Here is a 57,671-nt window from a genome sequence, read left to right on the forward strand (position 1 = left end):
GCCTGCATCCTCGAACGCGACGACATCGACTTGCAAGCCCGGATCGACTGGCAATCCGGCCTCGCGCAATGCCTGCGTCAGCCCGCGGTAACGGTCGGCGAACTCCGGATATCGCTCCGACGCGTCGCCCAGAAACGCGATGCGGCGGCACCCGCGCGCGATCAGCCGGCGTCCGGCGATCAGTCCGCCCTGCACATTGTCGCACCCGATCGTCGTTCCCGGCTGTCCCGGTCGCACCGATCCCCAGCGCACGAAATGCGTCTTCTGCGCGACCAGCTGGTCCAGACGCACGCGATACGCCTCGTAATCGCCATAGCCGAGCAAAATGATGCCATCCGCCTTGCGGCTGTCCTCGTAATCGACGTGCCAGTTGGCCGACAGCTGCTGGATCGACACGAGCAGGTCGAAGCCGCGCTTGGCGCAGGTCCGCGTGATCGATCCCAGCATCGACAGAAAGAAGGGGTTGATGAGCGAGTCGTCGAGCGCCGGGTCCTCGAAGAACAGCAGCGCCAGCGTATTCGTCAGCCCGCGGCGCAGCGAGGAAGCGTTCTTGTCGACCTTGTAGTTCAGCTGGCGCGCGATCGCCTCGATCCGGATGCGCGTCGCCTCGCTGACCGTCTTGTCGCCACGCAGCGCCCGGCTGACGGTCGGCTGCGATACGCCCGCCAGTTCCGCGATATCGAATGACGTCGGCTTGTCGTGCGACATACTCCTCCCCTCAGATCCCGCACCGTAGCGCGCGCGCAACACAGGTCAAAGCTCGCACTTGAATACGTATGCCGTCCGCTTCCCCAAAACCTGCGCCTGATCCACATCGTGGGACACAGCCACCCGTGGGGGTGGTGCCCGAGGCACGCGACGAAGAAAGCGCGAAGCCGGGTCAGGAGAGGGACTTTCATGCGGTATTCCAGCAACATGTCGATGCGCCGGCGCGGCGCTCTGATCGTAGGCGCGAGCGTGTTGGCGCTGTCGATCGCCACGCCGGCGCTTGCGCAGGAGGCGCAGAACGCGCCGGTCGAAAACCCGCCGAGCGGCCCGGTCGCGCCCGGTACGACGTCGGACGAGACGGCCGCCGAGATCGTCGTCACCGGCATCCGCGGCTCGCTGGAGGCATCGGCCCGCACCAAGCGCAACGCGACGATGATCGTCGACTCCGTGTCCGCCGAGGACGTCGGCAAGCTGCCCGACGTGTCCATCGCCGACTCGCTCGCCCGCATCCCCGGCGTCACCGCCCAGCGCCTCGAGGGCCGCGACCAGCGCCTGTCGATCCGCGGCCTCGGCCCCGATTTCTCCACGACACTCCTCAACGGGCGCGAGCAGGTGACGGTCGGCGACAACCGCGGCGTCGAGTACGATCAGTATCCGTCCGAATTCTTCCAGAACGTCAACGTCTACAAGGGCGCCGACCCCGCCCTGATCGCCGCTGGCATCTCGGGCACCGTCGACCTGCGGATGCTACGCCCGCTGGACCAGGGCAAGCAGACGATCGTCGTTTCCGCGCGCGGCCAGATGAACGACAAGAAGACGCTGAACCCCGACGGCACCCGCTACGGCTATCGTGCGTCCGCGACCTATGTCGATCAGTTCGCGAACGACACGTTGGGCATCGCGATCGGCGCGTCGGCGACGCAGACCCCGACCCAGATCGAACGCTACGCCGCGTGGGGCTTCCCCAACGCGTCGCAGGCGGGCGGCAATCTGATCCTGGGCGGTGCCAAGCCCTATGTGCAGTCGAACCTGCTGAAGCGCTATGGCGGCGTCGCGACGATCGAATGGCGTCCGTCGGATCGCTTCCACTCGACCTTCGATGCGCTCTATTCGAACTTCGAGGAAACGCAGCGCCTGCGCGGCATCGAATTCCCGGTGAACCCGGACTGGTCGGGCACGCAGAATAACGGCACGACCGTGATCGCGCCGGGCTATACCGTGTCGAACGGGCTGGTGACCGGTGCGACGATCAGCAACGTCGTCGCGGTGCAGCGCAACGACTATAACCGCCGCAAGGCCGAGAACCTGTCGCTCGGCTGGAACAACGACTTCGCGATCACCGAGACGACGCATCTGAAGGTCGATGCCAGCTGGAGCCGTGCGACCCGCACCGACTTCCTGCTGGAGACCTATTCGGGCACCGGCTACAACGCCAGCGGCGCGAAGGACACGATCCGCATCAGCCAGAACGGCGACGGCACCTACGACATCGTGCCGACGCTCGACTATTCGAACACCAGTATCATCCGCCTGACCGATCCGCGCGGGTGGGGCTATAACGGCACGGCCGCGGTGGTACAGGCGGGCTTCCTCAACCAGCCCGACTTCACCGACGACCTCAAGTCGCTGCGCGCCAGCCTGGACGGCGAGTTCGGCAATCTGGGCGTGATCAAGGGCTGGGAAATCGGCGGAAACTTCAGCCGTCGCAGCAAGGAGAGCAACTACACCTCCTATTTCCTCTGTCCCAAGGGCGCGGGGACCAACTGCACCGTGTCCAGCGGAACGCCGACCAGCCTGGCGGTGCCCAGTGACGTGCTGCTCGATCGGCAAGTGAGCCTGGATTACCTCGGCGTGCCGAAGATGCTGACCTATGATCCGCTCAAGGTCTACGCGCTGCTGAATTCGGTCTACGACAACCGCCCGTCGTCGCTGGTGCGCGACAATGTCGTGACCGAGAACGTCTGGACCGGGTACGGCAAGATCGTCATCGACGGCCTCGCCGGCGGCAAGCCGCTGAAGGGCACGATCGGCGTCCAGGTCGTCCACACCGAACAAAGCTCGGACGGCGCAATCGCCAGCCTGTTGAATGGTGTGGTTACGACCTCGCCGGTGACCGGCAAGGCCAGCTATACCAACATCCTGCCGTCGGCGACCATGTCGGTCGAGCTGGTGCCGGACTTTTACGTCAAGTTGAACGCGGCGCAGACGATGGTCCGCCCGCGCCTCGATCAGGAGCGCATCACGCAGGACGTGGGCATCAACACGTCCAACATCGGTCGCGGCAGCCTGCCGCAGAACAGCCCGTTCAGCTCGAACGGCGGCAACATCAACCTGCGCCCGTACAAGTCGACCAACATCGACATCAGCGTCGAGAAATATTTCAACGACGGCGGCTATCTGGCCCTGACCGGCTTCTACAAGCACCTGACCGACTTCGTCGATCCGTCGAGCTCGACCCTGTTCGACTTCTCCGGGCTGCTCCCGGCGTTGAGCGCGGCGCAGCAGGCGACGATCCGCAGCCAGAACGCGCAGTTCGGTCTCGTCTCACAGCCGACCAATTCGGGCGGCGGCGACGTGCTGGGGGTCGAGGCGACGGCATCGCTCCCGTTCAGGATGTTTACCAGCGCGCTCGACGGGTTCGGCGTGTTCGTGACCGGCACCTATGTCGACAGCGCGATCAAATATGGCTCCAATCCGACGACCGCGATCACCATCCCGGGCCAGTCGAAGTGGGTCGGCACCGCGACCGGCTATTTCGAAAAGGGCGGGTTCCAGACGCGCGTCACCTATCGCTACCGCTCCAGCTTCCTCGCCGAGCTGGCGGGTCTGTCGGCCAACCCCGAGTTCCGTCAGGGCAAGGCCGAAGGCGTGCTGGACGCGCAGATCGGGTACGAGTTCAAGTCGGGGCCGCTGACCGGCCTGTCGATCCTGCTCCAGGGCAAGAACCTGACCGACGAGCCGTTCGTCACCAGCGAGGCGAGCGACCCGCGGCTGGTGCGCGAATATCAGCGGTACACGCGCGATTATTATCTGGGCGTGACGTACAAGTTCTAACGACCTGCGCTCTGCCCGTTCGTGCTGAGCCTGTCGAAGCACTGCCTTTCTTCTTCGTGCCGCGAGGCATGACGCACGAAGAAGGGCAGCCCTTCGACAAGCTCAGGGCGAACGGGGAGGGAAGGGTACTGTGATCCTCAGGCGGATGTCAGACGGGAGCGCGGACATGACGACCAACCCACCGATCCGCATTGTGATCGCCGGCGGCGGATCGGCGGGGTGGATGTGTGCCGCCGCGCTGTCGCGCTTCCTGGGTGACGGCTTCACCGTGACGTTGGTCGAATCCGACGAGATCGGCATCGTCGGCGTCGGTGAAGCGACGATCCCGCAGATCCGGCTGTTTAATCAAGCGCTGGGTATCGACGAGGATGCATTCGTCCGCGCGACCGGAGCGACGTTCAAGCTCGGGATCGAGTTCGTCGGCTGGGGTGCACTGGACGAGCGCTACATGCACGCCTTCGGCAACGTTGGGCGCGATAGCGGGCTGATCCCGTTTCATCACACATGGCTGCGGGGTGTCCGGGATGGCGTCGCCCGACCATTGGGCGATTATGCGCTGAACAATGTGGCCGCGCTCGCTAACCGGATGCAGCGCGGGGCGGCGCGGACGGCGTCGGTGCTGCCCGACATGCCCTATGCCTTTCATTTCGACGCGAGCCTCTACGCCGCCTACCTCCGCCGGTTCGCCGAAGCGCGTGGAGTGACGCGGGTCGAGGGTCGGATCGTCGATGTGGAGCGGGACGGGGAGAGTGGCGACGTTGCGGCGCTGACGCTCGATCGCGACCGCAGGGTCGAGGGCGACCTGTTTCTTGACTGCACCGGCTTCCGTGCGCTGCTGATCGAAGGCGCGCTCGGGGCGGGCTATGAGGACTGGACCCGCTGGCTGCCGTGCGATCGGGCTATGGCGGTGCCGTCGGTGCGTGCGATGGACTTCACGCCCTACACCCGCGCCACCGCGCACGGTGCGGGGTGGCAATGGCGCATTCCGCTCCAGCACCGGACCGGGAACGGGATCGTCTACAGCTCCGCGCATCTGAACGACGATGCGGCGCGCGATCATCTGCTCGCAAACCTCGACGGCACCCCGCTGGACGATCCGCGACCGCTGCGGTTCGTCACCGGGCGGCGGCGCGAGTTGTGGAAGGCGAACGTGATCGCGATCGGCCTCGCGTCGGGCTTTCTCGAACCGCTCGAATCGACCAGCATCCACATGATCCAGTCGGCGATCGAACGCGTGCTGAAGCTGCTCCCCAGCCGCCGCATCGCACAGGTCCAGCGCGACGAATATAATCGACAGGCTGTGTTCGAATATGAGCGTATCCGCGACTTCATCCTGCTTCACTATGTCGCCAACCGCCGCGACGAACCGTTCTGGCGCGAGCGGCGAGAGACGGCGCTGCCCGATACGCTGCGGGCAAAGCTCGACCTGTGGAAAGCCGCCGCGCAGATCACGCGCGAGCATGAGGAATTGTTCACCGAAGTCGGCTGGTTGCAGGTTCTGGTCGGGCAGGGGGTCATGCCCGACACCTGGCATCCGCTCGCCGATGCGATGCCGGCGGAGCAGGTGGCGGAATTTCTCGACATTTTGCCGAAACTGAACGCCCGTGAGGTAGCCCAGATGCCCGGACATGCGGATTTCATCGCACGCTATTGTGCAGCGGCGGAAGGAGTGGCGGCATGAGCCTGGCCCTGGCGTTGATTCTGGCGGCCAACTTATCCCCCGTTCGTGCTGAGCTTGTCGAAGCACCGCTCTTGGAGCCGCGAGCGAATGGCGGGAGTATCGGAGAACGGCCCTTCGACAAGCTCAGGGCGAACGGATCGGGGGAGAGCGTTCGCACCCGCGAGGGCGGCGAGTTCCGCGCCCGTCCGCCCGAGGACGAGATCATCTACTTCGTCCTGCCCGACCGCTTCGACAACGCCGATCCGTCAAACGATCGCGGCGGGTTGAAGGGCGGGCCGCTCCAGACCGGCTTCGATCCGACGCGCAAGGGCTTCTATCATGGCGGCGATCTGAAGGGGCTGATCCGCCGGCTCGACTATATCCAGGCGCTCGGCGCGACGGCTTTGTGGGTCGGACCGATCTTCAAGAACAAGGCGGTGCAGGGCGCGCCTGGGCAGGAGAGCGCCGGGTATCACGGGTACTGGATCACCGACTTCACGACCGTCGACCCGCATCTGGGTACCGATGCCGATTTCCGTGCGCTGGTCGACGCCGCGCATGCGCGCGGGATGAAGGTCTATATGGACATCATCGTCAACCATACGGCGGACGTGATCCAGATTCGCGAGTGTGCGGGGCGGAGCGAATGTGTCTATCGCAGCCGCGCCGACTATCCGTACCAGCGCCGGGGCGGGGTCACGGGACAGCCGATCAATCCGGGGTTCGCGGGAGACGGCGTCCACACGGCCGACAACTTCGCGACGCTGACCGATCCGTCCTACGCCTATACCCCCGTGGTCCCGGCGGCGGAGAAGGGGATCAAGGTTCCGGCCTGGCTCAACGACGTGACGCTCTACCACAACCGCGGCGACACGACGTACCGGAACGAAAGTTCGACGATGGGCGATTTCGTCGGGCTGGACGATCTGATGACCGAGAACCCGCGGGTGGTCGCGGGAATGATCGACATCTTCGGCGGCTGGATCGACCGCTACGGCATCGACGGCTTCCGCATCGACACCGCCAAGCATGTGAACCCGGAATTCTGGCGGGTTTTCATCCCGGCGATGGAGGCACGCGCCAAGGCCAAGGGCATCGCGAACTTCCATATGTTCGGCGAAGTGTCGGAACACGACATTCGCCCCGCCGCGCTGGCCGAATGGACGCGGACCGCGGATCTGCCGGCGGTGCTCGACTTCGCGTTCAAGGAAGCGGTCGCGGCGACGGTCGCCGGCACGCAGGGTACCGTTCTGTTCGAGCATCTGTTCGACGGCGATGCGATATACGCCAAGGGCGCCGACACCGCCCGCATCCTGCCGACCTTCACCGGCAACCATGACGACGGCCGGATCGCGACTTCGATCCGCAAGGCCTTTCCGGCCGCGCCGGAAGCGGAGATCCTCGACCGGGTGAGGCTGTCGAACGCGATGCTGCTGACGCTGCGCGGCGTGCCGACGATCTATTCGGGCGACGAACAAGGCTTTGCCGGCGATGGCGGCGATCAGGACGCGCGCGAGGATATGTTCGCCAGCAAGGTGGCAAGCTACAACGACAACCGGCTGGTCGGATCGACCCGGACCACCGCGACCGAGAATTTCGGTTCCGATGGCGCGCTGTTCCGCCAGATCGCCGAACTGTCCCGCATCCGGCGTGCCGAGCCGGCGCTGCGGCGGGGCACGACGGTGATCCGCTATCGCCAGGACACGCCGGGCCTTCTCGCCATTTCGCGCATCGATCCGGCGACGGGGCGCGAAGTACTGCTGACGTTCAACACCTCGACCACGCAGGTGACCCGACAGGTGCAGGTCGAAGTCGCCTCCGCCCGCTTCGCCGCGCTCGCCGGCGCTTGTGCCTCCACCGCCACCGCGCCCGGCAGCGTCACCGTCACGCTGCCGCCGCTCGGCTATTCCATTTGCGCCTCGGATTCGAAATGACCGTACAGACCCTGCCTCGCACCGATACCGCGACCGCCGCCGACTGGTGGCGGGGGGCGGCGATCTACCAGATCTATCCGCGCAGTTTCGCCGATGCGAACGGCGACGGTGTCGGCGACCTCGCTGGCATCACCGCGCATCTCGATTATGTCGCCAGCCTGGGCGTCGATGCGATCTGGCTGTCGCCCTTCTATACCTCGCCGATGGCCGATTTCGGCTATGACATCGCCGATTATTGCGACGTCGATCCGATCTTCGGCACCCTTGCCGATTTCGATGCCCTGGTCGCGCGCGCGCATGCGCTGGGTCTGAAGGTCATCGTCGACCAGGTCTATGCGCACACCTCCGACCAGCACGCCTGGTTCGCCGAGAGCCGCAGCGATCGGCACAATCCCCGCGCCGACTGGTTCGTCTGGGCCGACGCCAAGCCCGAAGGCTCGCCGCCCAATAATTGGCAGTCGGTGTTCGGCGGCCCGGCCTGGACCTGGGACGCGCGGCGCGGGCAATATTACATGCACAATTTCCTGAACAGCCAGCCGCAGCTCAACTGCCACAACCCGGATGTCCAGGACGCCCTGCTCGATGTCGCTCGCTTCTGGCTGGACCGCGGGGTCGACGGTTTCCGCGTCGATGCGATCAACTTCTCGATGCACGACCCGGCTCTCACCGACAATCCGCCCGCGCCGACCGGTAATGGGGTGCGAACGCGGTCGTTTGATTTCCAGCTGCACGTCCATAACCAGTCGCACCCTGATATCCCGCTGTTCCTCGAAAGGCTGCGCGGCGTCCTCGACGACTATGGCGCGACCTTCACCGTGGCCGAGGTCGGCGGGGCGGACAGTGAGCGCGAGCGCAAGGCGTTCACCGCGCCTGGCCGGCTGGACAGCTCCTACGGCTTCGATTTCCTCTACGCGAGCGCGCTGACCCCGCGGGTCGTGGCGGAGGCGGTCGAGGCTTGGCCCGACACGCCCGGCATCGGCTGGCCGAGTTGGGCGTTCGAGAACCACGATGCCCCCCGCGCCGTGTCGCGCTGGGCGGGCGACCGCGATGCCCACGCCTTTGCCGCGATGAAGTTGCTGCTGCTCGCCTGCCTGCGCGGCACGATCATCCTGTACTATGGCGAGGAATTGGGACTGACCCAGGTCGACGTGCCCTTCGAGCGATTGCAGGACCCGGAGGCGATCGCGAACTGGCCGCTGACGCTTTCGCGCGATGGCGCGCGTACGCCGATGCCGTGGCGAGGCGATGCTCCTGGGTTCGGTTTTTCGACCGCCGATCCCTGGTTGCCGACCGGCCCAGATCACGGGGCGCTGGCGGTCGACCGGCAGGAAAGTGACGACGCTTCGCTGCTTAATCTCACGCGCCGCTTGTTGAAGCTCCGCCACGCAAGCGACGCGCTGATGCTGGGCGACATGACCATATTGACCGCGAGCGACGACGTGCTGGTCTTCGAGCGCCGGGCGCCCGGAGAGGTACTGCGCTGCGCCTTCAACTTCGGCACGCAGTCGGTCGATCTGGCGCCGGAGGGTAAAGACCGTTGGCACATCGTCGACCGTGTCGGCACAGTCGACGGATGGAATTTGACCGGCCCCGCGGGGCTGATCGCAAGGGAGAGTGCCTGATGACCCGGACGTTCGTGAGCCTGCTGGCGCTGGTCGCCGCTCAGCCCGCGTTGGCCGATGTGGTGGCGACGGCGACATCGCCCGACAAGTCGATCGCCGTTGCTGTGTCGATCGATAACGACGGCCGCGCGTCGTACGCCATCACCCGGAAGGGCAAGCCGGTGATCGCCAACAGCGCGCTCGGCTTCCTGTTCACCGACGCGCCGAAGCTCGACCGCTATTTCGCGCTGGTCGACGCCAAGACCTCGAAGAGCGACACGACCTGGACCCAGCCGTTCGGCGAATGGCAGTCGATCCGCGACAATCACACCGACCTCGTCATCCGCCTGAAGGAAAAGGTCCGTGACCAGCGCGAGATGCAGGTCACCTTCCGCATTTTCGACGACGGTGTCGGCTTCCGCTACACGCTCCCCGACCAGCCCAATCTGCATCACGCGAACATCGCCGATGAACTGACCGAATTCGCTATCGCTGAGGATGGCGTCGCCTGGTGGAAGCCGGCGTACGGCTGGAACCGCGAGGAATATCTCTACAACGCCACGCCGATTTCGGGCGTCGGCACCGCACAGACCGTCGCGACGTTCAAGCTGGCCAGCGGCACGCATCTCGCAATCCATGAGGCGGCGCTGGTCGATTATTCGGCAATGAACCTTCAGCGGTTCGAGGGCACGAAGTTTAAGGCAAACCTGACGCCCGGCTCCGGCGCGCCGAAGGTCAGTCGTGACGCTGGCTTCTCGACTCCGTGGCGGACGATCGCGATCGCCGACGATGCGCCCGGGCTCTATTATGCCAGCCGCATGACGCTGAACCTCAACGAGCCGAACAAGCTGGGCGACGTGTCGTGGATCGAGCCGGGCAAGTTCGCCGGCGTCTGGTGGAACATGATCAAGGGCGTGTGGAGCTGGTCGCGCGGGCCGATCCACGGTGCGACGAACGCGCATGTCCGTCAGTATATCGATTTCGCCGCAGCCAACGGCATCAAGTCGGTGCTGGTCGAGGGCTGGAACGTCGGTTGGGACGGCGACTGGTTCGGCAACGGCAACGACATGAATTTCAGCCAGCCGACCGAGGATTTCGACATCAAGGCGCTGTCGGAATACGCGCGGGGCAAGGGCGTCCGCCTCATCGGTCACCATGAGACGGGCGGCTCGGTCAGTCATTACGACAAGCAGCTCGACACTGCGTTCAAATTCGCCGCCGACCATGGCGAGCGGACGGTGAAGACCGGGTACGTCAGCGACGCCGGCCAGATCGAACGCGTCGATGCTGATGGCTCGAAGCACCGCGAATGGCACGAGGGCCAGTGGATGGTGAACCATCACCAGCGCGTCGTCGAGACCGCGGCGAAGTACAAGGTATCGATCGACAGCCACGAGCCGGTCAAGGACACAGGGCTCCGCCGGACCTATCCCAACTGGGTGGCGCGCGAGGGCGGGCGCGGCATGGAATATATGAGCTGGGCCGGCAAGAACCCGCCCGAGCATGAGGCGAACATGGTCTTCACCCAGCTGCTCGGCGGACCGATGGACTTCACGCCGGGCATCGTTAGCCTGAAGGGCAGCGAGAACAGCGACATCCCCTCGACGCTCGCCAAGCAACTGGCGAACTATGTCGTCATCTACTCACCCGTCGTCATGGTCGCCGACACACCCGAGGCCTATGCGCAATATCCGGGCGCCTTCCAGTTCATCAAGGATGTCCCCACGGACTGGTCCGACACCCGCGTTCTGAACGGCGAGGTCGGCGATTACGTCACGATCGTGCGCAAGGCGAAGGGTTCGAACGACTGGTTCCTGGGGTCGGTCGGCGACGAACAGCCGCGCACGACGACGATCAGCCTCGATTTCCTCGATCCCGGCAAGACTTACACCGCGCAAGTCTATCGTGACGGGCCGAACGCCGATTACCGGACGCCCAATCGCCATGCGATCACGATCGAGAGCAGGCCGGTGAAGCGCGGCGACACGCTGACGCTGGCGTTGGCGCCGGGCGGCGGACAGGCGATCCGCTTCGTGGCGCCGGGTGGGGCGAAGGGTAAGCGGCGGAAATGATCGGTGCCCCAGCCCCGTTCGTGCTGAGCCTGTCGAAGCACCGCCTTTCCTCGCTCGAAGGAGAAGGGCAGCCCTTCGACAAGCTCAGAGCGAACGGGGAGGGCGCATTGCGCCGGCTCTTTGCGAAAGCCGTGGGAAACCGAAAATGACAATCAACCGCCGCCCGCGCCAAGGCTTCGCCGGCCTCTGGAACATCAGCTTCGGCTTCTTTGGCATCCAGATCGGCTTCGCGTTGCAGAACGCCAACATGAGCCGCATCTTCCAGTCGCTCGGCGAAAGCGTCGACGACCTTGCGTTTCTGTGGATCGCGGCGCCTCTGACCGGGCTGATCGTCCAGCCGATCATCGGTCACTATTCCGACCGAACCTGGGGGCGGTTCGGGCGGCGGCGGCCGTATTTCTTCGGCGGGGCGGTTTTTGCCGCGCTCGCATTGCTCGGCATGCCGGATGCCCCCGCGCTGTGGGCCGCCGCCGTCCTGCTCTGGGTACTCGATGCGTCGCTGAACGTGTCGATGGAGCCGTTCCGCGCCTTCGTCGGCGATATGCTCGACAAGGACCAGCATACCGCGGGCTATGCGATCCAGACCGCCTTCATCGGGGCGGGCGCGGTGGTGGGATCGGCGACGCCGTACTTGCTCGACTGGTTGGGCGTCTCGAATACGGCGAGCGGGGGCGGGGTTCCCGATACGGTACGGCTCAGCTTCTACGGCGGCGGCGTGGTGCTGTTCCTGGCGGTGCTGTGGACGGTGCTGACGACGCGCGAATATTCGCCCGAACAGATTGCCGCCTTCGACGATACCGGTCCGGTCGACACCGCTGCGCCACCGACACCGCAATCCCCGGCGGGCGCGCTGGCCTGGATCGGTGGCGGGCTTGGTATCGGCGTGCTGGTCGCGGCGGTCGGGCTGGAGAAGGAGCTTTACCTCCTTGCCGCGCTGCTGATCTCATACGGCATCGCGCGGATCGTCGTGGCGCGACTGCATGCGGCGGGGCGGAGCGACAATCTGTTAAGCCACATCGTCGGCGACTTCGCCGGCATGCCGTCGATCATGAAGCGCCTCGCGCTCGTCCAGTTCTTCACCTGGTCGGCGCTGTTTATCATGTGGATCTACACGACGCCCGTGGTCGCCCAATATGCCTTCGGATCCGGTGATCCGGCAAGTGCGGCGTATAATGCAGGCGGGAACTGGGTCGGGATCCTGTTCGCGACCTACAACGGCGTGGCGGCGCTGGCCGCGCTGTTCCTGCTCCGGCCGCTGGCGCGGGCGATCGGGACGGTTCGGACGCATGCGCTGTGCCTGGCGATCGGGGCGCTTGGTTTCCTCTCGTTCCTGTTCGTCCGCGATGCCGAATTGCTGCTGTTGAGCGAGGTCGCGATCGGGATCGCCTGGGCGTCGATCCTGGCGATGCCCTATGCCATCCTCGCCTCCAGCTTGCCGCAGGCGAAGCTGGGCATCTACATGGGGTTGTTCAACGTCTTCGTCGTGCTGCCCCAGCTGCTGGTCGCGACGGTGATGGGGACGATCGTGCGGCACCTGTTCCCGACCGAGCCGATCTGGACGATGGCCTTTGCCGCAGGGGTGATGGCGCTGGCGGCGGTTGCGACATTAAGGGTGCGGGAGGCCTGACGGGATTTGCGACCGCTCGGCGTAGGTGTGATTCTCAGATCGATCGGAAGCCGCTGTAACATCCTCCCCTGTAAGGGGAGGTGGCTGGCGAAGCCAGACGGAGGGGTGTCAAGCTCTCTGGATGGGTTACACCCCTCCGTCGCGCTTGCGCGCGCCACCTCCCCTTGCAGGGGAGGATCGATATCACGCGCCCCCCAACCTTCTCAGCATCGGCGCGACGATGGGCGTCGTCAGCATCGTGCTCGCCACCGCCATCAGCAGCAGCGCGGTGAAGGTCGCGCTGGTGATGATCCCCTTATCCAGCAGGATGTTGGCGAAGATGATCATGATCAGCGCCTTGGTCTGTAACAGCCATCCGATCACATGCGTCTCCCGCCGCGGCCATTTGAGGATGCGCCCCGCCAGGTGAACCCCCGCGAGCTTGCCGCCGACACTCGCTAGCAACAGCAGCGCCGCCGCGGCGAAGACGGCCGGGCCGCCACCCTCCCAACTGGTCTTGAGGCCGGTCGACAGGAAGAACACCGGCATGGCGACGAGCAGGATGACAGAGCGGAACGCGTCCATCGCCTCCAGCTCGAACCATTCGGCGTCGAGGATCGCGCCCGACAGGAATGCGCCGACCATATAGTGCAGCCCCGACCAGTCGGCGCCGAAGCCGCATAAGGCCAGCCAGATGATCCCGACATACCAGCGATCAGCCTTGCCTAGCCTGCGCATCATCATCCGCACCAGGACCGCCGCGACTCCGAACGCGATCAGGAAGCCCAGCTGTCGACCGATGCGGTCCCAATCGAGCAGGATGAGCGCGAGCACGCCCCAGATCGCGATATCGTCCGCGCTGGCATAGCGCAGGATCCGCTGGCCTAGCGGCTCGCGAAGGATCGCCAGCTTCTCCATCAACAGGATGAGGATGGGCAGCGCAGTGACGGCACACGCCATGCCGATCCCGAGCACCGCCTGCCAGTCGCGCGCGTTCGGTCCCGACCAGCCGGGCCAGCGGAGCAGGAACGCCGCCGCGAGCGCCCCAAAGGTCAAGGGAATGCCAAGCGCAAGCCCTGCGGTGATTCCGGTTTCGCGCCGGTTCGCCCACGCCTGGTGCAGGTCGAGTTCGATCCCCGCCACCCACACGAACAGCATCACCGCCCACCATGCGATCCCGTTCAGCGCGGCTATGACCGGCGGGGCGAAAACATGGTCATAGACGGCAGGGGCAAATGCGCCGAGCACGCCGGGTCCGAGCAGGATGCCGCACAGGATCTGCACGACGACCAGCGGCGCCCAATAGTCGGTCCGCCCGAGCCGCCAGACCAGATAGGGCGCGCTGAAGATCACGAGGATCGCGATCAGGAAAATCTCGGTCGTATTCACCTCGCCCCCCATCCGCGAACCGCGAGATTGGCGCGTGCCGGGCCGGCGATCAAGTCGCACCCCAGGGCGGCGGATCGAGCGTGTCGCGCAGGAAGGCGATGAAGGCGGTCAGCGCCGCCGGCGTCGCCGGCGCGCGCGGATGAAGGGCGTAGATCGCGAGGTCGTCCGGCCCCGACCAGTCGGGCAGGATGCGCACCAGCCGCCCGTCGGCCAGCGCATCGGCCACGTCCCACAGCGACCGTAGCGCAATGCCGGCGCCGGTTAGCGCGAGTTCGCGGACCAGTTCGCTGGAGTTCGTGCCGACACGACTGATCACGTCGATCGCGCGGCGTTGCCGACCGTTGGCGAGCCGCCACGGCGATTGCCCGTCCGCCGCGAGTAAGGCCCGGCCGGCAAGTTCGGCGATCGTCTGCGGCACGCCGTGCGCGGCGCAATAGGCGGGACTTGCGCATAGCAGACGCGGATTGGAAGTCAGCCGATGTGCGACCACGCTGGCGGGCACCTGCGCCGTGATACGGATCGCCAGGTCGACGCGATCGGCGAACAGATCGACGGTTCCATCGGTCAGGTCGAGGTGAAGCTGCACTGCCGGATAGCGATCGACGAACCGGTGCAGAGCAGGCGCGATGTGCAGCCGGCCGAACGAGGTCGGGGCCGATACGCGCAGCGGCCCGCTGGGCGTGTCACGGATGCCGGTCAGCCGTTCCTCCGCCGCCCGCATCGCTGCCAGGATCTGCGTCACATCGGCGTGGAAGCGCTCACCCGCATCCGTCAGCGCGAGCCGGCGGGTCGTGCGGTGGACCAGACGCACGCCCAGGCGCGCCTCCAGCCGCGCCAGTCGCTTCGACACCATCGCCGGCGAGATGCGCAAAGTGCGTGCCGCGGCGGACAGGCTGCCGCTATCCACGACGGTGGCAAACAGGGCGTAATCGGGGTCCATTCGTTCTCCATAGGAAAAACTCTGTGAACATCTTCGTCTCTACCGTCTGGAATATCACCCGTCTATCTTTCCGGGGACGGAGGGACGATGATGGAACGGTATCGCGACTGTGCTGGACTGAAGATCGCGGAGCCGCTTGCGACGTTTCTGGAAGCGGAGGCTTTGCCGGGGACCGGAATTGCGCCCGATCGCTTCTGGACCGGACTGTCGGACATCTTTGCGCGTTTCGCACACGACAACCGCGCGCTGCTGGCGACGCGCGATGCGATGCAGGCAGCGATCGACGATTGGCACCGCGCGCGATCGGGCGCGCCGATCGATGCGGGGAAGTACCAAGCTTTCCTGCGCGAGATCGGCTATCTGGTCGACGAACCTGCGCCGTTTACCGTCTCCCCCGGCGCGGTCGATGCGGAAGTCGCGACGCTGGCCGGGCCGCAACTGGTCGTTCCGATCCTGAACGCACGCTTCCTGCTGAACGCCGCCAATGCGCGCTGGGGCAGCCTGTACGACGCGCTCTACGGCACCGACGCGATCGATACCGCGCCGGCAGCCGGCGGCTATGATGTCGAGCGGGGGGCGAAGGTCATCGCCTGGGCAAAGGCCTTCCTCGACCGCGCCGCGCCGCTCGCGGCGGGCAGCTGGGTCGATTGGGGCGGGGGCATGCCGGAGCTGGCCGCCCCGGCGCAGCTCGTCGGCCGATCGGGCGATGCGCTGCTGCTGCGCCATAATGGGCTGCATATCGAGCTCGTCATCGACCGCGATCATCCGATCGGACGCACCGATCCGGCCGGGCTGGCCGACATCGTGCTCGAGTCGGCGCTCAGCGCGATCGCCGATCTGGAAGACTCGGTCGCAGCGGTCGATGCGGAGGACAAGGTCGCCGCCTATCGCAACTGGCTCGGCCTGATGCGCGGCGACCTGACCGCGACGTTCGATAAGGGTGGGCGCCAGGCGACGCGTCGGTTGGCGGCCGACCGCAGCTATATCGCGCCGGATGGCAGCCCGATCACGCTGTCGGGGCGCAGCCTGATGTTCGTGCGCAACGTCGGTCATCTAATGACCACCCCCGCCGTCCTGCTGGCGGATCGCAGCGAGGCGCCGGAGGGTATCCTTGATGCGATCGTCACCAGCCTGATCGCGCTGCACGACATCCGCGGCGCGAAGGCAAACAGTCGGGTCGGCGCGATCTATATCGTCAAGCCGAAGATGCACGGACCCGACGAAGCGGCCTTCACCGACCGGCTGTTCGACGCGGTCGAGGATGTGCTGGACCTGCCGCGTCACACGATCAAGATCGGCGTCATGGACGAGGAACGGCGCACGTCCGCCAATCTGGCCGCATGCATCCACGCCGTGCGCCACCGCATCGTCTTCATCAACACCGGCTTCCTCGACCGCACCGGCGATGAACTCCACACATCGATGCTGGCGGGCGCGATGCTGCGAAAGGGCGACATGAAGGGGGCGGACTGGATCGCCGCCTATGAGGATCGCAATGTCCAGATCGGCCTCGCCTGCGGTCTGTCGGGCAGGGGGCAGATCGGCAAGGGCATGTGGGCGGCACCCGATCGTATGGCGGATATGCTCGCACAGAAGGTCGCGCATCCGGTGAGCGGCGCGACGACCGCCTGGGTGCCGAGCCCGACCGCGGCGACACTGCATGCGACGCACTATCACATCATCGACGTCGCCGAGCGCCAGCGTGTTCGTGCGGCGGAGCCCATCGCATCGCTCGACAGGCTGCTGACGATCCCGCTCGCCGCGGGGCGGAACTGGAGCACCGAGGAGGTCGCCGCCGAACTCGACAATAATGTTCAAGGTTTGCTCGGCTATGTCGTCCGCTGGGTCGACCAAGGCGTCGGCTGTTCCAAGGTGCCCGACATTCACGATGTCGGCCTGATGGAGGATCGCGCGACGCTGCGCATCTCGTCGCAGCATATCGCCAACTGGCTGCTCCATGGGGTCGTCACCCGCGATCAAGTCGATGCGGCCTTTACGCGGATGGCGGTGAAGGTCGATGCGCAGAACGCGGCCGATCCGGCCTATCGCCCGCTTGCTGACGGCGATGGCGTCGCGATGCGCGCGGCGAAGGCGCTGGTGTTCGAGGGGCTCACCCAACCGAACGGCTATACCGAGCCGCTGCTCCACCGCTATCGCGCCGAGGCGAAGGCGGCGGCTTGACCGGGGGGCGGGGGGCGGTAGCACGGGCGGTAATGTCGACCCGTCCCGTCAGCCGGCCCCAATCGGGCTCCACCATCCGCGATGTGGCGGCATCGGCCGGCGTGTCGATCCGCACCGTTTCGCGCGTGCTCAATCGCTCGCCAAAGGTGAATGCGGAGACGCGCGAGCGGGTCGAGGCGACGATCGCGACATTGGGGTTCCGACGCAGCGCACGGGCGCGGGGGCTGGCGACGGGGCGGTCTTATCTGATCGCGCTGCTGCACAATGACCGCAATGCGCTGGTTCTCGACACGCTGCAACGCGGCGTCGTCGAGGCGGCGGCAGAGCGAGGCTATGAGCTTGTCGTCCATCCCGCGCCCGCAGAAGAGACCGATGCGGTCGCCGATATCCTCGATTTCGTCGGGCGGTCTCGGATCGACGGGCTGGTTGTGATGGCGCCGGTGTCGGGGATCGTGGGACTCGCGGACGAACTCGCGGCAGCCGGTGTTCCGGCGGTCGCGCTGGCGGCGGTCGGGATCGCGGGTTTCTCTGACATGCTGGTGAGCGACGAACGCGGCGCGGCGGCGGATGTCGCGCGCTATCTGCGCGGACTGGGTCACGCTCGCGTCGGTCTGGTCAACGGCCCGCTCGACGCGCAATCGGCGCAAGAGCGGCGGTCCGGCTTCCTGAATGCGGCTGAGGGAATGGCGGTCGTCGAAGCGCCGGGCGACTATGGCTTCGATGCCGGCGTCGCGGCCGGAGATGCGTTACTCGGCATCGAGCCGCGACCCACGGCGATCTTCGCGGTCAACGACATCATGGCGGCGGGCGTGCTGAAGGCGGCGGCGGCGCGGGGGATCGCGGTGCCGCGCGACGTGTCGGTAGTCGGTTTCGACGGCAGCATGCTTGCGCGGATGCTGACGCCGGCGCTGACCTCGGTCCACCGCCCGCTCGCCGACATGGCGCGGTCGGCGACGACCCGCCTGCTCGACATCATCGAGGGCGGGGACGACGCAACCCCGCTGACCGCGCAGCTGACGCTGATCGAAGGGGAATCGTCGGGTCCGGCGCCGATCGGCGTTCAATAGCCGTTCGGATCGGAAAGTCGCTGATGCGCGCTTTCTACCGCCGTCACGAAGCGAGGATCACCGGACAGATCCCCGAACACTTCGCGCATGCCCAAGATCGCGCGCCAGTCGCCTCCAGCCGCCAACAGCCGGTCGGACATCGGATCGGTGATCCGCTCGCCCGCTGCTGCGGCCCGCTCGACGAAGCGCAGCCATGCCGCGATCGGCACTGTCAGCCGCTCGATCGGCCGCCCCGCCGCCAGCGCCTCGCGGGTCGTGTCGATGATGCGGTAGGGCAGCTTCTGCGAGCCGTCCCACGCGATCTGCGACAGCCTGTGCTCGATCGCCGGATTGGCGAAGCGCTTCAGGATCGCGGAGATATAGGCGTCGACGTCGAGCCCCGCGGGCGGGTTCAGCGACGATGCGATGTCCTGGCGCATCAGGCTTTCGGCGAAGGCGGCGAGCTTGGGATCGCGCATCGCGTCGGCGACGCTGCCATGTCCCAGGCCGAGGCCGACATAGGCGAGGGTCGAATGCGGGCCATTGAGAAGGCGCAGCTTCGCCGCCTCATAGCCGTGAACGTCGTTGGTGAAGGTCACGCCCGCCCGATCGAGCTCGGGACGCTCGCCGGCGAAGTCGTCCTCGATCACCCATTGGGTAAATCCTTCGCGCTGGATCGGCCAGGCGTCCTCCAGCCCGATCGCCTCGGCCACGCGGGCGCGGAGAGCATCGTCGGTCGCCGGCGTGATCGAATCGACCATCGCGTTCGGAAAACGGACCTCGTCCTCGATCCAGCGGGCAAGGTCGCCGTCGCGGGCCGCCGCAAAGGCCCTGACCGCCGCACCCAGCTTGCGGCCGTTGCTGGCGAGGTTATCGCATGACAGCACGGTGACGCCGGGCAGGCCTTTACGCCGCCGCTCCGCAAGTCCGGCGGCGATCCAGCCGATGGCGGTCGTCGGCGTGCCGCCCTCCAAATCCTTCGCTATGCCCGCGTGCCCGGTATCGAGCGTCCCGTCGCCGGCCAAGCAATAGCCCTTTTCGGTCACCGTCAGGCTGATGATCCGCGTGTCTTCGCCTGCCAGTGCGGCAAGTACGGCATCGCTGTCCTGCGTGGTCAGAACACGTCCGATCGAGCCGATGACGCGATACGATATCTGCTCGTCGAGCAAGGCCAGCGTGTAGAGCCCGTCCTGCGGGTTCAGCGCATCGGCGACCGAGGTCGAATTGAGGCTGATCCCGGTGATCCCCCAGCGCGGGTCGTCCGCCAGCAGCGTATCAAAGGCCGCCGCCTGATGCGCGCGGTGAAAAGCGCCAGGGCCAAGATGGACGACACCCGACTTCACCGCCGAACGGTCATAGCCCGGCGTGGCGACGCCGGCACGAACCTGCGCCAGCGTGGCGTTCGACAGCCGGGTCATGCCGCGGCCTTCTTGGCTACCGGCGTTTCCAGCCCATAGGCTTTGCGGACCAGCCCGTTGGTCAATTCATAGGCCAGCTCCGCTGCCTCCCAATCCTCCAGCCGGTGTTCGGCGACCAGCCGGGCGAGCCAGCCGCAGTCGATCCGCCTGGCGACGTCGTGGCGCGCCGGGATCGACAGAAAGGCGCGGGTGTCGTCGTTGAACCCGACCGTGTTGTAGAAACCGGCCGTCTCCGTCGTCATCTCGCGGAAGCGGCGCATCCCCTCCGGACTGTCGTGGAACCACCATGCCGGCCCCAGCTTCAGGCACGGATAATGCCCGGCAAGTGGTGCCAGTTCGCGGGCGTAAGTGCTTTCGTCCAGCGTGAAGAGAATGATCGTCAGGTCGCGTTCTGTCCCGACCACGTCGAGCATGGGCTTGAGCGCGCGGACATAATCGGTGCGCGACGGGATATCGGCACCCTTGTCGCGGCCGTAGCTGGCGAACAGGCCGGCGTTGTGATTGCGATAGGATCCGGGGTGGATCTGCATCGTCATCCCGTCCTCGACGCTCATCTTCGCCATTTCGGTGAGCATCTGGGCGCGGAACAGCTCCGCATCGGCACCGTCGGCCGTGCCCGCGATGATCCGACCGAACAGCGCCTCGCTCTCCGCCGCCGACAGATTGGCGGTCTGAGCCGTCGCAAAGCCATGATCGGTCGCGGTGGCGCCGGCGGCGCGGAAGTCGGCCCGGCGCTTGCGATGCGCAGTGAGATAGCCCGACCAGCTTTCGACGTCCTCGCCGGTCAGCTCGGCGAAGCGGGCGAGGGCAGGGCGGAACGCCTCATGCTCGGCGTCGATCACCGAGTCCGGGCGATAGGTGGTGACGACGCGGCCCTGCCAGCCCGAGCGGCGAATGGCGGCGTGATGCTCCAGCGGGTCATCGGCGCCCTCGGTCGTCGCCAGCAGTTCGATTCCGAACCGTTCGAACAAGGCGCGCGGGCGGAAGGCCGGGGTCGCCAGCGCCTCGCCGATACGGTCGAAGTAAAGATCGGCGCTTGCCGCCTCCAGCGCGACGTCAAGCGCGAAGACCGTCGAGAAGGCGTGGTCGAGCCACATCCGCGACGGCGTGCCCCGGAACAGGTGATAATTCTCGGCAAAGGTCCGCCACGCGGCGCGCGGATCAGTCGCCGGGACCCCGCGCTTGTCGGGCACGCACAGCGCATCGAGCGACACGCCCTGCGAATACAGCATCCGGTAGAGATAGTGATCGGGCGCCAGCAGCAGTTCGGTCGCGTTGGACCATGGCGCGTCGCCGGCGAACCAGGCGGGGTCGGTATGGCCGTGCGGGCTGATGATCGGCAGGTCGGCGACCGTCGCGTACAGCTCGCGTGCGATGGCGCGGGTCGTCGGATCGGCGGGCAGCAGGCGGTCGGGATTCAGGGTCAGCGGGCGCACGTGTCTCTCCTTGATCGCCGCCGGATAATGGCTTGTGCCATCGGTGGCAACGACGTATTTGCGTGGCATGAGCGAAGTGATGGATGGCCAGCGTGTGGTGCGCGTGGCGGCGGAAGACGATGTTGCGGTGGCGCTGGCCCCGATCGGTGCGGGTGCGTGTGTGACGGTCGATGGCGTCGAAATCGTGCTGCGCGATGACATCCCCGCCGGGCACAAGTTCGCGCTGCACTCCATCGCGAGCGGCGCCCCGGTCCATCGCTACCGCGCGCCGATCGGCCTCGCCTCCCGCGACATTGGGGCGGGCGAGCATGTCCACAGCCACAATGTCCGCACCGCGCTGTCGGGCGAACTCGACTATCGCTTCACAGCGCCTGCCGAGCGGCGGTTGAGCGACAAACATGCCGCGCGGACCTTCCGCGGCTATGTCCGCGCCGACGGCACGGTCGGCACACGGAACGAGCTGTGGATCCTGCCGACCGTCGGCTGCGTCGGACGGCTCGGCGAGCGGCTGGCGAATGCTGCAGCGGCGAAGGCAGAAGGGCGGATCGATGGCGTCCACGCCTTCAACCATCCGTTCGGCTGCTCGCAGCTGGGTGCGGATCTGGAGGGGACCGCGGCGATCCTCGCGGCGCTGGCGCAGAATCCCAACGCCGGCGGTGTGCTCGTGTTGGGGCTCGGCTGCGAGTCCAACCAGCTCGACGATATGCTGGCCCGCATACCGGCCGACCGGCGCGACCGCCTCGTCGCGGTGCGCGCGCAGGCGGAGGTCGACGAGTTCGCCGCTGGCGTCGCCGCGATCGACCGACTACTCGATGTGATGGCGGCGGACGTACGCAGCGACGTGCCGCTCTCCGCGCTGCGGCTCGGCGTGAAATGCGGCGGATCGGACGCCATGAGCGGCTTGACCGCCAACCCGCTGATCGGGCGGATGGCCGATGCGGTGACCCGGGCCGGCGGCACAGCGATCCTGACCGAAATCCCCGAGATGTTCGGTGCCGAAGGGTTGCTGCTCCAGCGCGCGGAAAGCGAAGAGGTGTTCGATCGCCTGACCACCGTCGTCAACCGCTTCAAGCGCTACTTCCTCGACCACGGTGAGCCGGTGTCGGAGAACCCGAGCCCTGGCAACATCGCTGGCGGCATCACCACATTGGAGGAAAAGTCGCTCGGTGCGGTGCAGAAGGGCGGGCTGGCAACGGTCGGCGACGTGATCGATTATGGTGGCCGCGCGACGCAGACCGGGCTGACGATCCTGGAGGCGCCGGGTAACGATGCGGTGTCGACGACCGCGCTGGCGGCGGCGGGGGCCACGATCACGCTGTTTTCCACCGGCCGTGGCACGCCGCTCGGCAGCCCGGTTCCGACGGTCAAGATCGCTTCCAACGGGCCCCTCGCAAAGCAAAAGGCGAACTGGATCGACTTCGACGCCAGTATCGTGCTGGACGAAGGGATGGAGCGCGGTGCGGATGCCCTGCTCGACCAGATCATCGAGATCGCCAGCGGCACGCCCACGCGCAACGAGCGGAACGACGAACGCGCGATCGGGATCTGGAAGCGTGGCGTGACACTTTAACTCAGACCAATTGCTGGACAGCCTGTCGCCGCGGTCGCTAAGGCCCCGGCATTGCATGAGAACCGGAGAATGGGCGTGATTGACGGAAGCATCCTGATCGGTGGGGAGGCGCGTCAGGCGACCGACCGGTTCCAGGCGGTCGACCCCAGCACCGGTCAGACGATCGAGGGCGATTTCTCCTCGGCCACGCCCTCGGACGCGGCGGAAGCTTGTGCGCTCGCCGAAGCCGCCTTCCCATCCTATGCCGCGCTCGCGCCGACCGATCGCGCCGCGTTTCTGGAGACGATCGCGGCGGAAATCCTGGCGATCGGCGATCCGCTGATCGAACGCGCGATACAGGAATCTGGCCTGCCGCGTGCGCGACTGGAGGGCGAGCGGGGGCGCACCGTCGGTCAGCTCAAGCTGTTCGCCGATGTCGTCCGCCGCGGCGATCATCTCGATGCGACGATCGATCCGGCGATGCCCGACCGCGCACCGCTGCCGCGTCCCGACCTGCGCCGCGTCAACATGCCGCTCGGGCCTGTTGCGGTGTTCGGCGCGTCGAACTTCCCGCTCGCCTTCTCCGTCGCGGGCGGCGACACCGCCTCGGCGCTGGCCGCCGGTTGTCCGGTCGTCGTGAAGGGGCACCCGGCGCATCCCGGCACCGGCGAACTCGTCGCCCGCGCAATCACTGCGGCAGTCGCCAAATGCGGCCTGCATGCGGGCGTCTTCTCCTATCTGCCGGGTGAAACCAACGCGCTCGGCAGCGCAATCGTCGCCGATCCCAATATCCGTGCGGTCGGCTTCACGGGCTCGCGTGGCGGCGGCCTCGCGCTAGTCCAGATCGCCAACGCGCGGCCCGAGCCGATCCCGGTCTATGCCGAGATGTCGAGCATCAACCCCGTCATCCTGTTCCCCGCCGCGCTGGCCGCACGCGGGTCGGGGCTGGCGGAAGGGTTCGTCCAGTCGCTGACGATGGGCGCGGGACAGTTCTGTACCAATCCCGGGCTGTTGTTGGCGATCGACGGGCCGGAGCTCGACGCCTTCGTCGCAGCAGCCGGTGCCACTTTGATAAAGAGCCAGCCGGTCACCATGCTGACGCCCGGCATCCATGCCAGCTACGAAGGCGGCGTCGCGGCGCTGGCCGGTCACAATGCGGTCCGTACCGTCGCACGCGGCTGTGTCGGGGACGGCGTGAACCAGGCGGTGGGCGCACTGTTCGAGGCGACGGCGGAGGCTTTCATCGCAGACGCCGCGCTCGGTCACGAGGTCTTCGGCTCGTCGTCGATCGTCATCCGTTGCCGCGACCTCGATGAAATCCTGCGTGTGCTTGGTTCGGTCGAGGGCCAACTGACGATTACGCTCATGATGGACGCGGCCGATCGCGATGCGGCGGCGCGTGTTGTTCCGGTCGCGGCGCGTCGGGCCGGTCGCGTGCTCGTCAATGGCTGGCCGACCGGTGTCGAAGTCGCACCGGCAATGGTCCATGGCGGCCCGTTCCCGGCGACGAGCGACGGACGCACGACGTCGGTCGGCACCGCCGCCATCGAGCGGTTCCAGCGCCCGGTCTGTTTCCAGAACCTCGCCGCCGATCTGCTCCCGCCGGCACTTGCGGATGCGAATCCGTGGGGCGTCGCGCGCCGGATGGATGGTATGCGCGAAGCGTCGCCGCACTAATTTCGGCCGGCGGGATCATCCGATACGCGTCGGGCGTTCCCGCCTGCCACTTGCCTGAAGGACGGCTGTGCCGCGCACCCTGACGATCGCCGCTCTCTCGCTGAGTTTTGCCGCCAGTTCGGCGCTTGCACAGACCGCAGGCGAGGTCGTCGTCGTCGGTCGCGGCCTGCCGCCACGACCCGGTGACGCGGCGTTCGACGTGGTGACGATCGACCGCGATCGGATCGCCCAATCGGCGAGCAATCGGCTTGAGGGCGTGCTGGCCGACGTCGCCGGGCTCCTACAGTTCCGCCGGTCGGACTCGCGATCAGCCAACCCGACCAGTCAGGGTATCACGTTGCGCGGGCTCGGCGGCAACGCATCCAGCCGGGCGCTGCTGATCCTCGACGGCGTGCCGCAGGCCGACCCCTTCGGTGGATGGGTCGCCTTTCCCGCCTATGCCACCGACGGGGTCGGTGCGATCCGCGTGACCCGTGGCGGCGGCAGCGGCTATTTCGGTCCTGGCGCGCTGGCCGGCACCGTCGAGCTGGAAAGTACCGGCCCCGCAGACGGCCCACCGATCCGCGCGCGCGTCGCCCGCGGCAGTCGTGCGTCGACCGAGATGTCGGGATCGGCGCAGCTCTCGCGTGGCGAGAGCTTCGCGACACTGGCGGCTGCCTATGCCTCAGGCTACGGGTTCATACCGATCATCGCGGACAGCCGCGGGCCGGTCGACCGCGCGGCGCCGTATCGACAGGCATCGGTCGCCGCCCGCGGCGTCCTCTCGCTCGGCGGTGCACAAGAACTTCAGGTCAACCTTTCCACCTTCACCGATCGACGCGACCGGGGCACGGCTTTCACCCGCAACACGAGCGAGGGTGCGGATGCCAGCCTTCGTCTGGTGAGCCGCGGCCGCTGGGGGGCGTCGCTGCTCGCCTATCTCCAGACCCGCAGGTTCGCGTCGCAATTCGCCGCCATCGACGCGGCGCGCCGGTCGGCGACGCTGACCCTCGACCAGTACAACACGCCGGCGACCGGTATCGGCGCGCGGCTGGAACTCGCACCGCCGGTGGGGGAGGGGATCGACCTTCGCCTGGGCGGCGACCTGCGCTCGGTCACCGGGCGTACGCAGGAACTCTACAGCTTCGTCGCTGCTGTCCCAACCCGTCGCAGGGTCGCAGGCGGGAGGACCCGGACGCTGGGCGCATTTGTGGACGCGAGTGCCGTCTTCGGACCGGTGACGGTAACGGCAGGCGGCCGGGTCGACGAATGGCGGATCGTCGACGGTCGGCTCAGCGAAGCGTTGCTCGCGGGCGGCGCGCCGTTGACGGACCCCGGCTTCCCGGACCGCTCCGGCCGGGAATGGACCGGCCGGGTCGGCGCGGCCTGGACAATCGCGGAGGCCGTGACACTCAGGACTTCGGCCTATCGCGGCTGGCGGCTGCCGACGTTGAACGAGCTCTATCGTCCCTTCCGCGTCAGCGCGGACGCCACCGCGGCCAACGCTGCACTCGATCCCGAACGGCTGACCGGCATCGATGCGGGCGTGACGATCGCTCCGACGCGTGGTGTCTCGATCGCCGCGACGGTGTTCCGCAATCGGCTGAGCGACACGATCGCCAACGTGACCGCCGGGCGGGGGCCGGGCACGTTCCCGGGAGTCGGCTTCGTCGCTGCCGGCGGCACCTATCGCATCCGTCAGAACCTGTCGGCGATCGACGCGACAGGCTTCGAACTTGACGCAAGCTGGCAGGGCAGGGCGCTGTTCGCCCTCGCGTCCTGGAGCCACGTCGACACCCGCGTGGCGGCAACCGGCCCGGCCGCCGCGCTCGACCGGCTCCGTCCCGCCCAGACACCACGCGACAGCCTGTCGACAACTCTCGGCTGGCGCCGCAACGGCCTATCGACCTCGGTGACGCTGAGGCACGTATCGGCTCAGTTCGAAGACGACCAGAACCAGCGCACGCTGGCACCGGCGACGACTCTCGACGGCTATGTCGCTGTTCCACTGACCGCCAGCCTGTCGATCGAAGCCCGCGCTGAAAACGTGACCGACACCCGCGTGGAAGCGGCGATCGGCGCAACCGGCGTGATCGAACGCGCCACGCCGCGGACGATGTGGCTGGGCATGCGCTTGCGGGGGTAGAGGGAATCGCGCTCGAGGCGAGATTTGGTGACCCCTACGGGAATCGAACCCGTGTTTCAGCCGTGAAAGGGCCGCGTCCTAACCGCTAGACGAAGGGGCCACGTCGCCGTGGGCTGGGCTCGGTTAGGGAAAGCTTGGGGCGGGGTCAACTGTCTTTCTTGGGATTTCGTATCAGTCGGCCCAGGCGGCGTCGTCGATGTGGAGTTCGGCCGCCGGGCGGCTGGACCAGTCGTCGATCTTGGCGCGTCCGGCCAGCCACAGGCGCCGATGGGGCGGGGCGCCGAGCAGCGCGGCTCCGAGCGGGGTTTCGGCAGCGCGGAACGCCATGGCCTTCAGGCTGCGGCCGTCGTCGCCGGCGACGATCGTGCGGACATGGCCGTTGCCGACGACACTGGCCTTCACGATCCGCACCGGGCCAGCGGCGATGCGGGGGCTGGGCCAGCCCATGCCGTACGGGCCGCCGACCTCCAGCGCGGTCACCAGATCGGGACAGACGCCCGCCGGTGCGAGGACGGCGTCGAGCAACAGGGCGCGGTTCTCGGAGGCCCGCGTGACGGCTTCGGCCAGGCGCTCCTCAAGGAAATCGGCAAAGGCGGCGACCCGGTCGGCCTCGATCGTCAGGCCGGCAGCCATCGCATGTCCGCCGCCGGCAGCGAGCAGGCCGTGTTCCTTCGCCGCCATTACCGCCGCGCCGAGGTCGACGCCGGGGATCGAACGGCCCGAACCCTTGCCGACGCCATGTTCGTCGACCGCGATGACGATGGCAGGGCGGCCCAGGCGTTCTTTAAGGCGCCCCGCGACGATGCCGATCACGCCGGGATGCCAGCCTTGGCCGGCGACGACGGCGACTTGGCGATCGGCGCCGAGCATCGCATCGGCGTCGGTCTGGACGCCGAGTTCGATCGCGCGCCGGTCTTCGTTCAGGCGATCGAGTTCCTCCGCGATGGTCCGCGCTTCGTCCGGATCTTCGGTCGTGAGCAGGCGCACGCCGAGATCGGATTTGCCGACACGGCCGCCGGCGTTGATTCGGGGTCCTAGCGCGAAGCCGAGATCGGTCGCGGTCGGTGCCCGGGTCAGGCGCGATGCGGTGATGAGCGCGGCGATGCCGGGGTTGCGGCGATTGGCCATCACCTTCAGCCCCTGCGCGACAAAGGCGCGGTTGAGGCCTTTCAGTTGCGCGACGTCGGCGACGGTGCCGAGCGCGACGAGGTCGAGAAGGTCGAGCAGCTTGGGTTCGGCGCGGTTCGCGAAGGCGCCGCGGGCGCGCAGGGTGCGGATGAGTGCGGCGCCGAGCAGGAAGGCGACGCCGACGGCCGCGAGATGCCCGTGTGCCGCGCCTTCGCCTTCGTCGAGGCGGTTGGGGTTCACCAGCGCGTGCGCGACGGGCAGGGCAGAGGCGCATTTGTGATGGTCGACGACGACGACATCGATGCCCGCATCCCGTGCGTCCTGCAAAGCCTCGAACGCCTGCGCCCCGCAATCGACGGTGACGATCAGCGTCGCGCCCTCTGCGCCAAGACGCCGCAGCGCGACGCCGGTCGGGCCATAGCCTTCGATCAGGCGGTCGGGGATATAGGCGGTCGGCGACAGACCGAGGTCGCGGAGCAGGCGGATGACGAGCGCGGCCGAGGTCGCGCCATCGACGTCATAGTCGCCGAACACCGCGACCGTCTCGCCCGCCTGAACCGCGTCGGCCAGGCGCTCGGCGGCGCGGTCCATGTCGCGGAAGATCGATGGATCAGGCATGAAGCCGCGGATGCTGGGCGTCCGGTGCGCCTCCAGCGCTTCCCGCGGACAGCCGCGCGACAGCAGGAGCTGCGTGACGAGATCATCGGGCACGAAGCCGCCGCCGACATCGCCGGCCAGCCCCCGCCAGCGCCATGGCTGGCCGAGTACCGAGCGTTCGATATTGAGAACCGCATTCACGGGCGGCGCGCGATCAGAGATACCATGGCTGTTCGCGGAACCACTTCGTGACGACATATTTGGTGCCCTTGGTCACCGCGGTCCCCTCATGCAGTGTCATCGGGTTGGGGCTGCCATCAGGTTTCATGTTGTTCCAGGCGAGCAACATGCGGGGGCGGGGCGGGATCTTGATGCCGGCCTGCGGGAACCAGGTCGCGCCGCCTTCCTCGACCTCGTTCAGATACAGCATCGCGGTCCAGGTGCGCTGGCCGCCCTCCTGCGTCATGCGCGGCCAATAGGGCTGGTCGCCGCGGAAATAGTCGTGGTGGGCGCGGAATTGCTGGCCGGGCGCATAACGCTGACCCTGCATCGTCTCGCCGTGCGGAGGGGCGATCCCGAGCAGGTCGGCGATGCGTTCGTCGATCGGCTGCACCATCGGTGAGAAGCGATCCATGTCGCAACTCTCGCTTGTACGATATTCGGGGTCGGGCGCGTCGGACAACAGGGTCGACGGGCGACGATGGCGATCGATCAGCTTGATCAGCGCCTCGCACTCCGCATCGGTCAGGAAATCGAGATGGTAGAAGACCTGCGCGCTCGGCACCTTGGCCTGCGCGACCGCCGGGTTGGCGGCGAGGCGTTCGGCGACCGACTGGCTGAAGGCGGCGCGGGCGCGGGAGGGCAGATCGGGATTGTCGACGGGACGGGCCATGCCGCGCAGATTGCGCTGGAGCGCCCCAAAAGCAAGGGGCCGACCGTCGCCGGCCGGCCCCAGAGCCTTACCAGAAAATGTCGTAGATCACGTCGACCACTTCACCGGTATCGATGTCGACCAGGATCGCGTCATTGTAATAGCGAACCCAGCGATACGGGCCATAGGCCGGCGGCAGGCGATAATCCCACGGATCGTTGATCCAGTAGTTCTGCGAGAACAGGATCGACCCGAGCGTCACACCGATGCCGAAGCGCTGATAGCCATAGTTATAGCCGCGCGGCGCGAAGTAGCGGGGCAGGCGATACGCCTGGCGATTGTTGCCGCGCCAGCCCTGCCAGTCGTAGCGGCGGTCGTTGCGCCAGTCGCGACTCCAGCGCTGGCCGCCACGGTTCCAGTCGTGATTGCCCTGGTTCCAGCCATTGCCCCGGTTCCAGTCACCGCGGCGTTGATCGCGCGCGAAATCACGACGGTCGTCCCGGCGTTCGTCGCGGAAGTCGCGGCGATCGTCCTGGCGGTCGCGCCGGAACTGGTCCTGCGTCACGCGGCCGTTGGCGAGGTCGCGGCGATCCTCACGGCGTTCCTGACGAAAGTCCTGTCGGTCGTCGCGGCGATCCTGACGGAAAGCCTCGCGGTCGCGGTTCCAGTCACGGTTCTGGCCGGGTGCCTGGACCTGACCCTGCGCCTGTGCCTGAGCACGCGCCGCTTCACGCTGAGCGCGCAAGGCGTCGCGAACGCCAGTCTGGCCGTTCGCCTGTGCCTGCTGGCGGGCCGCTTCACGCTGGGCACGGAACGCCTCGCGGTCGAAACCGCCGGCCTGTCCGCGCTCGGGGCGGTCAGGACGCTGGAACGAGTCCATGCTGCGTTCCGGACGCGGCGGCGGGGCAGGGCGATCCGCCTGGGGTGCACCGTCGCCACGGCCGGGACCGCCGCGGCGTCCCTGCCATTCCTGCGCGCTCGCCAGGACCGGCGAGAGCGCGGTTGCCGCGACCAGCGCGGACAAAATGAACTTCTTCATGGACCAACTCTCCACTCGCCGGTCCCCCGGCCCATCGTCGATGATGCCGGAATAAACGCCTCGGGGTGAGCCGTGGCTGAATTGCGTTGAAAGCAATTAGTCAGGATTCGATCCCCTACCGCCGCGTTGGCGAGAGGGCGGGCACCTCTTTCGCAGCCTCCGTGGGGTCGATATTCGGCGGCGGGGTCGCTTCCAGCGTCTCGTCGCCACGCGCGACGGCCGCGGCCTGAAGCACGGCGTCGACGAGTCGCGGGTAGATGCCGCAGCGGCACAGGTTGGTCAGGCTGCGGCGGACGTCATCCTCGCTCGGGTTGCGGTTGGTCCGCAGCATCGCCTGCGCAGTCATGACGACGCCGGGGATGCAATAGCCGCATTGGACGAGGTTGGCGGCGAGGAAAGCCTGTTGCAGCGGATGGTTGCGGTCGCGCGACAGCCCCTCGATCGTGGTGACGAAGCTGCCCTCCAGCGTGCCGATCTGCACGGTGCACGACCGCACCGCGCGGCCGTCGATGTCGACAGTGCAGGCGCCGCAGTCCCCGCTGCCGCAGCCATATTTCGTGCCCGTCAGGTTCGACGCGTCGCGCAGCGCGAACAACAGCGGCGTCGTCGGGTCCAGCGCATATTGGACAGGTTGGTTGTTGACGGTGAAACGGGTCATCGCAACCACCGTCCTATCCGCTCGAAAGCATGAACAAAAGGCGGAACGCGTCGCGGCATCCGGTGTTTGACGACGCAAATCGGTGAACAACACCCACGCGAAGGAGTCCGACCATGCCCAAGGCACTCAGCCAGTTCTCGATTACCCAGGAAGCCGATGGCTATGTCCTTCAGATCGAGGACGAAGACGGCGAGACGACCGAGTATAGCGCCACGCTGGAGCAGATCGACGACATCGCGATCGCGATCGAGGATCTGGATATCGTCGACGAGGATGACCCCGCGCTGCTCGGCGAGGACGACGAAGAACGGGTCGAGGATGAGGACTGAGTGTCCTCGCCGGTTTGATCAGCGGCGCTGACCGGTTTTTGGCGGCGTGGCGGTAGATTCCGGTGACAGCGGCCTCGGTCCCTGGGGCGTCGTCTCGAGCAAGGCGTCGCCGCCGATCGTGCGGTAGAGTTCCGTCAGGTTCTGGGCCTGCGCGAGACGCGTCCCGACGAGCGAGCGTTCGGCCGAGTAGAGCGAGCGTTGCGCATCGAGACTTTGAAGGAAGGTATCGATGCCGCCACGGTAGCGGGCGTCCGACAGGGTGTAATTATCGCGCGATGCGGCGAGCAGTGCAGTCTGTGCACGGACCTGATCGTCGATCGTTCCGCGACGGGCCAGGGCATCGCTGACCTCGCGAAAGGCCGTCTGGATCGTTCGTTCATAGGTCGCGAGCGCTCGGTCGAAGGTGGCGCGGGCCTGGTCGACCCCGGCGCGACGGGCGCCGCCGGCGAAGATGTCGTAATCGACCCCGCCGCTCGCACTCCAGGTGAACGCGTCCCCGCTGAACAGCCCGCCGAGCGCGCCGCTCGCCAGACCCAGCAGCCCGGTCAGGCTGATCCTCGGGAACAGCGCGGCGCGCGCGGCGCCGATCCGGGCGTTGGCCGCGCGCAGGTCATATTCGGACTGCACGACATCGGGGCGACGCAGCAGGACGCTCGAATCGAGCCCGGCGGGCAGTTCGGCGAGCGTCGGCAAAACCGCCTCGATCGACTCCGGCAACAGCGTCGAATCGACGTCCGTCCCGATCAGCAATCGCAACAGATTGGCATCCTGCGCCAGCGCGCTGCGCTGTTCGGCGAGGTCGGAATTGGCTTGCGCTAAGACGAGTTCGGCCTGTCGCAGGTCGGTGCGCGGGGCAATGCCGCCCTGCAAGCGGGCGCGGGTCAGGCGGACGCTGGTCTCGGCACTGCGCGCGGTACGCTCGGCGATCTGGAGCAGGCTGCGGTCGGCGGCGTAGGTCGTCCAGGCGTCGGCGATATCACCGACGAGAGCGAGGCGGGTGGCGCGGGCGGCAGCCTCCGTCGCGAAATAATCCTCCAGCGCCGCCCGACTGAGCGCGGCGAGGCGGCCGAACAGATCAATTTCGAACGAAGTGACGCCAACGCTCGCCGAATAGCTGTCGTTCACGCCGCCGCCGGAGCCGGTGGTGGCGCCTGTGCCTGTCCCGGTGCCGGGATTGGTTCCCGTGCCGACGCCGTTCGCGGACGACCCACGGCGAACGCTTGCCCCCAGTGAAGCGCCGACGGTCGGAAAGCGTTCGGCCCGCTGGATACGGAATTGCGCGCGCGCGATCGCGATGTTGGCGGCGGCGATGCGCAGGTCGCGGTTGTTGACGAGCGCGGTTTCGATCAGCCGCTGTAGCCGCGGGTCGCGGAAGATATCGCGATAGGTCACGGCGGGCAGCGCCGCCTCGCTCTGGCGCAGATAGGCGTCGCCGACCGGCCAGGATGGCGGCACCGGGGCGGCGGGCCGCTCATAGGTCGGCGTCATCGAGCAACCGGCGAGAGCGGTGGCGACGAGCAGGGTGATCGCGCGGCGCATCAGGCGTCTCCCTCCGCGGGCTTGGGATTGCCCTGATAGCCGGTCGGCTTTCCGCGCAGCTTGGCCAGCCCGTCGCGAACGCCGCGGCGGACGAGGACGAAGAACAGCGGGATGTAGAAGATCGCGAGGATCGTCGCGGTCAGCATTCCGCCGATGACGGCGGTGCCGATCGCGATGCGGCTGTTCGCGCCGGCGCCGGTCGACAGGGCGAGCGGCAGCACGCCGAAGATGAAGGCGAGGCTGGTCATCAGAATCGGCCGCAGCCGCAGCTTCGCCGCCTCCAAAGCCGCGTCGATCACGCGGGCACCCTTCTTTTCGGCCTGTTCGGCGAATTCGATCATCAGGATGGCGTTCTTCGCGGCCAAGCCCATCGTCGTGAGCAGCCCGATCTGGAGATACACGTCATTCTCCAGCCCGCGCAGGGTCACCGCGAACACCGCGCCGACAAGTCCCAGCGGAATGATGAGCAGCACCGCGGCCGGGATCGACCAACTTTCGTAGAGTGCGGCGAGGCACAGGAAGACGACCAGCAGCGACAGGCCGTAGAGGATCGGCGCCTGACCCGCCGACAGCCGCTCCTGATAGGATAGACCTGCCCAGGCGACCGAGGTCCCCGGGATCTGCGATGCCAGTTCCATCATCCGGTTCATCGCCTCGCCGGAACTGACGCCGGGGGCCGCCTGACCGGAGAATTCGAAGGCGGGTACGCCGGAGAAGCGCGACAGGGTCGTCGGTGCGGTCGACCAGCCGATCGTCGCGAAGGCGCTGAACGGCACCATCTGTCCGTCGCTGCCGCGGACGAACCATTTGGAGATGTCCTCCGGCGCGGCGCGATATTGTGCGTCGCCCTGGACATAGACGCGCTTCACGCGGCCACGGTCGATGAAGTCGTTGACGTAGCGGCCACCCCATGCCGTCGACAGAGTGGTGTTGACGTTGGCCTGCGTGAGGCCAAGCGCCGACAGTTTGGTCTGATCGATGTCGATCTTTAGCGTCTGAATATCCGGCAGATCGGTCAGGCGGACGGCACGGAGTTCGGGATCGGCGGTCGCGGCGGCAAGCAGCTTTTCGCGCGCGGCGACGAATTGCTCGCGGCTCAAACCGCTGCTGTTCTGCAATTCCATGGTGAAGCCGCCGGTCTGGCCGAGGCCGCGGATCGAGCCGGGGACGAGGGCGAAGACTTCGGCGTCGCGCAGCCCCTTGAACGCCGCGCTGGCGCGGTCGGCGATGGCGTCGGCGCCGTTCTCGATACCCTTGCGTTCGGACCAGTCCTTCAGGTTGAGGAAGCCCTGGCCGGTGTTCTGTCCCGACGCACCGCCGCCGCCACCGCCTGCACTGGTGAGCATGACGTCGACATTCTTGCCCTCCGGCCCGAGGAAATAGTCGATGATCTGGTTCTGTACCTGCACCGTCCGCGCCTGCGTCGCTCCGGCGGGAAGTCGGAACTGGATCTGGACGCGGCCCTGGTCCTCGGTCGGCAGGAAGCTGGTCGGCAGACGGAAGAAGAGCACGACCAGGACAGCGACGATCGCGGCATAGATCAGGAGGAACAACCACTTCCGATCGATGACGGTGCGCGACACCGTGACGTAGCGGTCGGAGGTGCGGTCGAAGAAGCGGTTGAACCCGTCGCCCGCGCGACGGACGAAGCCGGCGACGCGGGGGAAGCGGCGTTCCGCCCAGCCGTCGCGACCGTCGCCTTCGCCCTTTTGCTTCAGCAGGTTCGCCGTCAGCGCCGGGCTGAGGACCAGGGCGACGACGACCGAAAGGACCATCGCCGAGACGATGGTGATCGAAAACTGGCGATAGATCACGCCGGTCGATCCGCCGAAGAACGCCATGGGCAGGAACACCGCCGACAGGACGAGCGCGATGGCGATCAGCGCCACGGTGATCTCGTTCATCGATTCGATCGTCGCCTCGCGCGGCGACATGCCGGGATTTTCTTCCATCAACCGCTCGACATTCTCGACGACGACGATCGCGTCATCGACCAGCAGGCCGATTGCGAGGACGAGGCCGAACAATGTCAGCGTGTTGATCGAGAAGCCAGCGACCGCGAACACCGCGAAGGTGCCGAGCAGCACGACCGGGACCGCGATCGTCGGGATGAGCGTCGCGCGCCAGCTCTGGAGAAAGACGAACATGACGATGACGACGAGGATCACCGCCTCAATCAGCGTCTTCACCACTTCCTCGATCGAAAGCTTGATGAACGCCGTCGAATCATTGGGATAGGCATATTGCAGGCCCGGCGGGAAGTTGCGGGCGGCCTGCGTCATGAAGGCGCGGACGGCCTCCGCAGTGCCGAGCGCGTCGCCGCCGGGGGCCAGGTTGACCGCGATGCCGGCACCGGGGTGGCGATTGGTCTTGCTGATGGACGCATAGCTTTCCTGCCCCAGCTCGATCCGTGCGACATCGGCCAGCTGTACGGCCGCTCCGCTCGGTTGCGTCTTCAGGATGATCTTGGCGAATTGCTCCGGCGTCTGAAGCCGCGACTGGGCGGTGACGGTCGCGTTCAGCATCTGCGATTCGGCGTTGGGCACGCCGCCGACCTCGCCAGCTGCCACTTCGGTATTCTGGTTCTGAATCGCGGTAATGACGTCGCTCGGCATCAATTGGACCGCGGCGAGGCGGGCAGGGTCGAGCCAGATCCGCATCGCATATTGCGATCCGAACACGTTCGTCTCGCCGACTCCGTTGATGCGGCCGAGCGAATCCTGAAGGTTCGAGACGAGATAGTCCGACACGTCGGCGTTCGTCATCTTGTCGGTCGCGTCATAGACCGACACGATCATCAGAAAGTCGGGATTCGACTTGGTGACGCGGACGCCCTGTTCCTGCACCTGTTGCGGCAGGCGGCTGATCGCCTGCTGGATGCTGTTCTGGACCTGGACCTGCGCGATGTCCGGATCTGTGCCCTTTTCGAACGTGGCGGAGATCGTGACCGACCCGCGCGACGAGGAGGACGAGGTGAAATAGAGCAGCCCGTCGATGCCGGTCAGCTGCTGTTCCAGCACCTGCGTCACGCTGTTTTCCAGCGTCTCGGCCGACGCGCCGGGGAAGGTCGCGCGGACATTGACCTGCGGCGGGGCGACGTCGGGATATTGTTCGATCGGCAGCGTCATCAGCGCGCCGACACCGGCGAGCATGATGATGATCGAGATCACCCAGGCGAAGATCGGGCGATCGATGAAGATCCGCGAGATCATGAGGATTTCTTCGCGCTGTCACCCTTTTGCGCATCGCCGCTCGGCGGTCGCGCGCGCTGGACCGACCCCGCCGGGACCGGGCGGATGTCCTGACCCGGTTTCAGCTTGCCGAGACCCTGCGTGATGATCTTTTCCCCGGCGTTGATCCCGCGCGTGACGACCCAATAGGCACCTTGCGTGCGCGTGGCGACGACCTGGCGCTGCACCGCCTTGTTGCCGTCGCCAACAACGAAGATCGTCGCCGCGCCCTTCGCATCGCGCGAAACCGCCTGCTGGGGCACGAGCACGGCGTTGGGCTCGATCGCCTGATTGAATTGCGCGCGGACGAACATGCCGGGCAGGAGGAGCCCGTCGGGATTGGGGAAGCGGGCACGCAAGGTGACGGTGCCCGTGGCCTGATCGACCGTCACTTCGGTGAACTGGACTGTGCCGGTGTAGCCATAGTCGCTGCCGTCCTCCAGCTTCAGCCGGACCTGCGCGGTCGCCGGCATGACCTGACCCTGGGCGAGCGATCGGCGCAGGCGGAGCAATTCGGCCGCGGACTGCTGGATGTCGACGAACATCGGGTCGAGCCGCTGGATCACCGCCATCGGCTCGGTCTGGTTGTTAATCACGAGCGCGCCGACCGTCGACAGGCTGCGGCCGATGCGACCGGTGATCGGGGCGGGGACGCGGGTGAAGGCGAGGTTGACGCGCGCCGTCTCCAGCGCGGCCTGGTTCTGCGCGACCTGTGCCGCTGCCTGTCGCTGGGTGGCGATGGCGTCGGTATAGTCCTGCTTGCTGACCGCCTCCATCTCCGCGAGCGGGCGATAGCGGTCGGCGCGGACGCGAGCGGCTTCCGCGGTCGCGGCGGCGGCGGCGACGTTGGCACGCGCCTGATTGGCGGACGCTTGATAGAGCCGTGGGTCGATCTGGTAGAGCGTCTGGCCGGCGCGGACGAGTGCGCCCTCGGCGAACAGGCGTGAACGGACCAGTCCGGTCACTTGCGGCCGGACCTCCGAGGTTTCGAATGCTGCGGTGCGTGCGGCCAGTTCGGTCGGCAGCGGCACGGCGGTCGTGCGCGCGACGACATAGCCGACCTGCGCCGGTCCGCCGCGACCGCCTTTGGTCGCGCCGCCTTTGGACGACTCCTGTTTGTCACCTCCGCCGCCGCAAGCGCTGAGGGTGAGCAAAAGGGCTGCGGCGAGAACGCGGGAGGGACTGGTGTGCACGGTCGATCCTAACCGTTAGCAGGGAAGTTAGTTGCGCGGGCGGCACGATCTGTCTGCTGGCGGACGGTGGACGGATGTGGGATGCTTGGGGAAATGACCATGATTCTTCACGACTATTGGCGGTCGTCGGCTGCCTATCGCGTTCGTATCGGGCTGAACCTGAAAGGGCTAGGCTTTGAATCGGTTTCGCTCGACTTGAGGGCGGGCGAACAAAAGCTGCCTAGCTATCGAATCCTGTCTCCTCAAGGGCTTGTGCCGGCAATCGAGCATGATGGCGTCGTTCTGACCCAGAGCCTGGCGATCCTGGAATGGCTGGACGAGACGCACCCGGAGCCGGGCTTCCTCCCTTTCGACCCGACCGGGCGGGCGCGGGTGCGGGCGATGGCGTACACGATCGCGATGGACATCCATCCGGTCAACAACCTGCGGATCCTGAAGGCGCTGAAAGGGGATTTCGGGGCGGAGCAGCCGGCGATCGATGCGTGGGTTCGGCATTGGATCGCGGAAGGGTTCACTGCGCTGGAGGCAATGGCCGACGCGCCGTATCTGTCCGGCGAGACGCCGGGACTCGCTGATATCTGCCTGGTACCGCAGTGGTATAACGCTGAGCGTTTTGCGCTGGATACCTCTCCCTATCCCAAGCTGGCCGCTATCGTCGGACGGGCGAACGATCACCCCGCCTTCGCGGCCGCGCATCCGAGCCGCCACCCGCACGCGACGGATTGACGCCGCAGTGCAGCACGCCTAGTTGCCGCCGCAGATGGTGCCCGTGAGGGCGAAGAGGGAAGCCGGTGCAAATCCGGCGCTGTGCCCGCAACTGTAAGCCGGGAGCCGAGGGTCAACATGTCACTGGAAGCATCCGCTTCCGGGAAGACGGCCCGAAGGTGATGATCGGCAAGCCAGGAGACCTGCCATCGCGTCGTTCGCCGCCCGGCCGGGTCCAGCCATGCGCGTCGGGGAATGATCCCTTCGTAACGACAGCCATGTGGCCATAGTCGCGTCCTCCCGTGCGGGAGGGCGGGCCTGATATGTCGTTGCTGGTCCCGTTCGGTTCGACGCCGTGCGGGTGAGGATTGTTTCGTGACCAAGATTTCCTCCTCCGTTTGCACTGAGCTTGTCGAAGTGCTGTTCTTCTTCGCGAGAAAGGGCAGGGCTTCGACAGGCTCAGCCCGAGCGGTATTTTTGGCGACCGCTGCGCTACTTTCGACGCCGGCCGCCGCGCAGACCACCTTGGTTCAGGGCGATGACGTCGTCGTCACCGCAAACCGCACCGAACGGCCGGTCGATCAGGTCGGCCAGTCGGTCACCGTCATCGACTCCACCGAGATCGCGGCGCGGCAGTCCCAGGCCGTCGTCGATCTCCTTCGCACGGTGCCCGGTGTCAGCTTCACCCGCGCGGGCGGCATCGGCACCGTCGCATCGGTCAACATCCGCGGCGCCGATCCGCAGCAGACGCTGCTGCTGGTCGACGGCGTCAAGCTTGACGATCCGGCGAGTCCGGGCGGCGGCTATGACTTCGGCAACCTGCTGGTCGGTAACATTGACCGCATCGAAGTCGTCCGCGGCGCGCAGAGCGTCATCTGGGGCAGCCGCGCGATCGGCGGAGTGGTCAACGTCATCACCCGCGCGCCGAGCGACGATCGCGAGTTCGTCGCCAAGGGCGAGTATGGCTGGCGCGACACGGTCAACACGACTGCCAATGCTTCGGGCAAGCTCGGTCCGGTCTCGGCCAGCCTGGGCGGCCAATATTTCCGCACCGACGGTTTTTCCGCCTTCAACGAAGCCCGCGGCGGACGCGAGCGGGACGGCTATCGTCAGTATGGCGCGAACGGAAAGCTGGCGGTCGACCTGACCGATGGTTTCTCGCTTGAGGCGCGCGGGCGCTACTCGGACGCGAAGATCGACCTCGACGGCTTCCCGGCCCCGACCTTCGCGCTGGCCGACACCGCCGATTATTCGTACAACAAGGAGCTCAGCGGTTACGCCGGCGCGCGGCTGGCGCTGTTCGACGGCGCATTCCGCAATCGACTGGGTGTGGCTTATAGCCGCATCGACCGCGCCAATTTCGGAGCGACGGGACCGGCGACCTTCGATTCACGCGGCCTGAACCGCCGCTTCGAATATCAGGGCGTGATCCAGACCGGCATCGTCCAGGCAACGATCGGTGCGGAGAGCGAGCGGTCGCGGTTCGACGCTCTCAGCTTCGGCACCGCATCGCGAGCACGTGCGCTTATCAAGAGCGTCTATGGCGAACTGACGTTGACCCCGGTCAGGGGCGTCGCCCTGACCGGCGGCGTGCGCCACGACGACCACAGCCGCTTCGGTGGCGAGACAACGGCCGCGGGCAACGTCGTGCTGAGCCCAAACGATGGACGCACCGTGTTCCGCGCCAGCTATGGAGAGGGCTTCGGCGCGCCGTCGCTGTACCAATTGTTCGGCGATTACGGGAACCAGCGGCTGGTGCCGGAGCGCGCCAACAGCTGGGATGCCGGCGTCACGCAGCGGCTGCTGGGCGACGCTGTGCAGGTCCAGGCGACCTATTTCCACCGCGACACCCGCAATCAGATCGATTTCGTGTCCTGTTTCGGCGTGACCAGCGCGATCTGTGTCAACCGGCCGTTCGGCACCTATGACAACATCCGCCGCACGCGGGCCGAAGGGGTCGAGGCTACGCTGGTCCTCCAGCCGGTCGAGCCGCTTCGCGTGGCCTTCGCCTACGCCTATCTGGACGCGAAGAACCGCGACACCGGGCGCGTCTTGGCCCGCCGACCGAGCGAGAGCGTCAATATGGTCGCGGACTATCGGTGGGCGTTCGGCCTATCGACCGGAGCGACGATCACGCACGTCGGCGACAGCTTCGAAAACGCGACGAACAGCGTGCGGCTGGACGGCTATGTGCTGGTCGATCTGCGCGCGAGCCTGCCGATCGGCGACCGCTTCGAGGTGTTCGGCCGTGTCGAGAACCTGTTCGACGAGGCGTATGAGACGGTCTACCTCTACGGCACGCCGCGGCGTGCGGCGTACGGCGGGGTGAGACTGAAGCTGTGATCCGCTGGCTGGCGATGCTGTCGGTGCTGGTGGCTGGATGCGTTCCTGCTTCCACGCCCGTGCGCTCCGGGCGGCCGATGCGCATCGTCAGCCTGGATTATTGCGCCGACCAGTATGTGCTGAAGCTGGTCGGGCGCGATCGCATCGCTGCGGTCTCGCCCGATGCGGCGGCCGAATTCTCCTACATGCGGGCGGCGGCGCAGGGTGTGCGACAGGTGCGGCCGCAGGCGGAGGACGTCCTGCTGCTCAAGCCCGACCTCATCGTCCGCAGCTATGGTGGCGGGCCGAACGCGGCGGCGTTGTTCGCGCGGGCTGGCGTGCCGGTGCTGCAACTCGGTTATGCCGCCGATCTGGCGAGCATTCGCAAGGTGCTGGTCGACACCGCGACCGGGCTTGGCGAGCGGGCTGAAGGCGAGGCCATGGCGGCGGCGTTCGACGCGCGGCTGGCGAGGCTGAAACGCGCGGCGACGGGTAGGTCTGCGCTCTATGTGACGCCGGGGGGGGTGACGACGGGGCCGGGATCGATCGTCGATGAGATGTTGCGCGCGGGCGGGCTGGTAAACTTCCAGACTGCGGCCGGTTGGGGGCCGTTGCCCTTGGAGCAACTGGCCTATGCGCGACCCGACGTGGTCGCGGCAGCGTTCTTCGACACGCGGTGGAACCGGCCCGATCCGTGGAGCGCCGCGGCGCACCCGGTGGTGGGGCGGGCGCTGCGGGGCGTGCCGACGGCGGAACTGCCCGGGGCCTGGACGGCCTGTGGGGGGTGGTTTGTGTTGGATGCTGTGGAGCGTCTTTCTCGGATTGCTCACCCTCACCCTTCCGGAGCTACGCGCCTCCCTCCCTCTCCCAATGGGAGAGGGAAGGGTGAGGGCGGCGAAAGGTGAACGCGTGAAATTGTCCCTAGCCCTCGCAACCGCAAGCCTCGCCGCGATCATCGCCGCCTGCTTCCTCGGCTCCACCCAGCTTCCGGTCGATCGCCTGCTCGCCGCGCTCGCCGGCCAGGGCCTCCCGGGCGACGACATCGTCGTCTGGATGATCCGCCTGCCACGCGCGCTTGCCGCTTTCCTGGCCGGTGCCGCGCTCGGCATCAGCGGTGCGGCATTGCAGGGGCTATTGCGCAACCCATTGGCTGAGCCAGGGGTGCTCGGCGTCTCCGCCTGCGCGACCCTCGCCGCGACGGTCGCACTCTATTACGGCTTCGTCGGCACGTCGGCTGTTGCGCTGCCCGCGGCGTCGATCTTCGGCGCGTTGGCGGCGACGGCGCTGATCGCAAGCGTCGCGCTGCGCACGACCTCGGTCGCGACGCTGATCCTGATCGGTGTGGGTCTGTCGAGCTTTGCCGGAGCGATCATGGCGCTGCTTCTGAACCTCGCGCCCGATCCGTTCAGCCTGGCCGACATGATCAATTGGACTTTGGGATCCGTCGCCAACCGCAGCTTCGCCGAGATTACGGGCACGCTGCCGTTCATGGCTATCGGCGTCGGGCTGTTGATCGCGACGCGGCGGGGGCTCTCGGCGCTGACGCTGGGCGAAGAGGCGGCCGCCGGTATCGGCCTGAATTTGCGTCGCCAGCGGATCGCGGTCGTGTTGGGCGCAGGGCTGGCGACCGGCGCGTCGGTGGCGCTGGCCGGCGCGATCGGCTTCGTCGGCATCGTCGCCCCGCATCTCGTCCGGCCGTGGGTCGGTCACGACCCAGCGCGCAGCCTGCTGCCGTCCGGGTTGCTGGCCGGACTGTTCCTGGTGGTTGCCGATATCGGCGTCCGCCTGATCCCGACCACCGCCGAATTGCGGCTGGGCGTCGTCGCCGCGCTGGTCGGTGCGCCCTTGTTCGTCGTCATCGCGGCGCGGAGGCGGGGGGCATGATCCGGGCCGAGGGTTTGCGGTACGGCGATATCATAGCCGAAGCTTCGCTGAGTGTCGCGCCGGGTGAGCTCGTGGCGCTGCTTGGGCCGAATGGTGCGGGTAAGACGACGCTGCTGCGACTGCTTCTCGGATTATCGACGCTCGATGGCGGGCGCGTGGAGATCGACGGGAAGCCGGTCGCGAAACTCTCCCCGGCGGAGCGCGCGCGGCAAGTAGCCTATTTGCCGCAAACGCGACCGGTCGCCTGGCCGGCACGAGTGCGGGACATCGTTGCGCTGGGCCGGTTCGCGCATGGCTCGGCGGGGCGTTTGGGATCGACCGATGCGGCGGCGGTCGAGCGCGCCATCGATGCCTGCGATCTGGGTCATCTCGCCAATCGTGCCGCCGATACGTTATCGGGCGGGGAGGCGGCGCGGATGCACCTCGCCCGCGCACTTGCGGCCGAGGCGCCGCTCCTGATCGCCGACGAACCCGTCGCCTCGCTCGATCCGCGGCACCAGCACCGCGTGATGGCGTTGCTTTCGCAGTTCGTCGCGGGTGGGGGCGGGGCGCTGGTCGTGCTCCATGACCTCGACCTTGCTGCGCGCTATGCCGATCGCCTGATCTGGATGATGGATGGTTGGATCGTCGCCGATGGATCGGTCGCGGAGACGATGACGGCGGCGACGATCGCAGCGGTCTACGGTGTTGAAGCTCGGGTGACGGCGGACGGCGTCACGGTGATCGGCCCCGTTTAGCGCGCCGCCGGGCCGAAGCGTGCCGACAGGTCGTAAGCGGCGCCGACGAAGATCTGGCGGACATAGGTGATCGGTTCCCCGCCGCGCCATGTGCGGCGGTCGATCGCCAGGCAGGCGGTGTTGCCGGCGATCTGGAGCCGGCGCGCGGTCGCGGTGTCGGCACCGATCGCAGCGATGCGACTTTCCGCCTCCGTCCAGGCAACATGCTCAAGCAGCCATGCGCCGGGCGATGTCACGGAAAAGTCTGCGGCCTGCGCGTCCGGCACGGCAACCAGCGCGATCAGCCGGTCCTCGATCGCGAGCGGTATCCCATCGGCGAGATGGGTTCCGCTGAGGTGCAGCAGCGCGCCGCCGCGCGCCATTTCGGTTGCGACGGCATCCGCAGTGTCGGCGGCGCGGATCGCGCGGCTGTCGAGGCGGAAGGCATAGGTCTGGCCGCGGTTGCGGACTTCGACAGCGAGGTCGGGGATGTCGAGCACCATCGAATGGACCCGCGGCCGTGCAACGAAGCTGCCGGCACGCTTGCGACGCTCGATAAAGCCGTCCGCGGCGAGGGCCGCCAGTGCCTTGCTGACGGTCATTCGCGAACAGGCGTATTCGGCCATCAGCTCATGCTCGACGGGAATGCGTGACCCCGGAGCCCGTGTCCCGGCGAGGATGTCGCGTTCCAGATCGCGCCGGATACGGTCATGGAGCGGCGTCATGCCAGCAGCCGGGAGAGCGTGACGCGATAGCGCTCGGCGATGCGGTCGCGAGAGACGTGCCGCCCGCCTGCGACGACCTGTCGCCCCCGTCGCCAGACACCGTCGATCGCGCCGCGACCGGCGGCGAAGACGAGCGCATCGAGCAGAGCGTCTCCGTCACGTCCCACAAGGGCGGGGTGGTTCGGGTCAAGCGTCATGAAGTCGGCGGCGTCTCCCGGAGCCGCGAGCGCCTGTGTGCCGCCGGCGAGGGCGTCGCGATAGAGCCGAGCACCACTCGAACCCCGCCCGGCCAGCGGATTGCGTACCCGCCGCGTCAGACGCTGGCCATAGTCGAGCAGGCGCAGTTCCTCGGTCGCGTCGATCAGCATGTTCGAGTCCGATCCGATCCCGAACCGCCCCCCGGCCGCCTGCCATTCGACGGCCGGGAAAATCCCGTCGCCAAGGTTGGCCTCGGTGATCGGACAGAGCCCGGCGACAGCGCCAGTCCTTGCGGCGCGTTCGGTCTCGATCTCGGTCATGTGGGTGGCGTGAACCAGGCACCAGCGCGGGTCGACATCGGCATGGTCGAGAAGCCATTCGACAGGCCTTGCGCCAGACCAGGCGATGCAGTCGTCGACTTCCTTCATCTGTTCGGCGACATGGATATGGACGGGGCCAGTCGTCAGTGTCGGCAGGGTGGCCAAGTCGGTCGGCGTTACCGCGCGCAAACTGTGTGGGGCGACGCCGACAACGGCGTCGGGCAGCGGCGACACGGCCGAGATACTTGCGTCGAGCAGGCGGGCGAAGCCGTCGAGGCCATAAACGAACCGCCGCTGTCCATGCGTAGGTGCCGCGCCGCCAAAGCCCGACTGCGCATAATAAACCGGCAGCAGCGTAAGGCCGATCCCCGTCTCCCCCGCCGCCGCTGCAAGTGCCACCGCCATCGCTGCCGGGTCGGCATAAGGCGTGCCGTCCGGCGCGTGGTGCAGATAGTGGAACTCGCCGACGCGGGTGAAGCCGCCCTCCAGCATCTCGACCTGCGCCATGGCGGCGATGGCGTGGAGGTCGTCGGGCGTCAGACGGTCGACGAAGCGATACATTGCCTCCCGCCACGTCCAGAAGCTGTCGACCGACCCTTCCGCATGTTCGGCAAGCCCGGCCATGCCGCGCTGAAAGGCGTGACTGTGGAGGTTGGGCAGGCCGGGGAGGGCGATCGCGTGATGCTCATCGCCGGACTCGCGCGTCGCGTTGGGGATGGCATCGACGATGCGACCGTCGGTCACGGTGATGCGCACCGCTTGCTCCCATTCGGACGGACTGAGCCAGCGGTCAAAGAAGAAAGTCGGCATACGATAATGTCTATACATTAAAGATGGGGCATGCAAAGTCACTGGCCATGCGCTGCGATACCCTATGGCGAAACGCTCGACTCACGACGATGGTCGGCGACGGACTCGGCGTTGTCGACAGTGGCGTCGTGGCGCAGCAGGGCGGTCGGATCGTCTATGCGGGGCCGGAGACCGGCGTCGAACTGGAACCCGCCTCCGTGGTCGATTGCGAGGGGCGGTGGATCACTCCAGGCCTGATCGATTGCCATACGCACCTCATCTACGGCGGTGATCGCGCGGCCGAATTCGAGCAGCGACTGGCCGGCACGAGCTATGAGGAGATCGCCCGCGCGGGCGGCGGCATCGTGTCGACGATGCGCGCGACACGGGCGTCTAGCGAGGAAGCACTCGTCGACACCGCACTCCCGCGGCTCGATGCGCTGATCGCAGAGGGTGTGACGACGGTTGAGGTTAAGTCGGGCTATGGACTGTCAACCGCCGACGAATTGAAATCCCTGCGAGCAGCGCGAGCGCTTGGGGTTCAGCGCGACGTGCGGGTGACGACGACGTTCCTCGGTGCGCATGCCCTGCCGCTCGAATGGGCCGGGGACCCCGATGGCTATATCGCGCTTGTCTGCGACGAGATGATCCCGGCTGTGGCCGAGGCCGGCTTGGCCGATGCGGTCGATGCCTTTTGCGAGGGCATCGGCTTTTCGGCCGCTCAGGTCGCGCGCGTGTTCGCGGCTGCCCGGCGGCACGGCTTGCCGATCAAGCTCCACGCTGAACAGCTGTCCAACCTGCACGGCGCTAAAATTGCCGCGCAGCATGGTGCCCTGTCGGCAGACCATCTGGAATGGCTCGACGACGCTGGGATCGCGGCGATGGCGGCGAGTGGGACGGTGGCGACATTACTGCCGGGTGCCTTCTATTTCACGCGGGAGACCAAGCTGCCGCCGGTCGACGCGTTGCGCAGCGCCGGCGTCCCGATCGCTGTCGCGACCGATTGTAATCCGGGCACGTCGCCGCTGACGTCGATCCTGCTCGCGATGAACATGGCGGCGACCTTTTTCCGCCTGACCGTCGATGAATGCCTGCGCGGCGTCACCGTCAACGCGGCACGTGCCCTCGGCCTGAGCGACACGATCGGCACACTGGAGGCCGGCAAGGCCTGCGATCTCGCGATCTGGGACATCGAGCGGCTCGCCGAGCTGGTCTACCGGATCGGCTTCAACCCTCTCCACCAACGCATTCGGAACGGCCGATGATCGTCCTTACCCCCGGTACCGCAACCCTTTCCGACTGGCGCGCCGTCTATCGTGGCGAGCCCGTGGCGCTGCATGAAAGCTGTCGTGACGCGATCGCGGCCAGCGCGGCGTCGGTCGAACGGATCGTCGCGCTGGGGCGTCCGGTCTATGGGATCAATACCGGCTTCGGAAAGCTGGCGAGCGTGCGGATCGAAGCCGACGATCTCGCGACGCTCCAGCGTAACATCGTGCTCAGCCACGCCGCCGGTGTTGGCGCGCCGAGTCCGCGCGCGATCGTTCGGTTGATGATGGCGCTGAAGCTGGCGAGCTTCGGCATGGGCGCGTCGGGCGTCCGGCCCGCGACCGTCGTGATGATCGAGGCGCTGCTCGCTGCCGATGCGCTGCCGGTGATCCCCTGTCAGGGGTCGGTCGGGGCGAGTGGCGACCTGGCCCCCTTGTCGCACATGGCGGCGGTGATGAGCGGGGTCGGCGAGATCGATATCGCCGGTCGCATCGTTCCGGCGGCCGACGGTTTGGCGAAGGTGGGTCTGACTCCGCTGGAACTGGGGCCGAAGGAGGGACTTGCCCTCCTCAACGGAACGCAATTCTCAACGGCGAATGCGCTGGCCGCGTTGTTCGAGGCGGAAACTGTGTTCCAGGCCGCACTGATCACCGGCGCCCTGTCCACCGAAGCCGCCAAGGGCTCCGACGCGCCGTTCGACCACCGCATCCACCGCCTGCGCGGCCATGCCGGCCAGACAGAGGTCGGCGACGCGCTGCGCGGGCTGATGGCGGGATCGGCAATCCGGGCGAGCCATCGCGAGGACGACCCGCGCGTGCAGGACCCCTATTGCCTGCGGTGCCAGCCGCAGGTGATGGGCGCGGCGCTCGACGTGCTCCGTCAGGCCGGGCACACGCTGGAGGTCGAGGCGAACGGTGTCAGCGACAACCCGCTGATCTTCGCCGACACCGACGAAGCCCTGTCGGGCGGCAATTTCCACGCCGAGCCTGTCGCCTTCGCCGCCGACATGATCGCACTGGCGATCTGCGAGATCGGCAGCATTTCCGAACGTCGCATCGCGATGCTGGTCGACCCGGCGCTGTCGGGCCTGCCGGCGTTCCTGACGCCGCGGCCGGGGCTGAATTCGGGTTTCATGATCCCGCAGGTGACGGCGGCGGCGCTGGTCAGCGAGAACAAGCAGCGCGCCTATCCGGCGAGCGTGGATTCGATCCCGACCTCCGCCAATCAGGAGGATCATGTGTCGATGGCGGCGCATGGTGCGCGGCGGTTACTGGAAATGGCGGCGAATGCGCAGGCCGTCGTCGGGATCGAGTTGTTGGCGGCTGCGCAGGGGTGCGACTTCCACGCGCCGCTGCGATCGTCGGATGCACTGGAGCGAGCGCGGGCGTGCCTGCGTGGGCAGGTGTCGACGCTGGATGAGGACCGGCACTTCCATCCGGATATCGCGTCGGCGACAGCGTTGGTGCGGTCGGGGGCTTTGGTCGAGGGGATCGGGGTAAATCTCCCGGGAGTTTGCGCGTGAGCAATCCTCCCCGGGACGGGGAGGGGGACCGTGCGGAGCACGGTGGAGGGGGCTCTCCCCACGTGAATCCCTCGCGGCCCGCCCCCTCCACCACGCCGCTTCGCGTCGAGTGGCAGGTCGGATCGTCCCCCGGACGATCCTCGAACGCCCAGGGCGCGTTCGACCTGCCACTTCCCCTCCCCGTGCCGGGGAGGATCGAGGTCGAGCGGGGCGATGCACCCCTGATCGTCGCCTTCCCGCATACCGGGACCGATCTCGTTGATTGCGCGGACGCGTTCGTGTCGCCGTGGCTCGCGCGACGGGATGCCGACTGGTACATCCACCAGCTCTACGCCTTCGCCCGCGATCTCGGCGTGACGACCGTCCGCACGACCATTTCCCGCAGCGTGATCGACGTGAACCGCGATCCGTTGGGGGTGTCGCTCTATCCGGGGCAGGCGACGACCGAACTCTGTCCGACGACGACCTTCGATGGCGAGCCGCTCTATCCAGCCAAAGGGCCGGACGCCGATGAGATTGCCCGGCGCCGTGCGGTCTATTTCGATCCCTATCACACCGCCCTGTCCGCCGAGATCGAGCGCCTTCATGCGCGATACGGCCATGTCGTCCTCTACGACGCGCATTCGATCCGCAGCCGAATTCAGCGCCTGTTCGATGGCGCGTTGCCGCAGTTCAATATCGGTACGAACGGCGGCTCTACCTGTGCGCCTCGTCTGACCGCAGCGGTCTCCACGGCGTGCGGCCCGGACCAGATCGTCGACGGACGGTTCCGCGGCGGCTGGACGACGCGTCATTACGGCCGGCCCGAGCAGGGCGTCCATGCGATCCAGATGGAACTCGCGATGCGCGGCTATATGGCCGAGCCCGACACGCCGGACGAGAGCAACTGGCCGACCCCGATGCTCGACCAACCCCCGATCGCGCCGATGTTGCGCGCCGTCCTCACCGCCTGCCTGGATTTCCGCCCATGACACGTCTCGACCCCATCCGAGTCATCAAGCCCGCGACCGGCACGACTCTGAGCGCCAGGAGCTGGCTGACCGAAGCGCCCTTGCGGATGCTGATGAACAATCTGCACCCCGACGTAGCCGAGCGGCCCGAGGAGCTGGTCGTCTATGGCGGGATCGGGCGGGCGGCACGCGATTGGGAGAGCTACGACCGCATTGTCGAGACATTGCGTCGGCTGGGGGACGACCAGACGCTGTTGATTCAGTCCGGCAAACCGGTCGGCGTGTTCCGCACGCATCCCGACGCGCCGCGGGTGTTGATCGCCAATTCGAACCTGGTGCCGAAATGGGCCGACTGGGCGCACTTCGACGAGCTCGATCGCAAGGGGCTGGCGATGTACGGCCAGATGACCGCGGGGTCGTGGATCTACATCGGCACGCAGGGGATCGTTCAGGGAACCTACGAGACGTTTGTCGAGATGGGTCGCCAGCATCATGGCGGCGACCTGTCGGGCAAGTGGCTGCTGACGGCCGGACTGGGCGGCATGGGTGGCGCCCAGCCGCTCGCGGCGGTGATGGCGGGCGCGTCGTGCCTCGCGATCGAATGCCAGCAGAGCCGCATCGATATGCGGCTGCGGACCGGATATCTCGACCGCGCGACGACCAGCCTGGACGAGGCGCTGGAGATCGTAACTACCGCAACCGCGCCGACGTCGGTCGGGCTGCTCGGGAACGCCGCCGAGCTGTTGCCGGAGATAATGGCGCGCGGCGTGCGCCCGGACCTGCTGACCGATCAGACCAGCGCGCATGATCCGGTCAACGGCTATTTGCCGGCCGGGTGGACGGTCGAGCGTTGGCTGGCGACGCGCGAGCAGAACCCCGAGGCCGTCGCCGAAGCCGCCAAGGCATCGATGGCGCGGCATGTCAAGGCGATGCTGGCTTTCCAGGCCGCCGGCGTGCCGACGGTGGATTACGGCAATAACATCCGCCAGGTCGCGAAGGACGAGGGCGTGGCAAACGCCTTCGATTTCCCCGGCTTCGTGCCGGCCTATATTCGCCCGCTCTTCTGTCGTGGGGTCGGGCCGTTCCGCTGGGCGGCGCTGTCGGGCGATCCGGAGGATATCTATCGCACCGATGCCAAGGTGAAGGAGCTGCTGCCCGACGACACGCACCTGCACCGATGGCTCGACATGGCGCGCGAGCGGATCAGGTTCCAAGGCCTGCCGGCGCGCATCTGCTGGGTCGGGCTCGGCGATCGCCATCGGCTCGGGCTGGCGTTCAACGAGATGGTGGCGTCGGGCGAGTTGAAAGCGCCGGTTGTGATCGGACGCGATCACCTGGACAGCGGCTCGGTCGCCTCGCCAAATCGCGAGACCGAGGCGATGCGTGACGGGTCTGATGCGGTCAGCGACTGGCCGCTGCTCAACGCGCTGCTCAATACCGCCAGCGGCGCGACCTGGGTATCGCTGCACCATGGCGGTGGCGTCGGCATGGGCTATTCGCAGCATTCGGGGATGGTGATCGTCGCCGATGGCACGCCCGAGGCGGCGAAGCGGTTGGAGCGGGTGTTGTGGAACGATCCCGCGACCGGCGTGATGCGGCATGCGGATGCGGGCTACGACATCGCGCGGGAGTGCGCGCGCACTCAGGGGCTCGACCTGCCCGGCATCCTGTGACGGAACCGGGGCGGGCGGGGGGCTTTTCCTTCGGCGAAGGAGAGCCCCGATGGCCGACAGCGAATTCACACCGACGATGAAAATGGCCGCGAATGCGAAGCGCGGGCTGAAGCTGCACGAGAAATTCGATCGCGGCGGGACCGAGGTGGGGGTGAAGCGTGCCCATCAGCTGGCGGACCGCAAGACCGTCACCGCCGCCGACGTGAAGTCGATGCACAGCTATTTCGCGCGGCACTCGGTCGACAAGGATGGGAAGGGCTGGGGCGATGCCAAAGACCCGTCGGCGGGCTACATCGCGTGGCTGTTATGGGGCGGCGACGAGGGAAAGACGTGGGCGGATGCCAAGCGGAAGAAGCTGGAGGACTGAGTCCACTTAAAGACCAAAGCGTTCGTGCTAAGCCCGTCGAAACACCGTTCTTCGCGTCGCCAACGTCTCGCGGGCTTATCGCAGTACGGTGCTTCGACACGCTCGGCACGAACGAATGAGTTGAAAGTCGGCGGTCAGGCGTCCGCCGTCCCCGGCTCCGCCATCTTGCGATGCTGTTCGGCTTTCACCGAATCCGGGGTGATTCCCGACAGCGCCGCCTGAACCTTGTTCTTGAACCCCGACACGACGCTCGCCTTGCCCGACATCAGCGCGTCCCAGCCGTGCTTTGCGGTATCGGCAGGATCTTCCTTCTTCGGATCGGTGCCGACGTCCGTATCCATCATGTCGGCGCGTTCGAAGAACTCGGTGTCGGTCGGCCCCGGCATCAAGTTGGTGAGCGTGACGCCGTCGACATCCTTCAATTCGTTCTGGAGCGCGGCGACCAGGCTGTCGACGTACGCTTTCGACCCATTGTAAACCGCCTGGAAGCTGCCGGGGATGTAGCCGGCGATGGAACCGGTCACCAGCAACTTGCCGGCGTTGCGCGCGACCATGTCCTTCAGGACCGTGTGCAACAGATAGGTCGTGCCGGTAACGTTCGTGTCGATCACATGCCGCCAGTCCTGCGGGTCCTGATCGAGGAAGGCACGGCCGAGACCGTGTCCGGCATTGGCGCACAACAGATCGATCGTCCGGCCGTTTGCAGCCTCCAGTAACCGGTCGACGCCCTCGAAGGTCGAGAGATCGACGTCGAGCGTCTCCGCGCCTGCCGGAACGTCGGTGAAAGGTGTGTCAGCGGCGAGCAGCAGGTCGTACCCGTCCGCTGCCGCCAGTTTCGCGAGCTCATAGCCGATGCCGGTCGAGGCGCCGGTAATTATGCCGAATTTTGCCAAATCAGGTCTCCTGTTCAGGCGCCGAGGCCGGGTTTGAGAACGATCTTGGTGACCTCGTTCTGCTGGTCGTGGAACATCTTGTAACCCTCCGGCGCCTGCTCCAGGTCCATGCGGTGCGAGATGAGGAAGGTGGTGTCGATCTTCCCTTCCATGATCGCCGCCAGCAGGCCGGGCAGGTAGCGCTGCACGTGGGTCTGACCGGTCTTCAGGGTCAGCCCCTTTTCCATGAAGGCGCCCAGCGGGAATTTATCGACGAAGCCGCCGTACACTGCCGGCATCGACACACGCCCGCCCTTGCGACAGGCCAGGATCGCCTGGCGGATCGAATGGATGCGGTCGGTGCCGAGGAAGGTCGACGCCTTGATCTGGTCGATGACGTTGTCGACGAAGAAACCGTGCGCCTCCAGGCCGACGGCGTCGATGACCGCATCGGGACCGATCCCGCCGGTCATCAGCATCAGCGCTTCGTAGGTCTGGGTTTCCTCGAAGTTGATCGTCTCGGCACCGAACTGCTTGGCGAGCGCCAGGCGGTTGGGAAAGTGATCGATCGCGATGACTCGCGCCGCGCCCATCAGGAAGGCGGACTGCACCGCGAACAGCCCGACCGGGCCGCAGCCCCACACCGCGACGGTATCGCCCGGCTCGATATCGGCGTTCTCGGCGGCCATCCATCCGGTCGGCAGGATGTCGGACAGGAACAGGACCTTGTCGTCGTCGATACCGTCGGGGATGACGATCGGGCCGACGTCGCTGAACGGCACGCGGACATATTCCGCCTGACCGCCGGCATAGCCGCCGGTCATGTGGCTGTACCCGAACAGGCCCGACATCGGCTGGCCGTAAAGCTCCTGCGCGATATCCTGATTGTCGGCGGGCAAGCCGTTGTCGCAGGCGGAGAATTGCGTCTTGCTGCAATGATAACAGCTACCGCAGGCGATGGTGAAGGGCACGACGACCCGCTGCCCCTTCTTCAGCGTCGACTTCGCGCCGACCTCAACCACCTCGCCCATGAATTCATGGCCCAGGATGTCGCCTGCCTTCAGCGTCGGGATATAGGCGTCATAAAGGTGAAGGTCCGAGCCGCAGATCGCGGTCGAGGTGATCTTGATGATGGCATCACGCGGATTGAGGATCTCGGGATCCGGGACCGTGTCCATGCGAACGTCGTGCTTGCCGTGCCAGGTGAGCGCCCTCATGCGTCGCGTTCCTCATGTTCGGCGCGGTTGCGCGCGCCCGTGGCGATCTCGCCGGTTTCCATCAGTTGCTTGAAGCGGCGCAGGTCGCGGCGCGCCTGGATCGCTGGTTCTCGCTGGAACATCTTGGCGATGACCTTGCCGATCAGGCCGGCAGGCGGGTCATAGGTGATCGTCGCGGTAACGACGGTGCCGCGTGCGCCCGCGTCGCGGAACTCGACACGGCCGGCGTTGGCGACGTCGGCACCCTCGGCCGACTCCCATGCGATGAGCTGGCCATCGCGTTCCTCGGTGACGATCGCATCCCACTCGACCGTCCGGCCGCCCGGCGCCTTTACCACCCAGTGCGAGCGTTTCGTATCGATAGGCGAAATCTCGACCACATTGTCCATGAAGGTTGAGAGGTTCGCGAAGTCGCGCCAATAGGCGTAGAGTTCGTCCGCGGGCTTGTTGATCGTGACCGCGCGGGCCGCGATGCTGTCGCCCTTCGATCCGCCGAAGGCTTGTGCTTCAGCGGCGGTGACCGACGAAGCCTTGGCCGTCGCCGGCGGAGCGTCGTCCTGTCTGGTATCTGTCATGGCTGGTATCCTGCTGCGATCGTGGCCGAATCGTTCCGCCCCGGCTCCCCCGATCGAATGGCGGGCGGGTGCGAGGCGCGGCGGTCAGACGCTGCTCGGACCATTTCGGGTTCCGGGTTCAAACCCATGCCATCCTCCTGAAAAGCGCCGACGAGCGCGGGAATGACAGGTCAACACGGCCCGGCCGCGGGAGTTTCTCTCGTTTCGCAAAGGGTTGACCCCGATCAACACGATTTGCCGACGGGATTAGTCCAATTACCCCAGCAAGCTAGTATGCTAATGTTTATTTTCGTGAGAATGCGTTTCATTGCCTTAGGTTAATGCTCGAACCTTAGACGGGAACGTACCGATGAAGAATGAATAGCATCACACTCTTCCCCAGCCAGACGAGCGACGCGCAACAGCGTGACGGCGCGTCCATCCTGATCGACCGCCTGTCGCGCCACGCCCCCCTGGACGGTGCCGCCGTGGCCACCCTGAAGGCCTTGCCCTGGCAAATCGCCGAGGTCGGGACCAGCCGCTCAGCCCGTGTCTTCGACGGATTGCGAGACCGGATGCTCGTCGTCCTATCGGGCGTCATGTACCGTCACGCGATCGTCCGCTCGGGGGCGCGGCAGGTCGTATCGCTACATCTGACCGGCGAGATCGTCGGGCTGGAGCAGGTGCCGCCGGGAAATACCGGTCTTGGCGCCCATGGACCTGCGCAGGTCGCAGTCTTCGAGCCTGCGGCGTGGCGGGCGGCGATGATGCGGCATGCCTCGATCCGCGATGCGGTCTACAGCGAAATTCAGACGAGCCTTGCCGTCTCGCGGGCGTGGTTGACCAACAATTGCCGGCGCGAAGCCGCTACCCGCGTCGCACACCTGCTGTGCGAGGTGGCGCAGCGCACCGGGGTCGCTGCCCTGCCGCGGTTGACGCAGGAATTTCTCAGCGATTGCGTCGGGTTGACGTCAGTTCATACCAATCGCGTGCTGCGGCGGCTGGAGGCGATGAATTGCCTGCGCCGCGATGGCGATCGCTACAGGATCGTCGACACCCATCGCATGAGCGAATTCGCCGAATTTGATGCCGGTTATCTGACACCGGTGCCTGTGATCGCTTAGCGACCGAGGATCGAGCGGTAGAGCGCGATATAGGCGTCGGCCATATGTTCGACCGAGAAGCGGTCGACGATGGCTTGGCGGATGCGGGCGCGGTCGAGGTCGGCCGCGCGATCGATCGCGGCGACCGCTTCGGTCGGTGACTGGACCAGAAAGCCGGTGACGCCGTCCTCGATCAGTTCGGGCATCGAGCCGCGGCGGGTGGCGATGACGGGCGTGCCACAGGCCATCGCTTCGATGACGGACAGGCCGAACGGCTCGTCGAAGTTGATGAGGTGGAGAAGCGCGCGCGCCGATCCGAGCGCGCGGACGCGCGCCTCGCCTCCGACCGCGCCGTGATAGCGAATCTGCTTTCCGTCGATCGCAGGCGCAACCTCGCGGTCGTGATAGGCGGCGTCTTGGACGATCCCGTACATGTCGAGCCCTCGGCCGCTCGCGCGCGCGGCGGCGATGGCTTCTTTCGGACCCTTGTCGGGATGGATGCGGCCGAAGAACAGCAGATCCTCGCTGCCGTTCGCGTCGAAGGCGAAGTCGTCGATCGGAATGCCGTGATGGATCGTCGCGGCATAGCGCAGTGCCGGATGCCGGTCGGCCTCGCTGATCGCGACGTAATGGACGCGATCCTGATAGGGCTCGTACATCGGCAGGATGCGGTCGGAGGAAAAGCCGTGAATGGTTGTCACCAGCGGCGTGTCGACGAAGGGCGCGAAGGCATGGGCGGGGAAATCCGCCTGATTGTGGATGATGTCGAAGCGGTCGGCCTGGGCGAAGACATGGGCGAGATGTCGGTATTCCCACACCTTGGCATCGATACTCGGGTCTTCGGAATAGGGGGCGGGGACGACCCCATCGAGCGTGGCTGCGGTCTGGCTGTCGAGGGTGGCGAACAGCGTCACGTCCACGCCGCGCGCGACGAGCGCCTCGGTCAGCAGGCTGGTGACGAGCTCCCACGGCCCGTAATGGCGCGGCGGTGTGCGCCACGCGATGGGGGCCAGCATCGCGATCTTCATGCGAGTATCAGTCCTTCGTTCGGTGCCAGCCTGCCCGGTTCAGGCTCGCCATCGAGGGTCGAGAGCAGGACAGTACCCTGCCAGGGGCAAGTCACGGTCGTGTCCGTCAGGTTGAGCAGCACGCGAATCCGCCGGCCGTCCATGATCCGGTCATAGGCCAAGACTCCCGGCGGCGCGTCGACCATCGTCATCAAGCCCGTGACAAGCGCGGGAGTCTTGCGGCGCAGGTCGAGCAGTCGGCGGTAGAGAGTCAGCATCGACGTCGGATCGTCTTGCTGCACGGCGACGTTGCGGGTCGGCCAGTCGGGGTTGAGCGGTAGCCAAGGGTCGCCGGTGGTGAAGCCGGCATTGGTGCTCGCATCCCACGGCATCGGCGTGCGCGATCGGTCGCGGCCGATGTTTAGCGTCGGCTGGCGAAAATGCTGCGGGTCGCGGATGCGGTCAGTGGGAATGTCGACGCGGCCAATTCCGATCTCGTCGCCCTGATAGAGCGTCGGCGTGCCCCTCAGCGTCAGCAACAGCATCGCCGCGACCCGCGCCTGAGCCTCACCCACGCGAGCGGCAATGCGGGCGGCGTCGTGACTGCCGATAACCCAATTGGGCCAACCATGCGCCGGGATCGAGGCGTCATAGGCGGCGATCGTCCGGCCGAGCGTGGCAGCTTCCCACGATGCCTCGACGAGGTGAAAGTTGAAGGGGAGGTGGACTTCCGCGCGGTTGGGGGGGCCGAACCAGCGAGCCAGGCGATCGTCGGAAAGGAAGATTTCGCCGATCAGCACACGGTCGCCGTAACTTTCGGCGAGCGCGCGCATCTCGGCGGCGATGGCGTGGGCCTCCGGCTGATCGGTCGAGAAGCGCTGGATCATGCGATCGCGCTCGGTTTGGGTCGGCGTCCAGGCCGGGTTGGGTGGATTGTCGGGCAGCCCCTCTGCCTTGACGATGTGCCAGAGCACGTCGAGCCGGAAGCCGTCGACGCCGCGGTCGAGCCAGAAGCGCAGCACGTCGAACATCGCGCGTTTGAGGTCGGGATTGCGCCAGTTCAGGTCCGGCTGCGAGGGCAGGAAGGCGTGGAGATAATATTGTCCGCTACGCTCGTCCCATTCCCAGGCCGAGCCGCCGAAATCGCTGATCCAATTGTTGGGTGGTCCGCCGTCGGGGGCGGGGTCGCGCCAGATGTACCAGTCGCGCTTGGGATTGTCGCGCGATGAACGGCTTTCGACGAACCACGGGTGCCGAGCGCTGCTGTGGTTCGGGACATGGTCGAGGATCAGCTTTAGGCCGCGGGCGTGAACCTCAGCCAGCAGCCGATCGAAGTCGCCCAGATCGCCGAACATCGGATCGATGCCGGTATAGTCGGCGACGTCGTAACCGAAATCGTCCATCGGCGAAGGGAATACCGGCGACAGCCAGATCGCATCGACGCCGAGCGACGCGACATGATCGAGCCGGCGGATGATCCCGTCGAGATCGCCGACGCCGTCGCCGTTCGAGTCCTGAAAGGATCGCGGATAGATTTGGTAGATGACGCCCGTCTCCCACCAGGGGCGCGCGGTCGGTGTGGCGGGGTCTGGCATCGCGGGGGACTACCCTTGGTGGACGGATGAGTTCCGCTTCAGCCGCGCGACTGGTCGGCAAGGTCGCGCCGGCGGGCGGGAAGGCCCCACCACGGCGTGCCCGGCGACAGGTGATGCTCGTGGTGATAGCCGCCGAAGTGGAAGCAGGTCAGCAGCGACACGATCGGTCCGATGCTCAGGCTATGCGTGCGGTGATGATCTGCGAAGGGCGCGGCGCGCTCGCGATGCGGCATCCAGGTGCCGAAGACGAACAGCTGCGCCACCGCGCCCAGCGCCGGGATCGCCCAGAATATGACGATGTTACCGAGCGGCGCGCCGAGCAGCAGCGTGTAGATCAGCGCGACGATGGTGATCCGTACGATCTGCCCATGGGTATAATAGGTGCGGAAGAATTGCAGAAACCACCCTGCAAGGCTCGGGTCGCCGGCGTGGAAATCCGGATCGCCCGCGCCGCCGGCATGGCGGTGATGGTCGTGATGTTGCGGCAGCAGTGCCGCATAGGACAGGCAAGCGTAGAGCGCGAGGCTGACCGTGCCAATCGCGCGGTTCAGGCGCGGATGGGTCGGCGCGAGCGCGCCGTGCATCGCGTCATGGGCGATGATGAACAGGCCCGTGCTGAGCCATGTCTGGACGAGCACCATCGCCGCCGCGACCGGAATCATTCCCACTGACCAGCGAAAGAAGAAGATGCCCGAGATGTGGATCGCCAGCCAGCACACGATGATCGCGGCGGCCAGCGCGACGCCGATCCGGGTCTGGCGGCGCAGGGCTGTGCTCACCGTCCCGTCGCGGCCTTCAGCCGCTCGGCATTGGCGCGAAGCTGGGCCTTCAGGACCGATGGGCTGCGGGCGAAGAGGAAGCCATGGCTGACCGTACCCTCCTTGCCCTCGACCGCGTGGTGGAGGC

44 protein-coding genes, 1 tRNA gene and 1 riboswitch (2 of these 46 only partly in view) are annotated in these 57,671 nt (G+C 66.8%); of the genes, 23 read left to right on the plus strand and 22 right to left on the minus strand.

The genetic code is table 11. The features are described from left to right. Nucleotides 1-708, minus strand: the 5' portion of a protein-coding gene (locus tag ACFSC3_RS06015; protein WP_380939486.1) for a LacI family DNA-binding transcriptional regulator. It extends 315 nt beyond the left edge of the window; only the first 708 of its 1,023 coding nucleotides appear in the window; the start codon lies at nucleotides 706-708; the stop codon falls past the left edge of the window. Between the two features lie 189 nt (nucleotides 709-897). Between ACFSC3_RS06015 and ACFSC3_RS06020 the strand changes: the two genes are divergently transcribed. The 6 genes from ACFSC3_RS06020 (at nucleotide 898) to ACFSC3_RS06045 (ending at nucleotide 12,656) form a co-directional block, all read left to right on the plus strand. Beyond that, complete coding sequence (locus ACFSC3_RS06020) at nucleotides 898-3,762, plus strand: TonB-dependent receptor (protein WP_380939487.1); 2,865 nt, start codon at nucleotides 898-900, stop codon at nucleotides 3,760-3,762. Nucleotides 3,763-3,928: 166 nt separating this feature from the next. After that, nucleotides 3,929-5,443, plus strand: coding sequence for a tryptophan halogenase family protein (locus tag ACFSC3_RS06025; RefSeq protein WP_380939488.1), 1,515 nt, complete (start codon nucleotides 3,929-3,931; stop codon nucleotides 5,441-5,443). Beyond that, nucleotides 5,440-7,356: an alpha-amylase family glycosyl hydrolase gene (locus tag ACFSC3_RS06030; RefSeq protein ID WP_380939489.1), complete on the plus strand. Its 1,917-nt coding sequence runs from the start codon at nucleotides 5,440-5,442 to the stop codon at nucleotides 7,354-7,356. Before ACFSC3_RS06025 ends, ACFSC3_RS06030 begins: the two co-directional genes overlap by 4 nt. After that, on the plus strand, nucleotides 7,353-8,978 hold the full coding sequence (locus ACFSC3_RS06035) for an alpha-glucosidase (protein ID WP_380939490.1): 1,626 nt from the start codon (nucleotides 7,353-7,355) through the stop codon (nucleotides 8,976-8,978). The genes ACFSC3_RS06030 and ACFSC3_RS06035 overlap by 4 nt, the downstream gene beginning before the upstream one ends. Next, nucleotides 8,978-11,029 (plus strand): glycoside hydrolase family 97 protein, encoded by a 2,052-nt coding sequence (locus tag ACFSC3_RS06040; RefSeq protein WP_380939491.1) that lies wholly within the window; start codon nucleotides 8,978-8,980, stop codon nucleotides 11,027-11,029. Before ACFSC3_RS06035 ends, ACFSC3_RS06040 begins: the two co-directional genes overlap by 1 nt. 145 nt (nucleotides 11,030-11,174) lie before the next feature. Then, entirely contained in the window at nucleotides 11,175-12,656 is a 1,482-nt protein-coding gene (locus ACFSC3_RS06045; protein ID WP_380939492.1) for an MFS transporter, read from the plus strand. 183 nt (nucleotides 12,657-12,839) lie between these two features. Here ACFSC3_RS06045 and ACFSC3_RS06050 read toward each other — a convergent pair whose 3' ends face one another. Further along, on the minus strand, nucleotides 12,840-14,024 hold the full coding sequence (locus tag ACFSC3_RS06050) for a cation:proton antiporter (protein ID WP_380939493.1): 1,185 nt from the start codon (nucleotides 14,022-14,024) through the stop codon (nucleotides 12,840-12,842). A gap of 49 nt (nucleotides 14,025-14,073) precedes the next feature. Continuing rightward, complete coding sequence (locus ACFSC3_RS06055) at nucleotides 14,074-14,964, minus strand: LysR substrate-binding domain-containing protein (RefSeq protein WP_380939494.1); 891 nt, start codon at nucleotides 14,962-14,964, stop codon at nucleotides 14,074-14,076. A 90-nt stretch (nucleotides 14,965-15,054) separates the two neighbouring features. Here ACFSC3_RS06055 and ACFSC3_RS06060 point away from each other — a divergent pair, with 90 nt between their 5' ends. Then, the gene (locus tag ACFSC3_RS06060; RefSeq protein ID WP_380939675.1) at nucleotides 15,055-17,145 is read left to right on the plus strand and encodes a malate synthase G; all 2,091 of its coding nucleotides are present in this window, start codon (nucleotides 15,055-15,057) and stop codon (nucleotides 17,143-17,145) included. A 32-nt stretch (nucleotides 17,146-17,177) separates the two neighbouring features. Continuing rightward, nucleotides 17,178-18,212: a LacI family DNA-binding transcriptional regulator gene (locus ACFSC3_RS06065; RefSeq protein ID WP_380939495.1), complete on the plus strand. Its 1,035-nt coding sequence runs from the start codon at nucleotides 17,178-17,180 to the stop codon at nucleotides 18,210-18,212. On the opposite strand, the gene ACFSC3_RS06070 is transcribed toward ACFSC3_RS06065, so the two are convergent. Beyond that, complete coding sequence (locus ACFSC3_RS06070; RefSeq protein ID WP_380939496.1) at nucleotides 18,206-19,609, minus strand: mannitol dehydrogenase family protein; 1,404 nt, start codon at nucleotides 19,607-19,609, stop codon at nucleotides 18,206-18,208. The genes ACFSC3_RS06065 and ACFSC3_RS06070 overlap by 7 nt on opposite strands. Further along, complete coding sequence (gene uxaC / locus ACFSC3_RS06075) at nucleotides 19,606-21,045, minus strand: glucuronate isomerase (RefSeq protein ID WP_380939497.1); 1,440 nt, start codon at nucleotides 21,043-21,045, stop codon at nucleotides 19,606-19,608. Before uxaC ends, ACFSC3_RS06070 begins: the two co-directional genes overlap by 4 nt. A gap of 67 nt (nucleotides 21,046-21,112) precedes the next feature. Here uxaC and ACFSC3_RS06080 point away from each other — a divergent pair, with 67 nt between their 5' ends. The 3 genes from ACFSC3_RS06080 to ACFSC3_RS06090 all read left to right on the plus strand — a co-directional run bounded on the left by ACFSC3_RS06080 (nucleotide 21,113) and on the right by ACFSC3_RS06090 (nucleotide 26,396). Beyond that, entirely contained in the window at nucleotides 21,113-22,615 is a 1,503-nt protein-coding gene (locus ACFSC3_RS06080) for a UxaA family hydrolase (RefSeq protein WP_380939498.1), read from the plus strand. Nucleotides 22,616-22,690: 75 nt separating this feature from the next. Next, entirely contained in the window at nucleotides 22,691-24,271 is a 1,581-nt protein-coding gene (locus ACFSC3_RS06085; RefSeq protein WP_380939499.1) for an aldehyde dehydrogenase (NADP(+)), read from the plus strand. A 67-nt stretch (nucleotides 24,272-24,338) separates the two neighbouring features. Next, a complete protein-coding gene (locus ACFSC3_RS06090; RefSeq protein ID WP_380939500.1) occupies nucleotides 24,339-26,396 on the plus strand; it encodes a TonB-dependent receptor in 2,058 nt (685 codons plus the stop codon). A gap of 25 nt (nucleotides 26,397-26,421) precedes the next feature. Here the strand turns inward: ACFSC3_RS06090 and ACFSC3_RS06095 are convergent. The 5 genes from ACFSC3_RS06095 to ACFSC3_RS06115 form a co-directional block, all read right to left on the minus strand. Continuing rightward, nucleotides 26,422-26,496, minus strand: a tRNA-Glu gene (locus tag ACFSC3_RS06095). 71 nt (nucleotides 26,497-26,567) lie between these two features. Then, the gene (recJ, locus tag ACFSC3_RS06100) at nucleotides 26,568-28,322 is read right to left on the minus strand and encodes a single-stranded-DNA-specific exonuclease RecJ (protein ID WP_380939501.1); all 1,755 of its coding nucleotides are present in this window, start codon (nucleotides 28,320-28,322) and stop codon (nucleotides 26,568-26,570) included. A gap of 13 nt (nucleotides 28,323-28,335) precedes the next feature. Next, nucleotides 28,336-29,013, minus strand: a complete 678-nt coding sequence (locus ACFSC3_RS06105; RefSeq protein WP_380939502.1) for a prolyl hydroxylase family protein — start codon at nucleotides 29,011-29,013, stop codon at nucleotides 28,336-28,338. A 67-nt stretch (nucleotides 29,014-29,080) separates the two neighbouring features. Beyond that, nucleotides 29,081-30,031: an RcnB family protein gene (locus ACFSC3_RS06110; RefSeq protein ID WP_380939503.1), complete on the minus strand. Its 951-nt coding sequence runs from the start codon at nucleotides 30,029-30,031 to the stop codon at nucleotides 29,081-29,083. A gap of 115 nt (nucleotides 30,032-30,146) precedes the next feature. Further along, complete coding sequence (locus ACFSC3_RS06115) at nucleotides 30,147-30,689, minus strand: (2Fe-2S)-binding protein (protein ID WP_380939504.1); 543 nt, start codon at nucleotides 30,687-30,689, stop codon at nucleotides 30,147-30,149. 113 nt (nucleotides 30,690-30,802) lie between these two features. Between ACFSC3_RS06115 and ACFSC3_RS06120 the strand changes: the two genes are divergently transcribed. Next, a complete protein-coding gene (locus tag ACFSC3_RS06120) occupies nucleotides 30,803-31,018 on the plus strand; it encodes a hypothetical protein (protein WP_380939505.1) in 216 nt (71 codons plus the stop codon). A gap of 18 nt (nucleotides 31,019-31,036) precedes the next feature. Here ACFSC3_RS06120 and ACFSC3_RS06125 read toward each other — a convergent pair whose 3' ends face one another. Genes ACFSC3_RS06125 through ACFSC3_RS06135 form a run of 3 tightly spaced genes read right to left on the minus strand, consistent with a single transcriptional unit; the run spans nucleotide 31,037 to nucleotide 36,980 of the window. Continuing rightward, the gene (locus ACFSC3_RS06125; RefSeq protein ID WP_380939506.1) at nucleotides 31,037-32,557 is read right to left on the minus strand and encodes an efflux transporter outer membrane subunit; all 1,521 of its coding nucleotides are present in this window, start codon (nucleotides 32,555-32,557) and stop codon (nucleotides 31,037-31,039) included. Continuing rightward, nucleotides 32,557-35,769 carry a multidrug efflux RND transporter permease subunit gene (locus tag ACFSC3_RS06130; RefSeq protein ID WP_380939507.1) on the minus strand — a complete coding sequence of 1,071 codons (3,213 nt, stop codon included), beginning with the start codon at nucleotides 35,767-35,769 and terminating at the stop codon, nucleotides 32,557-32,559. The genes ACFSC3_RS06125 and ACFSC3_RS06130 overlap by 1 nt, the downstream gene beginning before the upstream one ends. Further along, complete coding sequence (locus ACFSC3_RS06135; protein WP_380939508.1) at nucleotides 35,766-36,980, minus strand: efflux RND transporter periplasmic adaptor subunit; 1,215 nt, start codon at nucleotides 36,978-36,980, stop codon at nucleotides 35,766-35,768. The genes ACFSC3_RS06130 and ACFSC3_RS06135 overlap by 4 nt, the downstream gene beginning before the upstream one ends. A 93-nt stretch (nucleotides 36,981-37,073) precedes the next feature. Here ACFSC3_RS06135 and maiA point away from each other — a divergent pair, with 93 nt between their 5' ends. From maiA to ACFSC3_RS06160, 5 genes are all read left to right on the plus strand, one after another. Beyond that, the gene (gene maiA, locus ACFSC3_RS06140) at nucleotides 37,074-37,706 is read left to right on the plus strand and encodes a maleylacetoacetate isomerase (RefSeq protein WP_380939509.1); all 633 of its coding nucleotides are present in this window, start codon (nucleotides 37,074-37,076) and stop codon (nucleotides 37,704-37,706) included. Between the two features lie 18 nt (nucleotides 37,707-37,724). Then, nucleotides 37,725-37,909, plus strand: a riboswitch (cobalamin riboswitch). A gap of 253 nt (nucleotides 37,910-38,162) precedes the next feature. After that, entirely contained in the window at nucleotides 38,163-40,028 is a 1,866-nt protein-coding gene (locus ACFSC3_RS06145) for a TonB-dependent receptor plug domain-containing protein (protein WP_380939510.1), read from the plus strand. Continuing rightward, a complete protein-coding gene (locus ACFSC3_RS06150; RefSeq protein ID WP_380939511.1) occupies nucleotides 40,025-40,912 on the plus strand; it encodes an ABC transporter substrate-binding protein in 888 nt (295 codons plus the stop codon). Before ACFSC3_RS06145 ends, ACFSC3_RS06150 begins: the two co-directional genes overlap by 4 nt. Nucleotides 40,913-40,916: 4 nt before the next feature. Continuing rightward, nucleotides 40,917-41,891, plus strand: coding sequence for a FecCD family ABC transporter permease (locus ACFSC3_RS06155; protein ID WP_380939512.1), 975 nt, complete (start codon nucleotides 40,917-40,919; stop codon nucleotides 41,889-41,891). Continuing rightward, on the plus strand, nucleotides 41,888-42,628 hold the full coding sequence (locus tag ACFSC3_RS06160; protein WP_380939513.1) for an ABC transporter ATP-binding protein: 741 nt from the start codon (nucleotides 41,888-41,890) through the stop codon (nucleotides 42,626-42,628). Before ACFSC3_RS06155 ends, ACFSC3_RS06160 begins: the two co-directional genes overlap by 4 nt. Here the strand turns inward: ACFSC3_RS06160 and hutC are convergent. Next, nucleotides 42,625-43,332: a histidine utilization repressor gene (hutC, locus tag ACFSC3_RS06165; protein ID WP_380939514.1), complete on the minus strand. Its 708-nt coding sequence runs from the start codon at nucleotides 43,330-43,332 to the stop codon at nucleotides 42,625-42,627. The genes ACFSC3_RS06160 and hutC overlap by 4 nt on opposite strands. After that, nucleotides 43,329-44,660 (minus strand): formimidoylglutamate deiminase, encoded by a 1,332-nt coding sequence (locus ACFSC3_RS06170; RefSeq protein ID WP_380939515.1) that lies wholly within the window; start codon nucleotides 44,658-44,660, stop codon nucleotides 43,329-43,331. Before ACFSC3_RS06170 ends, hutC begins: the two co-directional genes overlap by 4 nt. A 47-nt stretch (nucleotides 44,661-44,707) precedes the next feature. Between ACFSC3_RS06170 and hutI the strand changes: the two genes are divergently transcribed. The 5 genes from hutI (at nucleotide 44,708) to ACFSC3_RS06195 (ending at nucleotide 50,417) form a co-directional block, all read left to right on the plus strand. After that, nucleotides 44,708-45,904 carry an imidazolonepropionase gene (gene hutI, locus ACFSC3_RS06175; RefSeq protein WP_380939676.1) on the plus strand — a complete coding sequence of 399 codons (1,197 nt, stop codon included), beginning with the start codon at nucleotides 44,708-44,710 and terminating at the stop codon, nucleotides 45,902-45,904. After that, entirely contained in the window at nucleotides 45,901-47,427 is a 1,527-nt protein-coding gene (gene hutH / locus ACFSC3_RS06180) for a histidine ammonia-lyase (RefSeq protein WP_380939516.1), read from the plus strand. The genes hutI and hutH overlap by 4 nt, the downstream gene beginning before the upstream one ends. A gap of 182 nt (nucleotides 47,428-47,609) precedes the next feature. Then, nucleotides 47,610-48,398: an N-formylglutamate deformylase gene (hutG, locus tag ACFSC3_RS06185; protein ID WP_380939677.1), complete on the plus strand. Its 789-nt coding sequence runs from the start codon at nucleotides 47,610-47,612 to the stop codon at nucleotides 48,396-48,398. Continuing rightward, nucleotides 48,395-50,050 carry a urocanate hydratase gene (gene hutU, locus ACFSC3_RS06190; protein ID WP_380939517.1) on the plus strand — a complete coding sequence of 552 codons (1,656 nt, stop codon included), beginning with the start codon at nucleotides 48,395-48,397 and terminating at the stop codon, nucleotides 50,048-50,050. Before hutG ends, hutU begins: the two co-directional genes overlap by 4 nt. A gap of 49 nt (nucleotides 50,051-50,099) precedes the next feature. After that, nucleotides 50,100-50,417, plus strand: coding sequence for a hypothetical protein (locus ACFSC3_RS06195; RefSeq protein ID WP_380939518.1), 318 nt, complete (start codon nucleotides 50,100-50,102; stop codon nucleotides 50,415-50,417). Between the two features lie 134 nt (nucleotides 50,418-50,551). Here the strand turns inward: ACFSC3_RS06195 and ACFSC3_RS06200 are convergent, their stop codons facing one another. The 3 genes from ACFSC3_RS06200 to ACFSC3_RS06210 are packed head-to-tail and all read right to left on the minus strand — an operon-like array spanning nucleotide 50,552 to nucleotide 53,081. Next, a complete protein-coding gene (locus ACFSC3_RS06200; RefSeq protein WP_380939519.1) occupies nucleotides 50,552-51,310 on the minus strand; it encodes an SDR family NAD(P)-dependent oxidoreductase in 759 nt (252 codons plus the stop codon). 14 nt (nucleotides 51,311-51,324) lie between these two features. Continuing rightward, nucleotides 51,325-52,506: a zinc-dependent alcohol dehydrogenase gene (locus ACFSC3_RS06205; RefSeq protein ID WP_380939520.1), complete on the minus strand. Its 1,182-nt coding sequence runs from the start codon at nucleotides 52,504-52,506 to the stop codon at nucleotides 51,325-51,327. Beyond that, nucleotides 52,503-53,081: an SRPBCC family protein gene (locus ACFSC3_RS06210; protein WP_380939521.1), complete on the minus strand. Its 579-nt coding sequence runs from the start codon at nucleotides 53,079-53,081 to the stop codon at nucleotides 52,503-52,505. The genes ACFSC3_RS06205 and ACFSC3_RS06210 overlap by 4 nt, the downstream gene beginning before the upstream one ends. A 356-nt stretch (nucleotides 53,082-53,437) precedes the next feature. Here ACFSC3_RS06210 and ACFSC3_RS06215 point away from each other — a divergent pair, with 356 nt between their 5' ends. Then, nucleotides 53,438-54,184, plus strand: a complete 747-nt coding sequence (locus tag ACFSC3_RS06215) for a Crp/Fnr family transcriptional regulator (protein ID WP_380939522.1) — start codon at nucleotides 53,438-53,440, stop codon at nucleotides 54,182-54,184. On the opposite strand, the gene ACFSC3_RS06220 is transcribed toward ACFSC3_RS06215, so the two are convergent. The 4 genes in view from ACFSC3_RS06220 to ACFSC3_RS06235 are tightly spaced (at most 38 nt apart) and all read right to left on the minus strand, a layout consistent with a single transcriptional unit that may run on beyond the window. Then, nucleotides 54,181-55,191 (minus strand): glycosyltransferase family 4 protein, encoded by a 1,011-nt coding sequence (locus ACFSC3_RS06220; RefSeq protein WP_380939523.1) that lies wholly within the window; start codon nucleotides 55,189-55,191, stop codon nucleotides 54,181-54,183. The two genes, ACFSC3_RS06215 and ACFSC3_RS06220, sit on opposite strands and share 4 nt — an antisense overlap. After that, on the minus strand, nucleotides 55,188-56,765 hold the full coding sequence (locus ACFSC3_RS06225; protein ID WP_380939524.1) for an alpha-amylase family glycosyl hydrolase: 1,578 nt from the start codon (nucleotides 56,763-56,765) through the stop codon (nucleotides 55,188-55,190). The genes ACFSC3_RS06220 and ACFSC3_RS06225 overlap by 4 nt, the downstream gene beginning before the upstream one ends. Before the next feature lie 38 nt (nucleotides 56,766-56,803). Further along, entirely contained in the window at nucleotides 56,804-57,544 is a 741-nt protein-coding gene (locus ACFSC3_RS06230; protein WP_380939525.1) for a fatty acid desaturase, read from the minus strand. After that, on the minus strand, nucleotides 57,541-57,671 hold the 3' portion of the coding sequence (locus ACFSC3_RS06235; protein WP_380939526.1) for a sterol desaturase family protein. The gene runs 358 nt beyond the window's last position; only the last 131 of its 489 coding nucleotides appear in the window; its start codon lies beyond the right edge, outside the window; it ends in the stop codon at nucleotides 57,541-57,543. Before ACFSC3_RS06235 ends, ACFSC3_RS06230 begins: the two co-directional genes overlap by 4 nt.

It is taken from the genome of Sphingomonas floccifaciens (genome assembly GCF_042681125.1).
Classification (GTDB): domain Bacteria; phylum Pseudomonadota; class Alphaproteobacteria; order Sphingomonadales; family Sphingomonadaceae; genus Sphingomonas; species Sphingomonas floccifaciens.

What these genes read in the sequence shown, in the direction of transcription:
- ACFSC3_RS06105 (WP_380939502.1), bottom strand. Translation starts at nt 29,013, where the DNA reads ATGGCCCGTCCCGTCGACAATCCCGATCTGCCCTCCCGCGCCCGCGCC.
- maiA (WP_380939509.1), top strand. Translation starts at nt 37,074, where the DNA reads ATGACCATGATTCTTCACGACTATTGGCGGTCGTCGGCTGCCTATCGC.
- ACFSC3_RS06160 (WP_380939513.1), top strand. Translation starts at nt 41,888, where the DNA reads ATGATCCGGGCCGAGGGTTTGCGGTACGGCGATATCATAGCCGAAGCT.
- ACFSC3_RS06215 (WP_380939522.1), top strand. Translation starts at nt 53,438, where the DNA reads ATGAATAGCATCACACTCTTCCCCAGCCAGACGAGCGACGCGCAACAG.
- ACFSC3_RS06035 (WP_380939490.1), top strand. Translation starts at nt 7,353, where the DNA reads ATGACCGTACAGACCCTGCCTCGCACCGATACCGCGACCGCCGCCGAC.
- ACFSC3_RS06170 (WP_380939515.1), bottom strand. Translation starts at nt 44,660, where the DNA reads ATGCCGACTTTCTTCTTTGACCGCTGGCTCAGTCCGTCCGAATGGGAG.
- ACFSC3_RS06225 (WP_380939524.1), bottom strand. Translation starts at nt 56,765, where the DNA reads ATGCCAGACCCCGCCACACCGACCGCGCGCCCCTGGTGGGAGACGGGC.
- ACFSC3_RS06205 (WP_380939520.1), bottom strand. Translation starts at nt 52,506, where the DNA reads ATGAGGGCGCTCACCTGGCACGGCAAGCACGACGTTCGCATGGACACG.
- ACFSC3_RS06055 (WP_380939494.1), bottom strand. Translation starts at nt 14,964, where the DNA reads ATGGACCCCGATTACGCCCTGTTTGCCACCGTCGTGGATAGCGGCAGC.
- hutC (WP_380939514.1), bottom strand. Translation starts at nt 43,332, where the DNA reads ATGACGCCGCTCCATGACCGTATCCGGCGCGATCTGGAACGCGACATC.
- ACFSC3_RS06120 (WP_380939505.1), top strand. Translation starts at nt 30,803, where the DNA reads ATGCCCAAGGCACTCAGCCAGTTCTCGATTACCCAGGAAGCCGATGGC.
- ACFSC3_RS06020 (WP_380939487.1), top strand. Translation starts at nt 898, where the DNA reads ATGCGGTATTCCAGCAACATGTCGATGCGCCGGCGCGGCGCTCTGATC.
- ACFSC3_RS06130 (WP_380939507.1), bottom strand. Translation starts at nt 35,769, where the DNA reads ATGATCTCGCGGATCTTCATCGATCGCCCGATCTTCGCCTGGGTGATC.
- ACFSC3_RS06070 (WP_380939496.1), bottom strand. Translation starts at nt 19,609, where the DNA reads ATGACCCGGCTGTCGAACGCCACGCTGGCGCAGGTTCGTGCCGGCGTC.
- ACFSC3_RS06110 (WP_380939503.1), bottom strand. Translation starts at nt 30,031, where the DNA reads ATGAAGAAGTTCATTTTGTCCGCGCTGGTCGCGGCAACCGCGCTCTCG.
- ACFSC3_RS06220 (WP_380939523.1), bottom strand. Translation starts at nt 55,191, where the DNA reads ATGAAGATCGCGATGCTGGCCCCCATCGCGTGGCGCACACCGCCGCGC.
- ACFSC3_RS06115 (WP_380939504.1), bottom strand. Translation starts at nt 30,689, where the DNA reads ATGACCCGTTTCACCGTCAACAACCAACCTGTCCAATATGCGCTGGAC.
- ACFSC3_RS06040 (WP_380939491.1), top strand. Translation starts at nt 8,978, where the DNA reads ATGACCCGGACGTTCGTGAGCCTGCTGGCGCTGGTCGCCGCTCAGCCC.
- hutU (WP_380939517.1), top strand. Translation starts at nt 48,395, where the DNA reads ATGACACGTCTCGACCCCATCCGAGTCATCAAGCCCGCGACCGGCACG.
- ACFSC3_RS06080 (WP_380939498.1), top strand. Translation starts at nt 21,113, where the DNA reads ATGAGCGAAGTGATGGATGGCCAGCGTGTGGTGCGCGTGGCGGCGGAA.
- hutI (WP_380939676.1), top strand. Translation starts at nt 44,708, where the DNA reads ATGCGCTGCGATACCCTATGGCGAAACGCTCGACTCACGACGATGGTC.
- ACFSC3_RS06025 (WP_380939488.1), top strand. Translation starts at nt 3,929, where the DNA reads ATGACGACCAACCCACCGATCCGCATTGTGATCGCCGGCGGCGGATCG.
- ACFSC3_RS06210 (WP_380939521.1), bottom strand. Translation starts at nt 53,081, where the DNA reads ATGACAGATACCAGACAGGACGACGCTCCGCCGGCGACGGCCAAGGCT.
- ACFSC3_RS06125 (WP_380939506.1), bottom strand. Translation starts at nt 32,557, where the DNA reads ATGCGCCGCGCGATCACCCTGCTCGTCGCCACCGCTCTCGCCGGTTGC.
- ACFSC3_RS06060 (WP_380939675.1), top strand. Translation starts at nt 15,055, where the DNA reads ATGGAACGGTATCGCGACTGTGCTGGACTGAAGATCGCGGAGCCGCTT.
- ACFSC3_RS06045 (WP_380939492.1), top strand. Translation starts at nt 11,175, where the DNA reads ATGACAATCAACCGCCGCCCGCGCCAAGGCTTCGCCGGCCTCTGGAAC.
- ACFSC3_RS06065 (WP_380939495.1), top strand. Translation starts at nt 17,178, where the DNA reads ATGTCGACCCGTCCCGTCAGCCGGCCCCAATCGGGCTCCACCATCCGC.
- ACFSC3_RS06195 (WP_380939518.1), top strand. Translation starts at nt 50,100, where the DNA reads ATGGCCGACAGCGAATTCACACCGACGATGAAAATGGCCGCGAATGCG.
- hutH (WP_380939516.1), top strand. Translation starts at nt 45,901, where the DNA reads ATGATCGTCCTTACCCCCGGTACCGCAACCCTTTCCGACTGGCGCGCC.
- ACFSC3_RS06030 (WP_380939489.1), top strand. Translation starts at nt 5,440, where the DNA reads ATGAGCCTGGCCCTGGCGTTGATTCTGGCGGCCAACTTATCCCCCGTT.